The sequence below is a fragment of the Stenotrophomonas sp. STEN038 genome, from assembly GCF_056759895.1.
The window spans coordinates 1-41090 of sequence record NZ_JBRRDW010000045.1 but is presented as its reverse complement, the minus strand read 5'-3'; the positions used below and the strand labels follow the sequence as shown (position 1 = coordinate 41090).

General features: G+C 63.0%; 37 protein-coding genes and 2 pseudogenes. 22 read left to right on the top strand and 17 right to left on the bottom strand.

The genetic code is table 11. From position 1 onward, the window contains the following. Positions 1-100: 100 nt before the first annotated feature. A complete protein-coding gene (locus ACVOLS_RS16545) occupies positions 101-1057 on the bottom strand; it encodes a chemotaxis protein (RefSeq protein ID WP_481546525.1) in 957 nt (318 codons plus the stop codon). Between the two features lie 114 nt (positions 1058-1171). Here ACVOLS_RS16545 and flgA point away from each other — a divergent pair, with 114 nt between their 5' ends. The 4 genes from flgA (at position 1172) to ACVOLS_RS16525 (ending at position 3824) form a co-directional block, all read left to right on the top strand. Continuing rightward, positions 1172-1816 (top strand): flagellar basal body P-ring formation chaperone FlgA, encoded by a 645-nt coding sequence (flgA, locus tag ACVOLS_RS16540; protein ID WP_481546524.1) that lies wholly within the window; start codon positions 1172-1174, stop codon positions 1814-1816. A gap of 62 nt (positions 1817-1878) precedes the next feature. Continuing rightward, entirely contained in the window at positions 1879-2181 is a 303-nt protein-coding gene (gene flgM / locus ACVOLS_RS16535) for a flagellar biosynthesis anti-sigma factor FlgM (RefSeq protein WP_481510927.1), read from the top strand. A gap of 2 nt (positions 2182-2183) precedes the next feature. Beyond that, positions 2184-2516 (top strand): flagellar protein FlgN, encoded by a 333-nt coding sequence (locus tag ACVOLS_RS16530; protein ID WP_481534018.1) that lies wholly within the window; start codon positions 2184-2186, stop codon positions 2514-2516. A 171-nt stretch (positions 2517-2687) separates the two neighbouring features. Beyond that, on the top strand, positions 2688-3824 hold the full coding sequence (locus tag ACVOLS_RS16525; protein ID WP_481546523.1) for an ATP-binding protein: 1137 nt from the start codon (positions 2688-2690) through the stop codon (positions 3822-3824). A 224-nt stretch (positions 3825-4048) separates the two neighbouring features. Here ACVOLS_RS16525 and ACVOLS_RS16520 read toward each other — a convergent pair whose 3' ends face one another. Further along, on the bottom strand, positions 4049-5779 hold the full coding sequence (locus ACVOLS_RS16520) for an EAL domain-containing protein (protein WP_481546522.1): 1731 nt from the start codon (positions 5777-5779) through the stop codon (positions 4049-4051). A gap of 20 nt (positions 5780-5799) precedes the next feature. Next, a pseudogene (locus ACVOLS_RS16515) lies at positions 5800-6804 on the bottom strand (sensor histidine kinase); the annotation flags it as partial. A 377-nt stretch (positions 6805-7181) separates the two neighbouring features. On the opposite strand from ACVOLS_RS16515, the gene ACVOLS_RS16510 reads away from it, so the two are divergent. After that, a complete protein-coding gene (locus tag ACVOLS_RS16510; protein WP_481546528.1) occupies positions 7182-9956 on the top strand; it encodes a bifunctional diguanylate cyclase/phosphodiesterase in 2775 nt (924 codons plus the stop codon). Positions 9957-10300: 344 nt separating this feature from the next. Here the strand turns inward: ACVOLS_RS16510 and ACVOLS_RS16505 are convergent, their stop codons facing one another. The 6 genes from ACVOLS_RS16505 to ACVOLS_RS16480 all read right to left on the bottom strand — a co-directional run bounded on the left by ACVOLS_RS16505 (position 10301) and on the right by ACVOLS_RS16480 (position 14643). Beyond that, positions 10301-10555, bottom strand: a complete 255-nt coding sequence (locus ACVOLS_RS16505; protein ID WP_481546521.1) for a hypothetical protein — start codon at positions 10553-10555, stop codon at positions 10301-10303. A 76-nt stretch (positions 10556-10631) separates the two neighbouring features. Further along, positions 10632-11831 carry a methyl-accepting chemotaxis protein gene (locus ACVOLS_RS16500; protein WP_481546520.1) on the bottom strand — a complete coding sequence of 400 codons (1200 nt, stop codon included), beginning with the start codon at positions 11829-11831 and terminating at the stop codon, positions 10632-10634. A gap of 126 nt (positions 11832-11957) precedes the next feature. Then, positions 11958-12572 (bottom strand): high frequency lysogenization protein HflD, encoded by a 615-nt coding sequence (gene hflD / locus ACVOLS_RS16495; protein WP_481546519.1) that lies wholly within the window; start codon positions 12570-12572, stop codon positions 11958-11960. Between the two features lie 9 nt (positions 12573-12581). Further along, positions 12582-13703: a tRNA 2-thiouridine(34) synthase MnmA gene (gene mnmA, locus ACVOLS_RS16490; protein ID WP_481546518.1), complete on the bottom strand. Its 1122-nt coding sequence runs from the start codon at positions 13701-13703 to the stop codon at positions 12582-12584. Next, entirely contained in the window at positions 13700-14164 is a 465-nt protein-coding gene (locus tag ACVOLS_RS16485; RefSeq protein WP_481546517.1) for an NUDIX hydrolase, read from the bottom strand. The genes mnmA and ACVOLS_RS16485 overlap by 4 nt, the downstream gene beginning before the upstream one ends. 2 nt (positions 14165-14166) lie before the next feature. Continuing rightward, the gene (locus ACVOLS_RS16480) at positions 14167-14643 is read right to left on the bottom strand and encodes a hypothetical protein (protein ID WP_481546516.1); all 477 of its coding nucleotides are present in this window, start codon (positions 14641-14643) and stop codon (positions 14167-14169) included. A 104-nt stretch (positions 14644-14747) separates the two neighbouring features. On the opposite strand from ACVOLS_RS16480, the gene clpS reads away from it, so the two are divergent. Beyond that, a complete protein-coding gene (clpS, locus tag ACVOLS_RS16475) occupies positions 14748-15068 on the top strand; it encodes an ATP-dependent Clp protease adapter ClpS (protein WP_282272346.1) in 321 nt (106 codons plus the stop codon). Positions 15069-15391: 323 nt separating this feature from the next. Then, on the top strand, positions 15392-17671 hold the full coding sequence (gene clpA / locus ACVOLS_RS16470) for an ATP-dependent Clp protease ATP-binding subunit ClpA (protein WP_481546515.1): 2280 nt from the start codon (positions 15392-15394) through the stop codon (positions 17669-17671). A gap of 302 nt (positions 17672-17973) precedes the next feature. On the opposite strand, the gene infA is transcribed toward clpA, so the two are convergent. The 6 genes and pseudogenes from infA to trxB all read right to left on the bottom strand — a co-directional run bounded on the left by infA (position 17974) and on the right by trxB (position 22045). Next, on the bottom strand, positions 17974-18192 hold the full coding sequence (gene infA, locus ACVOLS_RS16465; RefSeq protein ID WP_005409596.1) for a translation initiation factor IF-1: 219 nt from the start codon (positions 18190-18192) through the stop codon (positions 17974-17976). Between the two features lie 98 nt (positions 18193-18290). Next, positions 18291-19025: a leucyl/phenylalanyl-tRNA--protein transferase gene (aat, locus tag ACVOLS_RS16460; protein ID WP_481546514.1), complete on the bottom strand. Its 735-nt coding sequence runs from the start codon at positions 19023-19025 to the stop codon at positions 18291-18293. Further along, the gene (locus ACVOLS_RS16455) at positions 19022-20164 is read right to left on the bottom strand and encodes a GNAT family N-acetyltransferase (RefSeq protein ID WP_481546513.1); all 1143 of its coding nucleotides are present in this window, start codon (positions 20162-20164) and stop codon (positions 19022-19024) included. Before ACVOLS_RS16455 ends, aat begins: the two co-directional genes overlap by 4 nt. Next, positions 20161-20406, bottom strand: coding sequence for a hypothetical protein (locus ACVOLS_RS16450; RefSeq protein WP_481546529.1), 246 nt, complete (start codon positions 20404-20406; stop codon positions 20161-20163). The genes ACVOLS_RS16455 and ACVOLS_RS16450 overlap by 4 nt, the downstream gene beginning before the upstream one ends. Before the next feature lie 227 nt (positions 20407-20633). Beyond that, positions 20634-20885: pseudogene (locus tag ACVOLS_RS16445) on the bottom strand (metallophosphoesterase); the annotation flags it as partial. A gap of 191 nt (positions 20886-21076) precedes the next feature. Then, positions 21077-22045, bottom strand: coding sequence for a thioredoxin-disulfide reductase (gene trxB / locus ACVOLS_RS16440; RefSeq protein WP_481546512.1), 969 nt, complete (start codon positions 22043-22045; stop codon positions 21077-21079). A 289-nt stretch (positions 22046-22334) separates the two neighbouring features. Here trxB and ACVOLS_RS16435 point away from each other — a divergent pair, with 289 nt between their 5' ends. The 7 genes from ACVOLS_RS16435 (at position 22335) to ACVOLS_RS16405 (ending at position 30165) form a co-directional block, all read left to right on the top strand. Beyond that, positions 22335-24701 carry a DNA translocase FtsK gene (locus ACVOLS_RS16435; protein WP_481546511.1) on the top strand — a complete coding sequence of 789 codons (2367 nt, stop codon included), beginning with the start codon at positions 22335-22337 and terminating at the stop codon, positions 24699-24701. Between the two features lie 93 nt (positions 24702-24794). Then, positions 24795-25433 carry an outer membrane lipoprotein periplasmic chaperone LolA gene (gene lolA / locus ACVOLS_RS16430; protein WP_296252340.1) on the top strand — a complete coding sequence of 213 codons (639 nt, stop codon included), beginning with the start codon at positions 24795-24797 and terminating at the stop codon, positions 25431-25433. Positions 25434-25558: 125 nt separating this feature from the next. Then, positions 25559-26854, top strand: a complete 1296-nt coding sequence (locus ACVOLS_RS16425) for a replication-associated recombination protein A (protein WP_481546527.1) — start codon at positions 25559-25561, stop codon at positions 26852-26854. Positions 26855-26890: 36 nt separating this feature from the next. After that, positions 26891-27277 carry a fluoride efflux transporter CrcB gene (gene crcB, locus ACVOLS_RS16420; RefSeq protein ID WP_296252342.1) on the top strand — a complete coding sequence of 129 codons (387 nt, stop codon included), beginning with the start codon at positions 26891-26893 and terminating at the stop codon, positions 27275-27277. Positions 27278-27366: 89 nt separating this feature from the next. Continuing rightward, positions 27367-28401 carry a glucokinase gene (locus ACVOLS_RS16415; RefSeq protein ID WP_481546510.1) on the top strand — a complete coding sequence of 345 codons (1035 nt, stop codon included), beginning with the start codon at positions 27367-27369 and terminating at the stop codon, positions 28399-28401. A 22-nt stretch (positions 28402-28423) separates the two neighbouring features. Continuing rightward, positions 28424-29431 carry a glycosylasparaginase gene (locus ACVOLS_RS16410; RefSeq protein ID WP_481546509.1) on the top strand — a complete coding sequence of 336 codons (1008 nt, stop codon included), beginning with the start codon at positions 28424-28426 and terminating at the stop codon, positions 29429-29431. Between the two features lie 38 nt (positions 29432-29469). Next, entirely contained in the window at positions 29470-30165 is a 696-nt protein-coding gene (locus ACVOLS_RS16405; RefSeq protein ID WP_481546526.1) for a copper homeostasis protein CutC, read from the top strand. 144 nt (positions 30166-30309) lie between these two features. Here the strand turns inward: ACVOLS_RS16405 and ACVOLS_RS16400 are convergent, their stop codons facing one another. After that, on the bottom strand, positions 30310-32463 hold the full coding sequence (locus ACVOLS_RS16400; protein WP_481546508.1) for a TonB-dependent siderophore receptor: 2154 nt from the start codon (positions 32461-32463) through the stop codon (positions 30310-30312). A 781-nt stretch (positions 32464-33244) separates the two neighbouring features. Between ACVOLS_RS16400 and ACVOLS_RS16395 the strand changes: the two genes are divergently transcribed. The 5 genes from ACVOLS_RS16395 to ACVOLS_RS16375 all read left to right on the top strand — a co-directional run bounded on the left by ACVOLS_RS16395 (position 33245) and on the right by ACVOLS_RS16375 (position 39252). Beyond that, the gene (locus ACVOLS_RS16395) at positions 33245-33793 is read left to right on the top strand and encodes a fimbrial protein (RefSeq protein WP_481546507.1); all 549 of its coding nucleotides are present in this window, start codon (positions 33245-33247) and stop codon (positions 33791-33793) included. 75 nt (positions 33794-33868) lie between these two features. Continuing rightward, a complete protein-coding gene (locus ACVOLS_RS16390; RefSeq protein WP_481546506.1) occupies positions 33869-34621 on the top strand; it encodes a fimbrial biogenesis chaperone in 753 nt (250 codons plus the stop codon). Then, positions 34605-37187, top strand: a complete 2583-nt coding sequence (locus ACVOLS_RS16385) for a fimbria/pilus outer membrane usher protein (RefSeq protein WP_481546505.1) — start codon at positions 34605-34607, stop codon at positions 37185-37187. The genes ACVOLS_RS16390 and ACVOLS_RS16385 overlap by 17 nt, the downstream gene beginning before the upstream one ends. A 191-nt stretch (positions 37188-37378) precedes the next feature. Continuing rightward, positions 37379-38533, top strand: a complete 1155-nt coding sequence (locus ACVOLS_RS16380; RefSeq protein WP_481546504.1) for a fimbrial protein — start codon at positions 37379-37381, stop codon at positions 38531-38533. After that, complete coding sequence (locus ACVOLS_RS16375) at positions 38533-39252, top strand: fimbrial biogenesis chaperone (RefSeq protein ID WP_481546503.1); 720 nt, start codon at positions 38533-38535, stop codon at positions 39250-39252. The genes ACVOLS_RS16380 and ACVOLS_RS16375 overlap by 1 nt, the downstream gene beginning before the upstream one ends. A 412-nt stretch (positions 39253-39664) precedes the next feature. On the opposite strand, the gene ACVOLS_RS16370 is transcribed toward ACVOLS_RS16375, so the two are convergent. Next, entirely contained in the window at positions 39665-40036 is a 372-nt protein-coding gene (locus ACVOLS_RS16370) for a DUF3693 domain-containing protein (RefSeq protein WP_481546502.1), read from the bottom strand. A 133-nt stretch (positions 40037-40169) separates the two neighbouring features. Here ACVOLS_RS16370 and ACVOLS_RS16365 point away from each other — a divergent pair, with 133 nt between their 5' ends. The 3 genes from ACVOLS_RS16365 to ACVOLS_RS16355 all read left to right on the top strand — a co-directional run bounded on the left by ACVOLS_RS16365 (position 40170) and on the right by ACVOLS_RS16355 (position 41004). Then, positions 40170-40307, top strand: a complete 138-nt coding sequence (locus ACVOLS_RS16365) for a hypothetical protein (protein ID WP_481546501.1) — start codon at positions 40170-40172, stop codon at positions 40305-40307. After that, positions 40304-40462 carry a hypothetical protein gene (locus ACVOLS_RS16360; RefSeq protein WP_481546500.1) on the top strand — a complete coding sequence of 53 codons (159 nt, stop codon included), beginning with the start codon at positions 40304-40306 and terminating at the stop codon, positions 40460-40462. The genes ACVOLS_RS16365 and ACVOLS_RS16360 overlap by 4 nt, the downstream gene beginning before the upstream one ends. A gap of 74 nt (positions 40463-40536) precedes the next feature. Further along, on the top strand, positions 40537-41004 hold the full coding sequence (locus tag ACVOLS_RS16355) for a hypothetical protein (protein WP_481546499.1): 468 nt from the start codon (positions 40537-40539) through the stop codon (positions 41002-41004). Positions 41005-41090: the final 86 nt, after the last annotated feature.

Genomic DNA, 41090 nt, shown 5'->3' with positions numbered 1-41090 from the left:
CTGCCGGGGGGCGGCGGCGGGCGCCCCCTCCGGGGCCGTGTGCCTGGCGCGCCGCCGGCGCGCCGCCCCGCCCGCCCCCCCCCACTACAGCCGGTCAGGCTCAGCTATATGCGTACTGCGTCTGGGCCACATGCCGCAGCCGTTGCAGGACGAAATCAGCCAGCTCATGCGGGCTGTATTTGGCCACAAAGGCATTGGCACCCACCCGTTCCACCATGGCGTTGTTGAAAACGCCCGACAACGAGGTGTGCAGCAGCACATACAGGCCGGCCAACCCTGCATGGCGGCGGATTTCCGTCGTCAGGGTGTATCCGTCCATTGCCGGCATCTCGATATCGGAGATCACCATGGCGTAGCGCTCGGCCGGGTTCTCGCCCGAGGCATGGATCTGCAACAGGTGTTCCAGTGCTTGCTTGCCGTCGGAAAGCAGGGTGGCGCTGACCCCCAACTGGTCCAGCACGCTGCGGATCTGCTGACGGGCCACGCGTGAATCATCAACCACCAGCACCTGCATCGCCGGAGCGTCGTCGGGCAATGCCATGGACGGATCGAGCACTGCTTCGCTACGCACCTGGGCGATGTCTGCGAGCACGCTTTCCACGTCGATGACCTGGATCAGTTCGCCCTGGAAACGGGTAACTGCGGTCAAATACGTCGATTCGGCGCCCAATTCCGGTGGCGGGTGGATATCTTCCACCGCGATGTTGACGATGCGCTCAACCCCGCTGACCAGAAAGCCCTGCACCGAACGGTTGAACTCGGTGACAACCAGGTAGCCCGGCGATGTGTCCGCCTCGGGTTCACGCTCAGGGTGACCAATGGCCAGGCCAAGGTCCAATACCGGCACCGAGCGGCCACGGACATCAGCTACGCCGGCGAACTGGGTCGGCAGCCCGGGAACCTGAAACAGTGCCGGGCGGCGCAGCACTTCCTGCACCTTGAATACATTCACGCCAAAAAGCTGACGGCCGCCAAGGCGGAACAGCAGCAGGGCAAGGCGGTTGTGGCCGGCCAGCCGCGTGCGCTGGTCAATTCGGTTGAGCAGGTCTTGTGACATGAGGGCTGTATCGGCGGCAGGTGGCGACAACTTGAGCGCCCGCCCGTATCCGGACTGGCACGGCACTTGCACAGCAATCCATCGAACCAATCAAGAGCCGGGTGGCCGCTGCCAATGCGCTTACTCCTACCTATATGTCTGCTGTTGCCTTCACTGGCCTGGGCCGCCGCGTTCCAACCGGTGGAGACCATCCGTGCCGCGGCATTGGCCACCTTGGCGGCCGGGGAGAGCGGGGAGGCCATCCTGGATGCGAACCTGCGCCTGCCCGCATGCACGCAACCATTGCAGGCCAGCGTTACTGCCAACACGACTGTGGAGGTCGCCTGCCCGCAGGCTGGCGGCTGGCGGCTGTTTGTCCCGGTCAAGGTCCGGCGTGAGCAGCAGGTGCTGGTTCTGGCCCGCGGCGTGGCTGCTGGAGAAACCCTTGCAGCGGCCGATATAGGCAGCGTCAAGCGCGATACGGCACGCTTGGCTGGTGCCGTGCTGCTGAAACCGGAAGCGGCCGTGGGCCGGGTTGCGCGGCGCGCATTGAGCGCAGGCAGCCTGCTGTCGGCGACCGATCTGGTCGCCCCCCGTACCGTCCGCCGCGGCGACAGCGTTGCCCTCGTATCGCGCCGGGGCGGGGTGGAGGTGCGGATGGCGGGCAAGGCGCTGGGGGATGCGGGAGAGGGCGAGCGGGTCTCGGTCGAGAACCTGTCTTCACGCCGGGTGATGCAGGGCATTGCCACCCCTGCCGGCGACGTGCTGGTCAGCCGATAAATTGCTAAAGAATCCCCCGGCGTTGCCGTTATCGTTTTTGAACCGAATCAGGACTCCATCACATGAGCCAGAAAATCGACGGTGGTATTCCGGCCGCAGCGCAGTTGCGCAGCGTAGCCATCAACACCAAGGTGGCCGCCGCAGGCGATGCCAAGCCCAAGCCCGTTGAGGCTGCTGACAGCGTGCGCCTGACCGGCGAGGCTACCCAGCTGCAGGCCGTGCAGCGCGAGCTGAGCGCCGCCCCCGCCATCGACCAGGCCCGCGTGCAGGCCGTGCGCGAGGCGCTGGAGAACGGCAGCTACAAGATCAATCCCGACGCCATTGCCACGCGCATGCTGGGTCTGGACCAGCAGTTGCAGGGATGAACCTGTCCATGGGCGACCCGCTGCAGCGCCTGAGCGAAGCGCTTGACCGCGAACAGCGCGCCTTGGCCGAGCATGACGTGCCGGCCCTGGTTGCCGCCACGGGCAACAAACTGGAAGCCCTGCGCGAGCTGGAGCGGCAGCCCCCACTGCACGAAGCTGAAAAGCTCAAGGAGCTGGCAGAGCGCAACCACGCCAACGGCATGTTGCTGGCGCGCCGCCGCCGCGAGGTCAACTGGGCGCTGCGGCAGCTTGGCCGTAGCGAGAGCGCGCCTTCTTACGATGCCAAGGGCCAGGCCCAGACCGTACATGCGCGACGACCGTTGGCCGTAGCCTGATCGCTGGCAAACGCGGCGCCCGCGCCGCGATCGAATTCGCACATCCAGCTATAGTGGCGGCCTGTTCCTGAGCTTGTACCGGCCGCCGTGACCCAGATCGATAGCAGCACCCTCATGCCAATCCCCTCGGCGGCCACATTGCGAGCCCTCGGCGAGCGCGTCCAGCACGGGATGCTAGTGTTCAGCGGCAAATTTGAAGTCAGTATCGCCAACGGTCTGGTGCGCGAATTGTTTGGCGTGGATGGCCCTGGCAGTGTCGATCTTGGTCGCCAGCTTGAGGCCTTGTTGCCCCCGTTCGCGCTGTCGCAGGCCCGTGCTTCAGGTAGCTGGGTCGGCAGCCTCCCGGTTGGCGAGCGGGTCATCACCCTGCATCTGCACCATCACAGTGATGAGGCCGGCGAAGCGTTTCTGGCTCTGTTCCAGCATATCGATGGCCCGGAAGACTACGAGCGCGAGCTGCAGCAGCGCCATGCCGAGCTGCGCCAGGCCTATCTACGCTTGAACGGCACCCAGGAAAAGCTGCTGCAGTCGGAGAAGATGGCCTCCATTGGCCAACTTGCCGCCGGCGTCGCCCACGAAATCAACAATCCGATCGGCTACGTCCACTCCAACCTGGGCAGCCTGCAGGAGTATCTGCGCAGCCTGTTTACGGTGATCGAGGCGTATGAGCGTGCGTTGCGCGCGCCCGATCCGAAGGCCTTGATCCCGGAGATCGATGATATCCGCGACCGCCTGGATATCGATTTCATCAGTCGCGACCTGCCGCAGCTGATGGCCGAGTCGCGCGAAGGCATCGAGCGGGTGACCCGCATCGTGCGTGATCTCAAGGATTTCTCGTATTCCGGCCGCGACGAGTCGTGGAAGCTGGTTGACCTGCATGCCGGCCTCGAATCGACCATCAACATCATCTGGAACGAGCTCAAGTACAAGGTCACGCTGGAACGCCGCTACGGCGAACTGCCGATGATCGAATGCCTGCCATCGGAGCTCAACCAGGTCTATATGAACCTGCTGCTCAACGCCGGCCATGCGATCGCCGATCGCGGCAACATCGTGGTCAGCACCGGTGTCAACGGCGATGAAGTCTGGGTTGAGTTCAAGGACGACGGCGCGGGCATCTCGCCGGAACTGCGTCAGCGCATCTTCGACCCGTTCTTCACCACCAAGCCGGTCGGCAGCGGTACCGGGCTGGGCTTGTCAATCTCCTACGGCATCATCAACAAGCACCACGGCCGCATCGACCTGGACAGCACGGTGGGTGAGGGCTCGTGCTTCCGCATCGTGCTGCCGATCCGTCAGCCGAAGTAAGCGGCTGCCAGACTGCCGAATTGCGGGAGTGCAGGATCGTGGGAGCGGCGTAAGCCGCGAAGCTGGTGAAGTGTCAGTCCTCGCAGTACCTGCGAGTGTAGATCTCCCGCAGGTGGCCCGTCATCGACGCATCGTGCAATTGCATTGCATGGATAGCGGTTTAGCCATTGGTGGCTTCGCGGCTTGCGCCGCTCCCACAAAAGCTGAAACGGTCCGGCCGTTGCTTACGAAGCGCCAACACCCTGCTTCTCATCATGGGTGCGGAAGGCCTGGCGGATATGCTCGCGCAGCTCGTCGTCGTTCCATGGCTTGGTCAGGAAACGGTAGATCGCTCCGCGGTTGATCGCGTCGGTGACGGTGTTCAGATCGGTGTAGCCCGACAAGACGAGGCGGATCGTGTCCGGGTACAACATCTTCACCCGCCCAAGGAACTCGGTGCCGCTCATGTCGCTCATGCGCTGATCGGACAGGATCACCTGCACGTCATTGATCGCCAGCAGATCGAAGGCGTCACGTACATTGCCGGCGGCAAGGATCCGGTAGCCATCGCGGCGGAACAGGCGCACCAGCGAGCGCAGCACGTTTTCTTCGTCGTCCAGCAGCAACAGCGTGCGGTCAGGGCGGGTTTCGGCGAATGCTTCCGGCCGCAGGTAGCGGCGCCGCAGGGTCATGCCGGCGGCGTCGGCCGACATCGGCTCGCCAAACAGGTAGCCCTGGAACACATCGCAGTCATTGCGCCGCAGGAAGCCAAGCTGGGCCTGCGACTCCACGCCGTTGGCGATCACCGTCATGCCCAACTGGTGGCCCATGGCGATGATGGCGCGGCTGATTGCGGCCTCACGGTTCGCTGCAGGTGCGCTCTTGATGAAGCTGCGGTCGATCTTGAGCTTGTCCACCGGATAGCGGACCAGTGCGCTCAGGCTGGAGTCACCGGTGCCGAAGTTGTCCAGGCACAGGCTGATGCCTTCGTTGCGCAGGTTGGCCAGGGTCTCGTGGACGAAGTTGACGTTGTTGGTCAGTGCGCTCTCGTTGATTTCCAGGGTCAACATGCGTGCCGGCACGCCGATGGACTGCAGCATCGCCATCACCTCGGTGAAGAAGTTCGGGCGCAGCAGCTGCAGGGTCGATACATTGACCGCTACATTGAAGTCTTCGAAACCCTGATCGCGCCAGACCTTGGCCTGACGCAGGGTGGTTTCCAGTACCCATGCGCCGATCTGCACGATGATGCCCAGCCGCTCGGCGGTACGCATGAAGCGTTCGGGTACCAGCATGCCCAGGGTAGGGGACTGCCAGCGCAGCAGCGCCTCCATGCCCATGACATGACCATCGCGGGCGCTGACCAGCGGCTGGTAACGCAGGCGCAGTTCACCGTTGTCGATGGCGTCCACCAGTTGCCGCGAGATGATGCTCTCACTGTGCGCACTGCTGGGCTTGTGAAGCACGTGCACGTGAACCGCGTTGCCGCCTTCGCGACCGGCCTGGTGCAGGGCATCTTCGGCCAGATCCAGCACGCCGGTCGCGGTATTGGAATGCTCGGGGCAGAGGCCAACCCCGATCTTGGCGGTCAGGAACAGGGTGTAGGGCAGTACCGACAATGGCAGTTCGATCTGCTGGCGCACCAGCTCGGCGAAGGCCTCCGGTGCCGGTGTCTGACTGCTGCGAGGTACCGCGATCAGGAATTCGTCGCTGCCGTGTCGCCACAGCTTGCCGCGGTCACCCAGAAAGCCGCGTAAACGCTCGGCGATCAGGACCAAGGCCTGATCACCTACTTCGGCACTCATGTTCTCGTTGACCGAGGCAAAGTGGTCGATGTCCAGGTGCAGCAACATCAATGAGGTGCCGGTGCGGTTGGCGGCATCCACCATGATGGCCAGTTCCGGGTTGCCAGCGCCCAGCCGGGCAGGGCGCGCGTCATTGCGATCACCGAGCGAAGAGGGGCTTGCATTCCACATGGGGCGGGGTCCTTGGGGAGTCACAATGCGTCCATTGCGTAGGGTAAACGCAGATCAATACGGGTGCCGGCGCCCGGCGCGGTCTCGATGTGCAGGCTGCCGCCGGCACTCTGGGCGCGCTCGCGCATCACGATCATGCCAAGGCCGCGTGGTCCGGCGGGGTCAAAGCCTTCGCCATCGTCCACCACCTGCAGGTGCAGGTCGCCATTGTTGCTGTTGCGCAGCGATAGCGACACCTGGCTGGCGCTGGCGTGGCGCAACGCATTGGTCAGGCTTTCCTGGGCGATACGGAAACAGGCCTGCTCGACCTCGTTGCTGGGACGGCGCGGCAGCGCGTCCACATCCAGCAGCAGCTCAACGTCGGTGGAGCGGAACAGCAGGCCGGCCTGCCAGCGCAGCGCAGCCTCCAGACCCAGCGCATCGAGTTGCGGTGGTCGCAACAGCATCGACAGATTGCGTAGCTTGATCACCGTGCTGTCAGCCAGCTCGATGATCTGGTCGATATCATCCTGACGGCGTGGCTTGTTTTCTTCATCGCGGGCGGCGCAGGCGGCCAGCTTCATCGCGGTGATGGCCTGGCCTATGTCGTCATGCAGATCACGTGAGATCGAGCGGCGCTCATCCTCCTGCAATGAGAACAAGCGGCCTGCCATGGCCTGCAGCTCAGCGTTGCTGGTGGCCAGGGCAACTTTGCCATGCTCCAGCTCACTCAAGTCGCGGATGACAAAAAGCTGGCAGCCCCTGTCGCCATGCTGGAGCTGTTGGGTGATCACCATGGCGTGGAAAGGCTCGCCGCCCATCCGTGACAGCTGCACCGGGAGTTCGCGCTTGCTTGAACGCGGGCCGTGGCCGCCCAGGCCTGCCAACAACTGGATGGTGGCATCGCTGCGGCCGCCGCCAAAGCCCAGAATGCTGCTTGCGGCTGGATTGGCATAGAGAACGGTATCGCCATCAGCGATCACTACGCCGTCGGGCAGCAGCGCCGCCAACTGTCCGAACTCGGCAGGCAGCTGAGGCGGCAAGCGCGCAGCGGGCTTCCATGACCAGAGTTGGCGCCAGAGCAGGACGAGCGTTGCACAAACCGTCACAGCGATCGCCGTCACACTTTGGGTCCGCCAGCTGGATGAATTCGTATCCGTTGCCAGCAACACCGCCACGCCAGCCGTCAAAAAAACGGCCACACCAAGCAACCAAAGCATGCTTGCGCGCCGCCGCAGGAGTGCGAAGGGCACGGGTTGAGCGGAAGAGGCCGGATCGGCTTGCATGGTGAGCGGGGGGTCTGGACAAGCGTCGGCCCAGTTTAACGGCTTGTGCACAGAGCGCACGACGAAGTGCTCAATTCTGCCGAGTTGGTGCCGTTATCGAATGGGTACCCGGTTTGTCGGGCGTGGAGATAGATCGCGTGGATCGCGGCGTCATAGCTAGCCTGCTTCGTCATCCGTTGAACGCGGCCGTCGTGCTGTTGGACACGGACGGGCAACCATTGGCCGCCAATGGCATGGCCAGGGAGCTGGGCCTGCCCGAACGCCTGTCACGTTATTGCGCGCAACTTGCTGGTATCCGGCAGCGGCTTGACCGGCACGAGGCGGTGGCCTGCCCGCTGCCCGGCGCTGGCGAGCGGCTGGACGGCTGGCTCAGTGTGGTCCAGTCACCCTCGGCGGCGCCATTGGGGTATTTGTACTCCCTGGCCAGCGATACCGAGGCGCGCAATGCCTGTTGGGCGATGGCGATGGAATCGGCAGGCCACAGTCTGTGGGACTGGGATATCGTCAGCGATGCGGTTACCCGCGCCAGCCCGGCGCATGGCCCCAACGCGGTGCAGCCTGGCATAGGACTGCTCGATGAAGTACATCCGGACGATCAGTTGCAGCTGCGTCAGGCCATTGCCGCGCACCTGCATGACCCGCAGGTGCCCTTTGCCTGCCAGTTTCGCTTGCGCCAGGCTGACGGCAGCTGGCATTGGGTGTTGGATCGCGGCCAGGTAGTCACCCGCGCCGGTGACGGTCAGCCGTTGCGGATGGTTGGTACGTATACCGATATCCAGCAGCAGAAATCACTGGAGGATGAGCTGCGTTCGCAGCAGGCCTTGTTGCGGCGCGCACAGCGCGTGGCCGGCATGGGCAGCTGGGTCTGGGAGCCGCAGCGCAAGCGCGTGCAATGGTCCGAGGAGTTCGCAGCCGCCATTGGCTGGAGCGATGCCGCATTACCGACCGGGCGACAGTGGTTGCGCAATCTGGCTAGCGACGCCCGTACGCATCTGTTCTGCAGTTGGCGGCGTCTGCTGGACGAGGCCAAGGGCGGCAGTTTCGACATCACCTGGGGCCGCGATCCGGTGACCCAGCAGCAGCTGCGCATCTGGGTGGAGCTTGACTACGATACCGCCGGCGGTCTGCATAGGGTGCTGGGTCAGGTGCAGAACATCAGCAATCAGCGCCGTACCGATGCCTTGATCCGTTGGCGCACCGAATTACTGAACCGGGTGTCCGCATTGGGCCGTATTGGCGGTTGCGAGATCGAGGTCAGTACCCGAGCGATGCAGTGGACCGAGGAGTGCTACCGCATCCACGGCCTGCGCAAGGCGCCGGTGACCCTGGACCAGGCGCTGGACCTGTACATCCCGGACTCGCGCGACAACTTTGAGTCGGCGTTGCTGCGCATCGCCGAAGGCGGGCTGCCAGAACAGCTTGATCTGTGCTTCTATCGCCCGTCCGGGCAGCGGGTGTGGGTGCAGGTGCTGATCGAGCTGGATCAGCGTGATGGCCTGCCCGAGCGCTTCGTGGTGCTGTTCCGCGATATCACCCGCGAACGCGAGGCCGATGAGCGGCTGGAGCTTCTGGCCCACTATGACCTGCTGACCGGCTTGCCCAATCGCATGCTGCTGCGTGAGCAAGGTTCGGAAGCGATCATCGAGGCACGCGAACGCGGTGCCATCCTGGCGATGTTGTTCATCGACCTGGATGGCTTCAAAAGCATCAACGACACCTTTGGTCACGCCACCGGCGACATGTTGCTGAAGGCAGCGGCTGCGCGCCTGCACCAGAACCTGCGCAATGCCGATCTGTTTGCCCGCTTCAACGGTGATGAGTTCATCGTGATCCTGCGCAACCTGGTGGAACAGGAAGACGCCGGGCATGTGGCGCGCAAGTTGATTGCCTCGTTGGCCGAGCCGCTCTACCGCGAGGATGTCACCTTGAAGGTTGGCGCCAGCGTGGGTATCGCGCTGCTGGACGAGGGGCGTAACGACTTCGACAGCCTGCTGCGTGCCGCCGATGCGGCGATGCACGCGGCCAAGGAAGCCGGTCGCAATACCTACCAGTATTACAGCCAGGATGCGCTGGCACGCACCCAGCGCCGGGTCGAGATCGAGCATGCGCTGCATGGCGCGGTCGAGCGCGACGAATTCAGTCTGGTCTACCAGCCGCTGGTGCATGCCAACGGCGATGCGATACCCTCCATCGAGGCGCTGCTGCGCTGGAACAGCGGCAGGATTGGTTCATGCAGCCCTGCCGAGTTCATTCCGATCGCCGAGAAATGCGGCGAGATCATCCATATCGGCGACTGGGTGCTGCAGGAAGTCTGCCGGCAGGCCGTGGTCTGGCAGCAGGCTGGGTTGAAGTTCGAGCGCATCGCGGTCAACGTGTCGGCCTTGCAGCTGCGTGATCGCGGCTTTGCCGAACGCGTTGTCAGCATCTGCCAGCAGTACGGCTGGCCGCCACAGCGGCTGGAGCTGGAACTGACCGAGTCGGCACTGATCCGCGACACCGATGCACTGCGCCAGTGCTTTGATGTGTTTGAACAGCACGGCATTCCACTTGCGGTGGATGACTTTGGTACCGGCTTCTCCAACCTGCATTATCTGAACCGTTTCCCGGTGCAGCGGCTGAAGATCGACCGCAGCTTCGTGCAGGGCATGTTGCACGATGTCGGCACCGCCGAGGTTACCCAGGCCATCGTGCATCTTGGCCACGCACTGGGCATGCTGGTGGTGGCCGAAGGCGTGGAAACGCCTGCCGAAGCAACGATGCTGATCCAGCAGGGCTGCGACGAGCTGCAGGGCTATCTGTTCTCGCGGCCACTGCGACCGCGCGAGATGGTGCAGTGGCTGCGCAGTGGCCCGGGCGAGGTGCTAGAACTGCCGAGCGTGGGCTCGATCACGACGATCAGCGCGACCCACTGATCGTCGGCAACGGAAGCAACCAAGCCTGGCTGCGTGATCCGCAGCCGGGCTTTTTCTTTGTCTGTAGGAACGGCGTGAGCCGCGAAGCTGGGGTTACATACAGGCGTTCATCTGATGCTGTCTTTGCTTCGCGGCTTACGCCGCTCCTACAAAAGAAGCGGAGTGCGCGCAGGCCAAGGCCACCATGCTGTTTGTCTGTGGGAGCGGCGTCAGCCGCGAAGCTGGTGTTGCTTGCAGGCCGCGAGCGGGTGCTGTTCTTGCTTCGCGGCTCACGCCGCTTCCACAAAGAGGACCGCGGTGCGCGCAGATGTGTAGCCCGGCCAAGTGCAGCTTGAGGGTAGCTATCAGGGAACAGACAGGTCCCAGTCGATGCAGCTTGTCAGCCAATCGGTGTCTTCTTCTGCGTGGCCGGGAGGGTTGGCCTGGGCACGCAGTGCACGCAGCTCCAGCAGCTCCTGCTGTGCACGCTGCTCAAGCAGCGCGAGCTGTTCGCGTCGGCTCAACGAGATGCCGTTGGCGGCTGTAGAAAGGGGCATGGCGTCATCAGCCTGCGGTGCTGGCTCGGCGTTGCAGTTGGCGGTGGAGCGGGGTGTCAGCATATATCAGCGCGGTTGCAGCCACAGCAAAGCCCCGGCCAAGGGCCGGGGCTCGGATGCAGAAGGGGGCGGGGTGAAATCAGAACAACTCCACCGTGCCTGCGCCCATGCTCTGCTGGGACACCGGCTTGTGCGGCGGACGCTCCCATTCCACGCGCATTTCGCGCAGGCGGCTGCCGGTGCGCTGCAACGCGCTGACCATTTCGCCATCGAACACGCCGCCGTTGCGGTGCAGCAGTTCCTGCAGCGCGACGGCTTCGCGGTTGATCGCACCAAGACGGTCAAGATGGGTATGCACGCCGCCCAGGGCCTGGGTGGCGATGTCTTCGAATTGCAGGGCACGCACGGCTTCGGCGACGCTGCCGTCGATGGCGCGGCCACATTCGGAGATTTCACGCATGCCGTCACCCAGCGAAGCATTGATGGCAGCCACGCTGTCCAGCATCGAAGCGGCCTCATGGCGCGCTTCGCGCGACCGGTCCATATCGCGCGAGGCCATGTGGGTGACGGTTTCACGCACCTTGGCGATGGCGTCCTTGGAGCTGTGGGCCAGCTTGCGGATCTGCTCGTTGAAGGTGGTGGAGCGCTCGGACAGATTGCGCACCTCGTCAGCCACGACTGCGAAGCCACGACCGGCTTCGCCGGCACGCGCTGCTTCAATGGCGGCGTTCAAGGCCAGCAGATTGGTCTGGTCGGCAATCGACTTGACGTCTTCGAGCAGGGCGAAAATGCCATCCAGGTGCTGCGCCATCTGGTCGATGTGCTGCACGGTGTTGCTGCTCTGGCCGCTGACCTGCTCCAGTGCTTCCACCAGCTGTTCCATCTGATGGCTGGCGTTCTGGGCGAAGCGGGCCACGTCGACACCGCCATTGCCACCGCCACCTTCGTCGCCGGCGCGGTCAACGATGCGGGCCAGTGCCTGGCTCTGCTGGCGCGACTTGCGGCTCATCGCATCAAAGCTGCCACCGAGGCCGCCGACCGCTTGCCGGATCAGCTCACGGGCGCGCTCGATCTCGCTGCGCGAGCCGTCGATTTCGTTGCTGACAAAGCTGCGCAGCTCGTTGAGCAGCTGGTCCTGCTCTTTGAGTACCTTGGCGTGCTCGGGCGAGCGCTGGCTTTGCGAATGCACGCTCCACCAGGCAAACACCAGCCAGCTCAGCACCATGGTGGTCAGGATCGCCCACAGGGCCGCGGAGGGCCAGGACAGGGCGGCAGCGACCACAACCAGAAGGGTGAGGACAAGCGGGGCTGCCAAACGGATTGCAATACGTGAATACATGGACGTTCTCGGGAGAGTCACGAATGCAGTATCGGCAGTGGGCAGGGTGTCTTTAGCCCACTGCAGTGAATCCCGGGAGGTTTTGCGATGCAGGCCCGCAACCACTGCGATTGGGGGCCTTGGAAATCAGCGCAGACGACGTTCGATGGCTTCGAGCATGGCCTTGCGCGAGAACAGGAAATCCCAGTAAGCGCCGCCCAGCTGGCGCCACAGTACCGCTGACCGTACCGCAGCCAGCAGCAGCGCACGGATCTCCGATACCACCATCGCCTGGCCCAGGTAGTGCGGGTTGCCCTGCACCATGATCTTCGGCTTGAGCTGGCTGATGGTGTCCGCATACAGCGCGCCCATCGCGCTCAATACGTCCGGATGGCAGCTGTCGCCGCGCTCCCGGGCGATGCCGGCGGCGCGTTCGATGCCGGCTTCCACCTTGTCGACCGTGGCGCCTTCACGCACGAAGCGACGCTCCAGCTGCATCACCGACAGGGCGAGCCGCGGCAGCAGGTCGTCCTTGCCCTGGTTGCGGAAGTAATCGCGCAACAGGCGCAGGCCGGGCTCGACCTGGGTGGCACTGCCATACACGGCAGCGGGCGAGCTGGCGTCAATACGCAGCACGCTGTCCATTGCGGTGCGCACCACGGCGCTTTCCGAATGGCCGGTTTCTGCGATGCGGCGCACCTGCTGCAAGGCCTGGGCAATGCCAGCCAAGGCGAGTACGCGGTCATCGATGGAAAAGGTCATGGTCATCTCTCAAGGGGAAACAGGGGCAGCCAAACGGCGCTCCAGGGGTGCATCGGTGGCGGCAATCACTGCGCCGCCCAGGCATTCCATGCCGTCGTACAGCACCAGCGATTGGCCGGGAGTGACGGCGCGTTGCGGCCGTGCGAAATGCACATCCAGCGTACCGTCATCACGCACCTTCACGGTGCAGGCTTCGTCCGGTTGCCGGTAGCGGGTCTGCGCGGTGCATTCGAATTCACGGGCGGGTGGGGTGCCGGCAATCCAATGCATGGTTTCGCTGCGCAGCCAGTTGGACTGCAGCCAAGGGCTGTCATGGCCCTGGTCGACGTACAGGATGTTGCGGGCCACGTCCTTGCCGACCACGAACCAGGGGGCTGCTGGGCGCCCACGCACGCCGCCGATGTTCAGGCCTTCGCGCTGGCCCAAGGTGAAATAGAACACGCCGGGGTGACGGGCGATTACCTGGCCATCGGGGTCCTGGATCTCACCTTCGCGGGCCGGCAGGTACTGGCCCAGGAACTCGCGGAAATCGCGTTCACCGATGAAGCAGATACCGGTCGAGTCTTTCTTGGCATGGGTGGGCAGGCCAGCATCGCGGGCGATGCGGCGCAGCTCGCTCTTTTCCATGTGCCCGATCGGGAACAGGGTGGCCGCCAGCTGGGTCTGGCCCAGCTGGTGCAGGAAGTAGCTCTGGTCCTTGCCGCGGTCGGCACCGCGCAGCAGGCGCCAGCGGCCGCCGGCGTGGTCGACCTGGGCATAGTGGCCGGTGGCGATGCGCTCGGCACCCAGCTCGCGTGCGGCGTCCAGGAAGTGCTTGAACTTGACCTCGCGGTTGCACAGCACGTCCGGGTTGGGTGTGCGGCCGGCCGCATATTCGGCCAGGAAGTGCTCGAACACGCCCTGCCAGTACTCGCTTGAGAAATCGCGGAAGTGGAAGGGAATGTCGAGCCGACCGCAGACCGCCACCGCGTCGCGACGATCATCTTCGGCACGGCAGTGTCCACTGCCATCGTCGGCCCAGTTCTGCATGAACAGACCGGCGACATCCAGGCCTTGCTGGACCAGGGTGAGTGCGGCCACCGACGAATCCACGCCGCCGGAAACGCCCACCACGATGTTGGGATTGCTCACGGTGCCACCTGTCGCACGATCGAAAGCGGGTAACGCTGCCCCGCCAGCCAGTCGGAGATCGTATGCCAGACCAGCGGGCTGCGCAGTCGCGCCATATCGGCCTGCAGGGCAACCGGGCTCATCCACAAGGCCTGCACGATGCCGGTGTCCAGCGGCTGCTGCGGGTGATGCTGCAGCGGCTCGGCGGCGAAGGCGAAACGCAGGAACGGGGTGCCGTCGGCAGCCGTCCATTGATAACTGCCGATGAAACCGGTCAGGTGCACGTCCCAGCCGGTTTCCTCGCGGGTTTCACGCACGGCCGCCTCGAGCAGGCTTTCGCCTGGCTCGAGATGCCCGGCTGGCTGGTTCAATACCCGCCGGCCGTTCTTTTCTTCCTCTACCAGCAGCAGTTGCCCTGCACGGGAGACCACGGTGGCCACGGTCACATGTGGCGCCCATCGCTGGGACTGCAATGCATTCACGCTCAGTACTCGTCCTTGGACGTCATTTCCAGTTCGATCGCATCGGCGCTCTTGGCGGCCGCGTCGATGGCATCGGAGATCACCTCCGAGCTGGCATCGGCGTCAACCTTGACCACGAACATGGCCACGTCACCCTGCTTGACCCAGCCGCCCAGCTTGGAGTCGTTGGAGTCTTCCAGCAGACGGTTGGCGACCAGGGCCGGGAACTGCGGACCCTCGGACTTGTAGCCCGGCGACCAGATTTCACGGACGTGATGGCTGCCATAGGTTTCGACATTGGAGCGCACGAACACCAGCTGGGTACGGTCATCGTCCATTTCAAAGACCAGCTGGTAGTCGCCATCGCTGTCCACTTCGTACTTGTACTTGAGCGTATCAAGCAGGCGGCCGACCGCACGGTCCGGTTCACCGGCGAACGCGGTTCCGGCGGCAGCGGCAGCCAAGGTCAGCAAGGCGATGCTGAGTACAGATTTCTTCATGTTTTCCCCAAGGAATGGATGGTTAGCCTGCAAATTGTGCGGGGGCAAGGGGGTAGACGTCCAATGGTCAAAAGACAGCCACCTGGAACCGCTATAATCGGCGGATGTCCCAGAAGACCCAACACGACAGCGAACACGGCCTGCTGGTAGCCCCCGGCAAGCCCGAGGTTGCGCCCCCTCCGCAGTACCAGGTGATGCTGCTGAACGACGATTACACCCCGATGGACTTCGTGGTGACCGTCCTGCAGAGCTTCTTTTCCATGGACATGGACAAGGCCACCCAGGTGATGCTGCACGTCCATACCCGCGGCCGCGGCATCTGCGGTGTGTATACCCGCGAAGTCGCAGAGACCAAGGTTGCCCAGGTCAACGAGTTTTCGCGCATGAATCAGCACCCGCTGATGTGCACGATGGAGCGGGCCTGACCGGGCCTTGGGCGTTGACCCTGCGCCCTGCCTTTTTCCAATGCGGCATGGTTATCAGCATCGGTGCCGTCGCGGCCGCTGGCCTGCTGTAGAACTGCAGATGCGCCCGGGTGCGGGAGCTTGAGCTGGCGGAACGATGCGTTTCGCACGAGGCATGCAATCCCGATCCAAGCCCCTGTTCCCGCGTCGAAAATGAATGCAGGATTCACGGATGCGGGCGATTTGCCATGCCTGCTGGCCCGGCGTCTACATCTTCGTCATTACGGTGCTGGAAAAATCGTCGTCAGGCCGCATATTGTCTCCAACCGCAACCGGAGTGCCTTATGTTCAGTAAAGACCTCGAGCAGGATATTGGTCAGTGCTACAAGCGCGCCCGAGAAGCCCGTCATGAGTACATGACGGTTGAACATCTACTGTTGGCGTTGTTGGAGAACGCTTCGGCGCAGGCCGTACTCAAGGCCTGTGGTGCAGACCTGGAGCGCCTGGGCCGCGAGCTGGAGAAGGCGATCAATGCCTCGGTCTCGTTGTTGGCCGAGGACGACGGCCGCGACACCCAGCCCACCCTGGGCTTCCAGCGGGTACTGCAGCGTGCCGTGTACCACGTACAGTCCTCCGGCAAGAAGGAGGTCACCGGTGCCAATGTGCTGGTCGCTATCTTCGGCGAAAAAGAGTCGCATGCGGTCTATTACCTCAACCAGCAGGACGTGACCCGGTTGGATGTGGTCAATTACCTGTCCCACGGCGTGGGCAAGAGTGGCGATGACCCGGAGATGTCTTCCCCGCTTGAGGGCGAGGGCAGGGCCGAAGGCGGCGATGGTGAAGGCAAGGGCGATTCCCTGGCCGAGTTCGCCAGCAATCTCAACGAGCAGGCCAAGGCCGGGCGGATCGATCCGCTGGTTGGGCGTCGCGATGAGATCGAGCGCACCATCCAGGTACTGTGCCGCCGCCGTAAGAACAACCCGCTGTACGTGGGTGAGGCCGGTGTCGGCAAGACCGCCATCGCCGAAGGCCTGGCCAAACGCATCGTCGATGGCGAAGTGCCGGATGTGCTCGCCGATGCCGTGATTTACTCGTTGGATCTGGGCGCACTGGTGGCTGGCACCAAATACCGTGGCGACTTCGAGAAGCGCCTGAAGGGCGTGATCACCGCGCTGAAGAAGATTCCCAACTCGGTGCTGTTCATCGACGAGATCCACACCATCATCGGTGCCGGCTCGGCGTCGGGCGGCACCATGGATGCCTCCAACCTGATCAAGCCGGCCCTTGCTTCAGGTGAACTGCGCTGCATCGGGTCGACCACGTTCCAGGAATACCGTGGCATCTTCGAGAAGGATCGCGCCCTGGCGCGGCGCTTCCAGAAGATCGACATCGTCGAGCCGACCATCGGCGAGACCTTCGAGATCCTCAAGGGCCTGCGGCCGAAATACGAGGCACACCACAGCGTGACCTATGCCGACGATGCCTTGCAGGCGGCGGTGGACCTGTCGGTCAAGCACATTGCGGATCGCCTGTTGCCGGACAAGGCCATCGACGTGATCGACGAGGCCGGTGCACGCCAGCGCCTGTTGCCGGAGGGGCAGCGCAAGGAGCGTATCGATATCGAGGAAATCGAAGCCATCGTCGCCAAGATGGCGCGGATCCCGGCCAAGCAGGTCACCGCCACTGACAAGGACGTGCTGCAGCATCTGGAGCGCAATCTGAAGATGGTGATCTTCGGCCAGGACCAGGGTATCGAGTCGCTGGCTTCGGCGATCAAGCTGTCGCGTTCCGGGCTGGCAAGCCCCGACAAGCCGATCGGCAACTTCCTGTTCGCCGGCCCCACTGGCGTCGGCAAGACCGAGGTAACCCGTCAGCTGGCATTGCAGCTGGGTATCGAACTTGTGCGCTTTGATATGTCCGAGTACATGGAGCCGCATTCGGTCAGCCGCCTGATCGGTGCGCCTCCGGGCTATGTCGGCTTTGACCAGGGCGGCCTGCTGACCGAAAAAATCGTCAAGACGCCGCACTGCGTGCTGCTGCTGGACGAGGTGGAGAAGGCGCATCCGGACATCTTCAACATCCTGTTGCAGGTCATGGACCGCGGCGTGCTCACCGACACCAACGGCCGTGAAGCCAACTTCAAGAACGTGATCCTGGTGATGACCACCAATGCCGGTGCCACCCAGGCAGCCCGCCGCTCGATCGGTTTCACCAAGCAGAACCATGCCACCGATGCGATGGAGGTGATCCGCAAGAGCTTCACCCCGGAGTTCCGCAACCGTCTGGATGCGGTGGTGCAGTTCCAGCCGCTGGGCTTCGAGCATATCCTGCGGGTGGTGGACAAGTTCCTGATCGAGCTGGAAATGCTGCTTCAGGACAAGCACGTTTCCTTGTCGGCCACCCCGGCCGCCCGCGAGTGGCTGGCCCACCACGGCTTCGACGCCGACATGGGCGCGCGCCCGATGTACCGGGTGATCCAGGACAAGGTGAAGCGCCCGCTGGCCGACGAGCTGCTGTTCGGCAAACTGTTGCATGGTGGCAAGGTCAGCATCGATGTCCGCGACGGCGAGCTGTTCGTGGAAACCGAGTCCGAGCCGGAGCATCTGTTGCCGGCGACGGTGTAATCCTGCCCTTGTGGGAGCGGCGTAAGCCGCGACGCCAGGATTGTTTCGGCACAAGCAAAACCCCGCATCCAGCGATGCGGGTTTTTTTGTCTTTGCGCTGCGCGCTGCACCTGTAGTGCTGAGCCATGCTCGGCATGGGGCATTACCGGGAGCGCTCCTGCCGAGCATGGCTCGGCACTACGGGGGGGAGCGGCATTGCTGGTAACGCCTCTGCCGAGCATGGCTCGGCACTACAGGGGGTTTTGGCCACGCGAAAAAGCCAGCGCGAAGGCTGGCTTTCTGCTAACGCTCGACTTACCGCATTACTTCATGCGGTAGGTGATACGGCCCTTGGTCAGGTCGTACGGCGTCATCTCAACCTTGACGCGGTCACCGGTCAGGATGCGGATGTAGTTCTTGCGCATGCGGCCGGAGATGTGGGCGATGATTTCATGCCCATTTTCCAAGCGAACACGGAACGTGGTGTTCGGCAACGTCTCGCTGACGGTGCCTTCGAACTCAATGGAGTCGTCTTTCGACATGTAGTCCTGTGCGGTTCTGCGGACGGCCAATGGGCCTAAGGGCGGGCATTTTACGCTGTCGCGGGCCGGGATGCAAAGTTTGCGTTAAGTGGCTGTATTCAGGCCAATGCGGAGGCCGCCAGCTCGCCGAACCTGCGCGTCCAGCTGCCAGCTTCCGCCGGCCGCTGCACTAGTTCGCGTGCGGTTTCGAGGAACGCTGCACGGGGCAGGTGCTCGGCGCCCATCCGCAACAGGTGCGGGTTTTCCACCTGCGCATCCATCAGCGGCCAACCCCATTCGACCAAGGTGGCAGCCAGGGCTGCGAGCGCAACTTTCGAGCCGCCGCTGCGGGCGCTGAACATGCTTTCGCCGAAAAACATTTCGCCGATTGCCACACCGTAGATCCCACCAACCAGTGCCTCGCCTTCAAACACTTCCACCGAGTGTGCGTAGCCGAGCTTGTGCAGCTCCACGTAGGCAGCATGCATCTCGTCAGTGATCCAGGTGCCCTCCTGGCCGGGCCGTGGTGCCGCCGCGCAGGCCTGCATGACCTCGGCGAACGCAGTATCGGCGCGGACCTTCCAGGCACTGTTGCGCAACCCACGACGGAAACGCGAGGACAGGTGGACCCGGTCGGTGCGGAACACCATGCGCGGGTCCGGCGACCACCACAGCAGCGGCTGGCCCTCGGAGAACCACGGGAAGATGCCGCCGGAATAAGCGTTCAGCAGGCGCACCGGGCTCAGGTCGCCGCCAACGGCAAGCAGGCCGTCGGGGTCCCGCAAGGCCAGCTCGGCAGGCGGGAACGGCGCATCGCTGGCGGTGTCCAGCAGGAACGGGCCTTTGTTGCTCATTGCGGTGAATCTTCCTGCTTGAAAGGCGAATGGCGCAGCAGATCGGCTGCATAAGCCGCGATATCCTCGCGTTCCCGTTCGCACCAGTCGCGTGCGGCTTCGCGGAATTGCGGGTGCGCCAGCCAATGATGGCTGCGAACCTGGGTAGGCAGGAAGCCGCGCGCCAGCTTGTGCTCGCCCTGCGCACCGGGTTCGAAGCGCTGCAGCCCCTCGCGCAGGCAGTACTCGATGCCTTGGTAATAGCAGGTTTCAAAATGCAGGCCGGGCAGGGTGGCGCCACCCCAGTAGCGCCCGTATAGCGTGTCGCTGCCGCGCAGGCATAGCGCGCCGGCAATCGGCTCGTCATCCTGCAGCGCCAGGAACAACACCATCTGCCGCGGCATCTGCGCAGCCATGTGGCGCAGGAAGGCCAGCGTCAGCGCCGGCGCATTGCCGTACTCGGCGAAGGTCTGCAGGTAGAAGCCATGCATTGCGCGCAGTTCATCCGCGCTGGCTTCATCACCATGCCGCATGACGAAGCTGATGCCGGCGCGGGCCACCTTTGCGCGCTCCTGGCGGATGTTCTTGCGGCGCTTATGGTCCATCGCACCGAGAAAATCCTCGAAGCTTGCCCAGCCCGGCTGGCGTTGCCATTGGAACTGCACGTCATCTCGCCGCAGCCATTGCGCGTCGAACAATGGGTCTTCATCGGCCAGATGGAAATTGATGTGTGCGGATGACAAGTCATTGTCCTGCACATGGCGCACGATAGCCTCGATCAATGCCTGTCTATCAGTTTCGCTGCGGGCCAGCAGGCGCGGCCCGGTGACGGGCGAATACGGCACGCCACACAGCCACTTCGGGAAGTACTCCAGGCCGTGGCGGGCATAGGCGTTGGCCCAGGCGTGATCGAATACGAACTCGCCGTGCGAGTTCTGCTTCAGATAGCCCGGCGCGGCGGCGACAAGGTCATCACCACGCCACAGGCTCAGATGCTGGGCCTGCCAGCCCCATTCCGGGCGCAGGCAGCCATGCTGCTCCAGTCCGCTGAGAAAGGCGTGGCTGATGAAGGGGTTGCTGCCGTCATGCAGGCCATCCCACTGCGCGGCGCGCACTGCTGCAAGATCGTGCAGGACGCGCAGTTGCAAAGGCAGTTTCATGGTTTCAACGTCAGTACGTCGATGACGGGTGGGTTGAACAGGCGCAATGGCAGGCCGATCTCTCCAGTGCCGCTGGTGGTGAAAACACGTATCGGACCACAGGCGCCCTGCATGACCTGCTCGCCGCGATCAAAGCCATAAGCGCTCGGAATGACCTTGCGGTACAGCCAGGGAATGCGGATCTGTCCGCCATGGGTATGCCCGGCGAGCACAACGGCCACATTGCCGGCGCACACCTGCATGGCGCTGTCGGGGTTGTGGGCGAGAATGACCGTGGGCCCGAGCAGTGCTTCGCCCCCAGCAGGAAGCGCGCGTCATCCCGTCCTGCCCAACGGTCTCCGAGGCCGGCCCAGTTCACGCCGTTGGTATTCCTGAGCAGGCGTCCTTCGATGACGTTCATGCCGTGGGCGGCGAGTGCGGCACGCAAGGGTTTGTCGATGTCCGGGCCGGGCTGTTGCTGGTCGTGGTTGCCGAGCACCACGAACGCTGGCGCGCGCAGGTCCGCCAGCGGAGCGAACAGCTCCGGCAACGACAGGCCTTGCGGCTCGTAGGTCAGGTCGCCAGCGATCGCCACCGCGTGGACATCCTGATCGTTGATGCGCTCCACCAGTCGCTCAAGGAAGCGCCGATTCTTGTAGACGCCCAGGTGGATGTCACTGACCAGCGCGATACGTGTAGCGGTGCCGGTACCTTCCAGCGTGGTGTGCCTGATCACGATCATCTGCGGCTCGATGAAGCGTGCCCAGACGAACACGCTGCAACCGAGCAGCAGCACCACGATGGCTGCGCGGTGCTGCCGTTTGCGCCAGCGCTACAGCAGCCAGGCGATGACAGGAAAGACCAGCCAGCTGCCATGGAACAGCAGCTGCTTGAGCATCAGCTTGTCCATGGCAGGCTGGCGGAGCGGGGCGCTCAGGCGCCCTTTTCGTCCAGGAAGCGCTCGGCGTCCAGTGCGGCCATGCAGCCGAAGCCGGCCGAGGTGATGGCCTGGCGGTAGTGCTGGTCGGCAACGTCGCCAGCGGCGAACACGCCTTCGACCGAGGTCATGGTGGCATTGCCGCCCAGGCCCGAGCGGATTTCCAGGTAGCCGTTGTTCATTGCCAGCTGGCCGGTGAACAGCTCGGTGTTGGGCTGGTGGCCGATGGCGACGAAGAAGCCATGGGCTTCGATATCGCGGGTGCTGCCGTCCTGGGTGGATTTCACACGCACGCCGGTGACGCCAGCGTCATTGCCCAGCACTTCGTCGACCTGGTGGTGCCACACGGTTTCGATCTTGCCGGCGGCGACCTTGGCGAACAGCTTGTCCTGCATGATCTTTTCCGCCTTCAGGGTGTCGCGGCGGTGGACCAGGTAGACCTTGCGGGCGATGTTGGACAGGTACAGCGCTTCTTCGACAGCGGTGTTGCCGCCGCCGACCACGACCACATCCTGGTCCCGGTAGAAGAAGCCGTCACAGGTGGCGCAGGCGGAAACGCCGCGGCCCTTGAAGGCTTCCTCGGACGGAATGCCGAGATACTTGGCGGTGGCGCCGGTGGCGATGATCAGCGCATCGGCGGTGTACTGGGCACTGTCACCGGTCAGGGTGAACGGGCGCTTGGACAGGTCGGCGGTGTGGATATGGTCGAACACCACTTCGGTTTCGAAGCGCTCGGCATGCGCCTGCATGCGCGCCATCAGGTCCGGACCCATCAGGCCGTGGGCATCGCCCGGCCAGTTGTCGACCTCGGTGGTGGTCATCAGCTGGCCACCCTGCTGCAGGCCGGTGACGACCAGCGGCTTCAGGTTTGCGCGCGCGCCATAGACCGCAGAGGTCCAGCCGGCGGGGCCAGAGCCGAGGATCAACAGGCGGGAGTGCTTGGTCGGGAGGCTGGAAGTGCTCATGTATACTCGCGAAAGTCAGGATTGGTGGCCCGAACGCGGCATTCCGCAACTGTCCGGGCAAGCCAATAGAGTGGCGGTCTGACCCCGGTGAATCAAGGCACGTGAATGGAACTGCGCGGCCCGTTGGATACAACTTCGCTGTTTCCTGCATTGCTGCCGCCACTGTCTGGCGGCTTTTTGACGTTTTCTGTCTGTCAGCAGTACCGCAGTGCGCTGTAATTGGGTGAAACCCGACGATCTGTCGTTTAATATCAATCACTAACCGTGCATTTTTAAGGTCTGGTCAAAGGTGGCGAAACAGGTCCCGGAACGCGACAAGAGCCCCAAGGCTGCCGCTGAAGCGCGCAAGTCGGCGGCTTCAGCAGACAATCCGCGTCGTCAAAAGCTGTGGCGTGATCTTGCGTTGATCGCGATCGCGCCGGCGCTGCTGTACCTGCTGGCCAGTCTGTTCACGTATTCGCCTACCGATCCGGGCTGGTCGCAGTCGGGCTCGGTGGTTGCGCCCGTGCACAACATGGGCGGCAGGGTTGGCGCGTGGATTGCCGATGTGCTGCGCCAATTGTTTGGCTATGTGGCCTATCTGATCCCGCTGATGCTGGCGGCGGTCGCATGGATCGCCATGTTCGGCCTGAAGAAGACCGATGAGCGTGGCCAGGACGATCTGGGCCCGGCGCTGCGACTGGTCGGGATTGTCGGCTTCCTGATTGGTGCCACCGGTTTCCTGTACCTGCGTCTGCCGCCCGGCGATGTTGCCCGCGCAGGCGGCGGCCTGGGCGTGCTGGTCGGCAAGTCGCTGCAGACTGGTTTCGGCCCAGTTGGTAGCAATCTGTTCCTGCTGGTGCTGCTGCTGACCTCGATCACTCTGGCCACGGGACTGTCGTGGTTCGCGGTGATGGAGAAGATCGGCAAGTGGGTGCTGGCGCTCGGCCCGATGCTCAGCAAGAAGAAAGAGCAGGCCAACGAGTGGCAGCAGACCCGCGTGCTGCGCGAAGAGCGCGAGGAAGTCCGCAAGGTTGACGCCGAGGTCCGCGCCAAGCGCGAGCCGGTGAAGATCGAGCCGCGGCCTGCGCCGGTGATCGAGAAGAGCGACCGTGCCAAGCGCGAGACGCAGATTCCGATGTTCCAGGGCGTCAACGGCGACGGCTCGGACATCCCGCCGCTGGCCCTGCTCGACGACCCCAAGCCGCAGGCCAAGGGCTATGACGAACAGACGCTGGAGACCCTGTCGCGGCAGATCGAGTTCAAGCTCAAGGACTTCCGCATCGATGCGCAGGTCGTCGGCGCCTATCCGGGCCCGGTGATCACCCGTTTCGAGATCGAACCGGCGCCGGGCATCAAGGTCAGCCAGATCAGTTCGCTGGACAAGGACATCGCCCGCGGCCTGTCGGTCAAGTCGGTGCGTGTGGTTGACGTGATTCCGGGCAAGTCGGTGATCGGCCTGGAAATCCCCAACGTCACCCGCGAGATGATCTTCCTGTCCGAGCTGCTGCGCTCCAAGGAATACGACAAGTCGGCCAGCGTGCTGACCCTCGCCCTGGGCAAGGACATCGCCGGCCGCCCCAGCGTGGCCGACCTGGCGCGCATGCCGCACCTGCTGGTGGCCGGTACCACCGGCTCGGGCAAGTCCGTTGCGGTCAACGCGATGGTGCTGAGCCTGCTGTACAAGGCCAGCCCGAAAGACCTGCGCATGCTGATGATCGACCCGAAGATGCTGGAGCTCAGCGTCTACCAGGGCATCCCGCATCTGCTGGCACCGGTGGTCACCGACATGAAGGAGGCCGGGAACGGCCTGCGCTGGTGCGTGGCCGAAATGGAACGCCGCTACAAGCTGATGAGCGCGGTCGGCGTGCGTAACCTGGCCGGCTTCAACAAGAAGGTGAAGGATGCCATCGACGCTGGCCAGCCGATGATGGACCCGCTGTTCAAGCCCAACCCGGAGATGGGCGAGGCGCCGCGTCCGCTCGAACCGCTGCCTTTCATCGTCATCTTCATCGACGAATTCGCCGACATGATGATGATCGTCGGCAAGAAGGTCGAAGAACTGATCGCACGCCTGGCGCAGAAGGCACGTGCGGCCGGCATCCATCTGATCCTGGCCACGCAGCGCCCGTCGGTGGACGTGATCACCGGCCTGATCAAGGCCAATATCCCGACCCGTATCGCCTTCCAGGTCAGCTCCAAGATCGACTCGCGCACCATCCTCGACCAGTCCGGCGCGGAAGCGCTGCTGGGCAACGGCGACATGCTGTACCTGCCGCCGGGCACCGCCATGCCGGACCGCGTGCACGGCGCCTTCGTCTCCGACGAAGAAGTGCACCGCGTGGTCGAGCACCTGAAGGCCAGCGGCCCCACCGATTACATCGAGGGCGTGCTGGACGAAGTGCAGACCATGGGCGATGGCGTTGTGGTTGGTGCAAACGGTCTGCCGGAGAGCAGTAGCAGTGGCGGTGACGAGTCCGACCCGCTGTACGACGAAGCCCTGCGCATCGTGACCGAAACCCGCCGCGCCTCCATTTCCGGTGTGCAGCGTCGCCTGAAGATCGGCTACAACCGCGCCGCGCGCCTGATCGAGGCGATGGAAGCGGCCGGTGTGGTTACCGCGCCCGAGCACAATGGCGACCGCACCGTGCTGGCGCCGCCGCCACCCAAGCACTGAACGGAAGGGCGGCATTCAGCGATTGATTGCCGCCCATTCAGTTTGCAAGAGGCAGACTCTGCCTCACCAACGACACAACTATCCCAAGCCGCCATGACTGCATTCCTGCGCCACTCCGTTCTTGCTGTTGCCCTGGCTTGTGCCGGCCTTGCTGCGGATGCCCATGCCGGCGCCCGCGACGACCTGAAGTCCTTCACCAGCGGCCTGCGCGGCCTTGATGGCCAGTTTGCGCAGCAGGTGGTGGATCAGCGTGGCCGGGTCAAGGAATCGTCCAGCGGCCGTGTGGCGCTGTCTGCACCGCGCCAGTTCCGCTGGGAATACACCCGCCCGCATCCGCAGCTGATCATCGCCGACGGCAGCAAGCTATGGGTTTACGAGCCGGATCTGGAGCAAGCCCGGGTCAGCCCGCAGGGCACCGAGGAGCAGAACAATCCGCTCACCGCCCTGATCAACCCGGCGTTGCTGGAACAGCAGTACGACATCAGCGAAGAAGCCGCGCCGCGTGACGGCATGCAGTGGCTGTCGCTCACCCCCAAGCGCGATACCCAGGCCAGCTTCGATGTCGCCGCACTGGGTTTCTCCGGTGGCGCGCTGTCGCGGATGGAGCTGACCGACGCGGTCGGCCAGCGCACCATCATCAGCTTCAGCGGCTGGAAGAAGAACCCGAGCTTTGCAGCAGGCACCTTCCGCTTCGTGCCGGGCAAGGACGTCGACGTCGTCGGCGACCGCTGAACCCAAGCCGGGCTTTTGAGACTGGGGCAGGGCGGCCACGCTGCTAGAATGCAGGCGTGGCCAGATCCCGAAATATCTTTCTTGATGAAGCTCCCGCCGACCTGCTGACAGCGGACCGGGACAATATGCGTCCGCTCGCCGAGCGCATGCGTCCGCGTGCGCTGGACGAGATGGTCGGCCAGAAGCGCTTGCTCGCACCCAACACGGCACTGCGCCGCGCGGTCGAATCCGGGCGCGTGCATTCGATGATCCTGTGGGGCCCGCCGGGCTGCGGCAAGACCACGCTGGCCTTGTTGCTGGCGCAGTATGCCGATGCCGAGTTCAAGGCGATATCGGCAGTGCTGTCCGGCCTGCCGGATGTCCGCCAGGTGCTGGCCGAGGCCGCACATCGTTTCGCCGACGGTCGCCGCACCGTGCTGTTCGTCGACGAAGTGCACAGGTTCAACAAGGCACAGCAGGATGCCTTCCTGCCGCACATCGAGCGCGGCACGATCATTTTTGTCGGTGCGACCACCGAGAATCCCTCGTTCGAGTTGAACTCGGCATTGCTGTCGCGCTGCCGCGTGCACGTGCTGGAATCGGTGTCGCCCGAAGATGTAGTGGAAGCGCTGCAGCGCGCCTTGGACGACACCGAGCGCGGGCTGGGTGAGCAGGAAATCACGGTCTCGGCCGAGTCGTTGCTGGAAATCGCAAGGGCCGCAGATGGCGACGTGCGCCGCGCCCTGACCCTGCTGGAAATCGCCGCAGAACTGGCCGTAGGCGAGGGCGGTGAAATCACCCCGGAAACCCTGCTGCAGGTGCTGGCCGACCGTACCCGCCGCTTCGACAAGAACGGCGAGCAGTTCTACGACCAGATATCGGCACTGCACAAGTCGGTGCGCAGCTCCAACCCTGACGGCGCCATCTACTGGCTGGCACGCATGCTCGATGGTGGCTGCGATCCGTCTTACCTGCTGCGCCGGCTGACCATCATGGCGGTGGAAGACGTCGGCCTGGCAGATCCACGTGCGCTGGAAATGGCGATCAATGTCTGGAACGCCTATGACCGCATCGGCGCACCGGAAGGCGATATCGCGCTGTCCAACCTGGTTGTTTACCTGGCCAGCACCGCCAAATCCAATGCGGCCTATATGTCCCTGCACGCGGCCCGTGCCGACATCGCCAAGTACGGCACCCAGCCGGTGCCGATGCACCTGCGCAACGCACCGACGCGTCTGATGAAGACGCTGGGTTACGGCCAGGGCTACCAGTACGACCACGATGTCGAAGGCGGTATCGCGCTGGACCAGACCGCGTTCCCGGATGAGATGGGCGAACAGGTCTATTACAAGCCGGTGGAGCGCGGCCTGGAGATCAAGCTGAAAGACAAGCTGGATCGCCTGCGCACCGCCCGCGAGCAGGCCCGCGCGCAGCGCAAATGACCGCCATCCGCCACCCCGTGCCTGGAGCGTGAATCCATGTGGCAGTCCTTCCTGGCAATCGGTATTGGCGCGGCACTCGGTGCCTGGCTGCGCTACGGGCTGAGTCTCTGGTTGAACCCGCTGCACAACACCGTGCCGCTGGGGACCTTGACCGCCAACCTGCTCGGTGGCTACGTCATCGGGCTGGCGCTGGCATTCTTCGCCAGCCGGCCCGAACTGTCACCGCAGTGGCGGCTGTTCATGGTCACCGGGCTGCTGGGTGGCCTGACCACCTTCTCGACCTTTTCGGCCGAAGTGGTTTACCTGTTGCAGCGCCAGCAGCTGGGCTGGGGACTGGTCACCATTGGCTTGCACCTGGGCGGCTCGTTGTCGATGACCGCCCTGGGCTGGTGGACCTGGCGTGCCCTGCGGCACCTGACTTGAGGCCGCTTTCAATGCCGCAGTCGATACCGCATCATGCGCCCACCACAAATTGAGCGTTTCCTGGATATGCAGCAAAAGCGGGCACACGAATGAGCAGACCGGCGTTGGATGACGCGGCCCGCAGCGAAGCAATCCAGGATTCTGAATCGGGGAGCGCCATCATCGGCGCGGATGTAGGCGGCACCTATGCACGCCTTGGCTGGACCCGGCTGGATGCCAACGGTGCGTTGAGCGTCCGGGGCTTCCGCAAGTACACCTGCGCCGAACATCCCAGCCTTGCCGCGATCCTGCGCGATTACGCCGATTGGCTGGCGCGCGAAACAAGCGCACCCCCGATCGCACATGCCGTCGTGGCGATCGCAGGTGTGCTTGATGGCGACACGCTGCTCAACACCAACCTGGCGTGGCCGGTGTCGCTGGCGGCAACCCGGCGCGACTCCGGTCTGGAAACGCTGGAGCTGATCAACGATTTCGTTGCTGTCGCACAGGCCATGGCGCATGCCGATGCCGACGCGCTGCATCTGATCTGCGGTGATCCCACCCAGGTGGTGCCAGGTCCGGCCGTGGTGCTCGGCCCCGGCACCGGTTTGGGCGTCGCCGTGTATCTGCCTGGCGGTAATCCTTCGGTACTCGCCAGTGAGGCGGGGCATGCGGCGCTGGCAGGCTCCACGCCACTGGAGCAGGACGTATTGCGCTTGCTGGCGCGGCAGTACACGCATATCGACAACGAACGGATCCTGTCCGGTCCGGGCTTGATCACGCTTTACACCAGCCTGTGCGAACTGCGTGGCAGCACGCCGCAGTGGCGCAGCCCCGCTGATCTGGTCGCAGCCGCCGGCACAGACCCGCTGGCCGCGGAAAGCATCGAGGTTTTCTGCGCCTGGCTGGGCAGCCTGGCGGGTGACCTCGCACTGACCTTTGGCGCCCGGGCGGTTTACCTGACCGGCGGCATCACCGGCCATTTGAGTGGCCCTTTTCATGCCGGCGGCTTCCAGCAACGCTTCCTTGCCAAGGACCGATTGTCGCAGGCGCTGCGGCATGTGCCGGTCTGGCGTGTTGAACACGGCGAGCTCGGTGTACTTGGCGCATTGGCTTGGCACGTGGACAAACTCGCAGCACGCTGACACAACCCAGGAGAACCCAGGCATGAGTACCCGCAGACAGTTCCTGCAGTCGACCGCCCTGATCGGCGCATTGGGCAGTGCGGCTCCGGGCCTGCTGGCATCGCCGGTCGCTGCAAACGGCGCACGCGTGGTTTCAACCTGGGACTTCGGCGTAGGGGCCAACCAGGCCGCATGGAAGGTGTTGGCCGCTGGCGGCAGCGCACTGGATGCGGTTGAAGCCGGCGCCCGCTGGGCCGAAAGCGAACTCTGCAATCCCACCGTTGGCCGCTGCGGCAATCCGGATCGTGATGGCGTGCTCAGCCTCGATGCCAGCATCATGGCTGGCGATGGGCGTTGCGGATCGGTGGCTGCATTGGTCGACATCCTGCACCCGATCTCCGTTGCCCGCGCGGTGATGGAGAAGACCCCGCACGTCATGCTGGTGGGCGAGGGTGCTCAGCAGTTCGCCGTGCAACAAGGATTGGAACGACAGAACCTGCTCACCCCGGAAGCGGAGAAGGCATGGCGCGAGTGGCTGAAGACCGAGCACTACGCGCCGCAGATCAACGCCGAGCGGCGTGGCATTCCCGGTGACAAGGACAACCACGACACGCTGGGGATGATCGCCATTGACGCCAAGGGACAGATGGCCGGTGCCTGCACCACGAGTGGCATGGCGTTCAAGATGCACGGTCGCGTTGGCGACAGCCCGATCATCGGCGCTGGTTTGTACGTGGACAACGAAGTGGGCGCCGCCACGGCCTCCGGCATGGGCGAGGAGATGATCCGCAATGCGGCCTCGTTCCTGGTGGTGGAGCTGATGCGACAAGGTCGCTCGCCGGCCGACGCCTGCCGTGAAGCCATCCAGCGCGTGGTACGCAAGCGCCCCGAAGCCAGCCGCACCTTGCAAGTCTGCTTCCTGGCGATGAACCGCAACGGCGAAGTGGGTGCGTATGCGCTGCACAAGGGCTTCGTCTACGCGGTCTGCGACAGCAGCAAGCAGGATGCCTTGCTCGAATCGGCATCGGTTTACACGAGTACGCAGGCGTGAGTTCGCCGTATCTGCTGGAGATCGCCTGCAACTCGGTGATGTCGGCCGTCGCAGCACAGCAGGGTGGCGCCAATCGCATTGAGTTGTTCGAGAACCTGGAGCAGGGCGGCACCACGCCGTCGTCCGGCAGTATTGCGGTGGCGCGGGATTACCTGCAGATTCCGTTGTTCGTGTTGATACGTCCGCGTCCTGGTGACTTCCATTACGGCGCTTTGGAAACAGAACTCATGCTGCGCGACATCGCGCATTGCAGGCAGCTGGGCTGCGATGGCGTTGTGATCGGTGCACTGACCGCGGACGCCGAGATCGACACGCCGTTATGCCGTGAGTTGATAGCCGCTGCTGGGCCGATGGATATCACGTTCCACCGTGCCTTTGACGCAGCCCGCGATTTGCCAACCGCACTGGAGCAGATCGCAGATCTCGGCATCAAGCGCATCCTCAGCTCCGGCGGCCACGCCAATGCCGCTGAAGGTAGCGCCGTGCTTGCCAGCTTGGCGGAACAGGCAGGGGCGCGCCTGGCCTTGATGGCCGGCGCGGGACTAAGCACCCAGAACATCGCCGACGTCGCCTTGCAGGCTGGTTGCCTGCAACTGCATGCCTCGGCCAAGCGGCGGCAGCGCTCCGCCATGCGTTACCAGAACCCCGCGTTGCAGGGCTTGGACAATGATTGGATTCAAACGGAAAGTGGCGCGGTCAGCGCTTTGCGTGAGGCTCTGGATCAGCTGGGCTGACGCTGCATTCTGAGATGCGCGCCGATTAAAGTGGCAGGTCACTTTAATCGGCGCGTGGCGCCTTTCCACGCTTTGTGGCCGACACTTCAAATCAGGTCCGGCAGAGCACGATGCCCACGGAAACGTGGGCATCGGCGTTTTTGCTTACCAGTCGATGCGCAGATCCAGGGATGCGTTCCGTGCCTCACCAAGCATGTCCAGGTTCCAGTACTTGCGATTGAACACATTGTTGAGGTTGCCCGTGAGCGTCGCGTCGCGACCTGCAAGCGAGGTGCGGTACTGGAAGCCGAGGTCCGTGATCGTGCGTCCGGGAATGAGGATGCGATTGGCATCTTCGTAATACTGCTCGCCGGAATAACGGACCGTGCCGTGCAGGCTGAAGCCGGTCAGCAGGGCAGGGCGGTAGTCGAAGTTGGCGACGTAACTCCGCGGCGCCGAGCCTGCCGGGCGATTGCCGCGCAGCGCAGCGTTCTCCGGTGAAAGATCTTCCAGACGGGCGTCCAACCAAAGACCACCCAGCCCGATATCGAGGCTGTCGGTCACGCCGTAGCTGGCGATCGCCTCGAAGCCGCGGTACAGGGTGAGACCGTCCTGCACCAGATAGCGCTGGCCATCACGCCATTGGTCGATCTTCGCACCGCGTTCAACGCGGAATGCAGCGGTAGTGAAGCCGAGCCGGCCGCTCTGGTACTTGGCACCGACCTCATACTGTTTGCTGATGGTCGCGTCCAGCACCTGACCAGCATTGGCATAGGGAGGCTCGCTGTCGAAGCCCACGCGTCCGCCAGATTCCAGCGACTCCACGTAGCTTGCGTAGATCGATACCGCTTCCACTGGCTTGTAGATCAACGCCAGCGTTGGCGTCAGTGCCGAGGTGGCGTAGCGCGAATCCACGGTCGGGTCGCCATCTTTGTCGCGCTGTTCGTAATCGACATAGCGTGCACCGAGTATCGCCTGCCATTTCTCGCCGAAATGCAGGGTGTCACTGGCAAACAACGACTTCTGCCGCTCATCCGAGCTCACCGGTGCGAAACTGAAATCCGGAACATGGTGGGAAATGAAATCCTGCCGTTGGTAAAGATTGCCCGAGAAGTCATTGCTCCAGTAAAACTCATTGCTCCAGCGGTCCCAACTGCGCTGCATCGCGCCGCCAAACACCAGTTCATGGCGGATCGCTCCGGTTTCGACGCTGCCGGTGACCAGCACCTGGGCAACGCTGCTGCGCAGATCGGCGCCAAAGTTGTATACGCTGCCCTCGTAATCGCCTGCTTCATTGAGCAGGTTGCCGAACATCTTGTTGGAGTAGTGGTCGCGCCGGCTGCCGCCAACGGTGAAGTCCACATTCCAGTCCTCACTCACACGCCATTGCAGGCCGGTGGTGGCATTGGTGGTCTTCGCACGGTAGTAGGAATTGCGTACGCGGACGTTCTCGTAGTCGTAGGTGGGGCGGGGCAGGCGGTCGCCTTCGTAGCTGTCCCAGTAAAAGTACATTGGCTCGTGCTTGAGCTTGTTGTCCTCGCGCAGCAGTTCGGCATGCCAGACCAGCGAATCGCTGATCGGCTGTTCCACCGCTATCGCGATCAACTCGCGATCCAGACCTGCGCCGTTGTAGGCGTCGCCACCGTCCTTGGCCAGGTTGACGCGGACGCCGAACGAATCAGGCCCGTTCAGACGGGTGCTGGCGTCCACGCGGGCGGACCACGCGCTGTCATTGCGCCAGCCAACCGTGGTGGAAAGCATCGGCGTGCTGGTAGGCCGCTTGGTCCGGTAGCTGATGATGCCGCCGGGAGAACCAAAGCCATACATGAAGCCACCGAGTCCCTTCAGTGCCTGCACCGATTCGACGGCCTCGAGCGGATACTCGCCGCCCCATTCCATCAGCATCGGCACGCCATCCACGTAGTGGTTGTTGACGCCGATGCCACGGATCTGCGTGCCCCACCAGGCTGTGGTTGCAGAAGGCTCGGCTGCGTAAACCGAGGGGTCATTGATGAAGACATCGCCCAGCGTGGTTGCGCCACGCTTCTCGATATCTTCCTGCTCCACAACGGTCACCGAGAACGGCGTGTCCAGCAGTCGCTTGGTGCCCAACGCACCGGCGCTGGCATCCAGGTTGAGGTTCAAACCCAGGCGTTCGCCCTTCACCCGAACGGTATCGAGCTCGGTTGCCTCCTTGGCGACTTGAGCGGCAGGGTCGGGCGTAGCCGTTTGCGCCTGTGCATTCAAACAGGCAGCTGAAAGGCAGATGTACATGACGGAGTGACGCGGGAAACGCACGCGCGGAAGACGAGGCAGCAAGGAAGAGGCCTTGGCGAAATTCACAGACAGGGAGCAGGGCGGCGGCGGCCTGCCAGCAGAGGTACAGAAAAATCGTATTGCGAATGAGTCGCAATAGCAAATCATCGCTGGTCAGATAGTAGCCGTTCCGTGCTCCGTCAACCTCGCCAAAGGGCGTATCGGTGCGCTTGATTCGCCGCAAGCAATGAAGATACATCCCGGCACTTAATAGTGTGACGCATCACGAAATAATACGAATTCATCTCTGGAAAGCCTGCTGGGCCCTGTGTGGGCGGGGCAGGGCAGCAAACAGGACTGCAGCTGATTGCTGTCCAAGCGCAGCTTGCGCCCGCAGCGGAACATCCGGTAAGGCCCCGGCGACCATCCTTCGGTCAGAACCCGCCTGGACAGCCGGGCGTAATGCGGCTGCTGCGCGAACCACCGCAGCCACACAAGTGCAGTGCGAAACAGAAACGCTGATGCGCGAGTTGAAGCCAGCGAGTCAGTTTTTCTGTACCCGAAGACGTCTTTGCTGCCAATCGGTCTCCACGTATCGAGGCGTGATTCCCGTGCGGTTGTATCTATTGCCGCCGAACCGCCAGGCGTGCTGCGGGTACTTCTCTGTACACCTGATTTCACGCTCCTGCCTGGTGCTGATCACGGTGATAGCGCACGCAGAGCCGCGAACCGAATGGGTGTTCAGACAGAAATTTCTGCGTTTTAAGCCTCGTCCTATGTCCCTGCATGGTGTGGGAATCAACAATGCCGCCTCCCCAAAACAGAGTTTCAGGAGTAAGACCAAGTGAAGTATCAAGCAAGCAGCCTTCTGATTTCGTTCGCCGCTGCCATGGCCATGAGCGCATCGGCCAACGCAAGCAATGTCATCACCTTCAATGGTGAAGTAACCGACCAGACCTGCTCTGCGGTTATCAATGGCGGCACCGATCCGACCATCATGCTGAACAGCGTTCCGGTCACCGACCTCAACGGTGCGGTGGGCAACTCCGCAGGTGAAGGTGTTTTCACCATCACCCTGACCGGCTGCGCCGCGTCTGGCGCCGATGAAACCTTCACCACGCTGTTCCAGGCGACCAACCCGACCACCACCGGCAACCTGACCAACACCGCCGCCGCAGGCGCCGAGGGTGTGGCATTGCAGCTGCTCGACGCACCGGGCGGTACCCCCGTGAACCTGGCCGGCGGCGCTGCCGTGCGTGCGGGCGAAATCCTGCTGGGTGCAGGCGAAACCACCGCCACCCACGACTATGGCGTTCGCTACATCTCCGAAGACGCCACCGTCACGCCGGGCCCGGTCCTGGGCTCGGTGACCTACACCGTTCGCTACGAGTAACCGGCTTGGGAGGGCGACTTGAAAAGTCGCCCTCCCTGGCAACGCATTGCCAGCAAGTCCACTTGAGGAAAGCACATGCACCAGATTCCTTCCCGTCGCTACATGACCTGCACTGCAATCGCCGGCATCTTCGCGCTGTTCAACATGGGGGTGGCTGAGGCAAGTGTTGTTGTTTCCGGTACCCGCGTCATCTACCCGGCGGATGCAAAACAGGTCACGGTGCAGCTGACCAACCAGGACGCGTTCCCCAATGCCGTGCAGGCATGGGTGGACGTTGACAACCCGCAGTCCACGCCAGCCGATGCCGATGGTCCGTTCGTAGTGACGCCTGCGGTATCACGCATGGCACCCGGTGCCGGCCAGCGGATCCGCGTGATGTTCGCAGGCCAGGACGTGCCCAGCGATCGCGAGTCCGTGTTTCATCTGAACGTGTTGCAAGTTCCGCCGATGAACACCGCGCATGCAGACCAGAACAAGGTGATGGTGCTGATGCGTAATCGGCTGAAAATGTTCTATCGGCCGACGGGAATCGCAGGTACGCCTGCGCAGATTCCAGAGCAGTTGCGCTTCCGTATCCAGCAGGCGGGAAGCAACTGGCACGTGCAGGTGGAGAACCCGACCGGCTACCACGCATCATTTGGCGGTGCCACGCTGAGCGTGGCCGGCGCCAGCTGGAAACTCACGCCGGCCATGGTGCCGCCGATGGGCTCCGCACAATGGATGCCGCTTGCGTCCACCCAACTGCCCGCGGGCGAGGCGGTGGTAAGCGCGCATCTGATCAATGACTATGGCGCAAGGATTGCAGTTACCCATGCCGTTGCTCGCTAAAGGCATGCGTATCTCGCAGCTTGCAGTTGCGTTGGGTGCTGCAGTTCTGAGTGCAGGCAACGTGGCCAATGCAAACGACTCGTTGTATGAATTCGACGATCGACTGCTGATGGGCTCCACGCTTTCGATCAGCAACTTGAAGCGATTCAATAGCGGTGACCAGGTAGATGCTGGGCGCTATCTGGTCGATGTCTATCTGAACGATAACTATGTCGACCGGCTAGAGGTGGAGTTCAAGGACGTGGACGGCCGTATCCAGCCTTGCCTGAGCGAGACATTCATACGGGATACCTTGGGCGCCCGCCTGACGGCTGTCGACACTGCCGATGGCGCTGACCCGAGTTGCGCGGAAATGAAAGTGCGCCTGCCAGGGGCCACCACGGCATTGGACGTAGGGCGCTTGCGCCTGGATCTTTCCGTGCCGCAAGCCATGCTGATCAGCAAGCCCCGTGACCATGTCAGTCGCGAGATGTGGGATGCTGGCAAGACCATGGTGTTCGCCAATTATGATGTGAACGCCAGCCGCTCCACGTCGCGCGGTATGGAGTCACACTATGCTTCGGCAGCGGTGAACGCCGGCGCCAACGTTGGCATGTGGCGTTTCCGCCACCAGTCGAACCTGACCTATTCCAGCCGCTCTGGCCAGCAGAGCAGCAACTGGAACAGCATTCGCACCTATGCGCAGCGTTCGCTGCCTGGCATCTCGAGTGACATGACCATCGGCAACAGTTACACCGATGGCAATCTGTTCGGGAACCTCAGCTATCGCGGCATCAAGATCGCCACAGACGAGCGGATGATTCCGGACTCGCAGCGCCGCTATGCGCCTGTGGTTCGCGGCACGGCAACCAGCAAATCGCGCGTGATCATCAGCCAGAATGGTCGCAAGCTGCGCGAAGACGTGCTGCCGCCAGGGCCGTTCGCAATCGATGACATCAGTGGCGCCGCCTACGGCGGCGACCTGGATGTGGAGGTGCTCGCAGCGGACGGTAGCGTCGATCGTTTCAGTGTGCCGTTTTCGGCGGTGCCCGAGTCGGTGCGTCCTGGCTATTCAAAGTACAGCGCCACGCTGGGCGAGGCGGGGACTAACAATCAGTCAAAACAGGTGTTCGCCGAGCTCACCTATCAACGCGGCCTCAGCAATCGGCTTACGCTCAACACGGGCGCTCGAATTGCCGAGAACTACATCGGCCTGCTGGCGGGTGGGGTCGTTGCGACGCCTTATGGCGCGTTCGGCGGGAACTCGGTGTTCTCGCGCTTGCAGGAAGATGGTGCTGGAACCAAGACTGGCTATCGGCTCGAACTCAACTACAGCAAGACGTTCCAAGCCACCGATACCACTTTTACGCTCGCTGGTTACCGCTATTCGTCCAGTGGCTTCCGCGACTTTTCCGAAGCACTCGGACAGCCGTGGGAGCAGGAGGCATTTGAAGATGAGTTCGAGCCGCCATACCGGCAACGCAACCAGCGCAATCAGTTCACCGTGGTCATGAACCAGCGGCTCGGCGACTATGGTTCGCTGTATCTGACCGGTTCGGCGGCAGACTACTTCAATGATTCCCAGCGGGATGTGCAGTTTCAGTTCGGCTACTCCAATGCCTGGCGGAGGCTGAGTTACAGCCTGTCGCTGTCGCAGCAGCGCACGTGCGCGGTTGACCGGTGGAATTTCGGCACAGCATCGCAGTGTCAGCTGGGCCGGTCGCTCGGGCTGACCCTGTCGATGCCGCTCGGTGCATCCGCGTCCGCACCGGTGTTCAGCGCGATGACCGCTAGGGACACGCGGGCGGGCGGGTCCAGCTACCAGTCCGTGGTCAGCGGCACGCTGGGCGAACGCCGGGCCACCAACTACTCGGTGTCCGCTGGCCATGGCAACAGCAGTGGTGGCAGCCAGTGGAGCGGCAACCTGCAGACCCAGACCACTTTGGGCAGCGTCAGCGCGGGGGCCTCAGGCGGCTCGGGAATGCGGCAGATCACCGGTGGTATCCGCGGTGCCGTTGTGCTGCACGGCGAGGGCTTGACCGCCGGTCCGTACGTGGGGGACACCTTCGCGCTTGTGAAGGCCGAAGGCGCGCAGGGATCCCATGTGCGGGGAGGGCAAGGGGCACGGGTGAACCGCAATGGTTTCGCGCTGGTGCCATCGCTATCGCCATACCGCATCAATCGTATCGGGCTGGACCCGCAGGATATGGCGGCGGATGCAGAGTTGGTGGAGACCGAGCGCACCGTGGTGCCATTCGCCGGGGCAGCGTTGCGGGTGGACTTTGAAACCCTGACCGGTACGCCCTTGATCATCCGTGCACGCCGCGCTGATGGCACCGTGGTGCCGCTGGGCGCGACCGTGGCCAATGAGATGGGGGCCACGATCGGCATGGTGGGCCAGGCCGGGTTGATCTACGCGCGCTCACCGAATCGTACGGGGCAGCTTTCGGTGCAATGGGCAGAGGCCCTCGGCGGAAGCTGCGTGGTGCCCTATGATCTGGGTGCACACGCCTCCAACAATACGGCTCCTGTCATCGTCGAGGCCATCTGCCAGGACATGCAGAACTACCAAGCGGACGCGCAATGAACACTTTTCTTCGTTTGCTGTTTCCACTTTGCCTGGCGGTTTCACCGACGGCATGGGCAACCTGTTACAAGGTGGATAGCGTTGGCACCGCCACCACCACTACGCAGACTGCTATCCGGCCGGGGGAGGGCACCGCCGGGGCTTGGGGCGGTGCCTGCGATACCTGCAATGGCTCACTTGGCCTGCCCAGTGTGATCAATGTCAGCGATCCCTCTTTCCAGCCCTATCCAACCTTGATAGCCAGTGCCGTGGCGCCCATCACCTTGTATGGCTCCACTGGCGGCTACGATCCGGAGAGGGTTTTCTTCCGCTGTGCGCCTGGCGACGCGGTGTATGAAATGTTCTCCTCGAATGCGGACAATCTCTACAGCGGTTGGTACAACGGCGGCGATGCATTGGGCAATTCCATTGGATTGCAGTCGGCATACAGGACCGCGTGGCGGAATGTATTGCTCCGCTTGACCCACATGGAGACCGGCCAGTACTTCACCGATGTCTGGGCGGAGCGTTTGCTGCAGGGCCTGGACGTGGATTCCCGCGGCTATAGGCTGGTGAAGGCGAAGAACCTCAGTGCGGTGCGCTCGGAGTTGTTCAGCGCGCCCTTGGAATCCACTTTCTATTACGCGGTCACCTCGTCGCAGCGCTACCTTTACACGCAACCTGCGGGCTATATAGCAATCAAGGGCCCTGGGCTGGTTTACCCGGAGGTGGGCAAGACCCACAATGCGAACTACGCCGGTTGGCACTACAACTGGCCAGGCGCAATCGGTCTGTACAACGCGGTAACGCTGAAGCGGTATCCCACCTGTGCAGTGCTGAACGTCACGCCGCAGGTCGTGTTTCCGCGGGTTTCCATCAACGAGCTCAATGAAGGCGTCAGTCATGAGGTGCCATTCCAGGTGAGCTTCAAGTGCCAGAGCGGGTTCACCAACAGTACTGCCAACAACGGCACGGCACTGGGCATAAGAGTCTCCCCCGGTGCCGCAGCCGCGGCTTCATCGTTGGGTCTGGCGAATGCAAATGGCGGCGTTTCCTACCTCGTATCAGACCGTTACAACGAGGCAGGCATGGCAAAGGGTGTGGGAATCCGCTTGCTTCGGAACGGGCAGGTGATGAATCTGCTGACAAACGAGAACTCTGCGGGCGGCGTCGCGGCCACTGCACAGGCACAGGGTTGGTATCCGGCGGTTGGCGGAGCCACCCAATCAGCGGGTACCAGCGCTGGTGTCACCCAATACAATGAGACGTTCACCGCCAGAATCGAAAAACTGTCTGAGGGCACTCGGCCGCAGGTAACCGCCGGCCGCGTTGAAGCAACCGCGCAGATCATCATACGGGTCCAATGATGTCCCTCCCGCACTTCCTCACCGGTGTACTGTTGCTCACCTGCGGAAGTGCGGTGGCAGGCGTGACGGCGGAACGTACGCGGGTGATCTTTCCGCAGGGGCAGCGAGAGGTGTCGCTGGTGCTCGCCAATCAGAACGACTACCCGGTGGTGGTGCAAACCTGGGTGGACGATGGCTCGCCCGACTCTGGTCCTGATGAGGCCGAAGCCCCCATCATTCCGTTGCCCGCGATGTTCCAGCTGGCCAGCGGCCAACGACAGAGTCTGCGCTTGTTGTTTGTAGGACCTGTGCCCGCTGTAGACCGCGAGTCTCTTTACTGGCTGAATTTTCTTGAGGTTCCCCCAAGTGGTCCAGTTGGCCAGGAGTCGGATTCCACGCGCCTGACGGTCACGATGCGCACGCAGATGAAGGTCATCTATCGCCCCACTGCACTTAAGGCGGGGGCAGGGCAGGCTGCAGGGAAACTAACCTTCCGGCTGGAAGGCGACCATCTGCTCGCGGCTAATCCAACGCCTTTCTACATCACGCTTTCAGGACTGGCGCTTTGCAATGGACAACCAGTTGCGGTGGCGGCAGAAGGTTTGCTGGCGCCGAACTCGGCCGTACGGATTGTTGATTCCGTGCCAGGATGCGCGCATCAGGACCCGGCCGTCCAATTTACCTGGATCGACGATGAAGGTAACAGCCAGCCTGGTCGCACTACGTTTTCAGCCGAATAGCTGCGTGCTCCTGGCCCGCTCATGTGGGAGCCGAAATTGCCACTGTTGGTCGGTGAGCACCGTAGTAGTTGATTCCTTTCGCGGATTTATATGACGCGTCACTAAATTTGTGAACCAGCGCAGTTTGTATCCCGCGACTAATCCGCCGGCTCGTAGAGTGCCCAGCCTCTCGGAATCTGCCCAAATCTGAAAGAGTGAGCTGGGTTGAGTGCACCAGATCTGGCGAGAATCGGAGCCTTGGTGAGCGCGATCTGGCGGTAGGATCCTGCCAGGACAAGCACTGCAAGGCCCAACGCGTCAACAACAACGCTTTCGTTGGAGCTGATTCAAGGGATGGGCTGGTCGTGAGGCATAACGGGTTGCCGACAAGAGGACTAGTACCAGGAACGGTAGACTTGCTCGATGCAGCTCTTTACATAATATACATACCGGGTACTTTCTCGGCCGCAACAACCTGATTTTGCAGGGATTTATCTGCGGCGCCAGCGCTTAGTGGAGCAATGAAAATCGCGGCTGCAGCAAGCCGAGTCAGCATTTTTGACCATAAGGCGCGTTCCGCAGGGGACTGCGCTCTTTCTGCGTGGATGCGTGCCATCCATTCGGGGCCGTCAAGCTTCGCTATCGCGCAAAGCTGCGCAATTCGCTCATCGGGGATGGGTTTCAGCTCGCCTCGCCAGGCGCTGACCATGGCCCTTGTAACCCCGAGGCGCTGGCTCAAGACGTTGTCAGACGGGAGTCCTGCCTTCTCTCGGGCTTGATCCAGTAGCACTGCCGTAGCGTTCATGTTTGCCTCTTGGTTGACACGGTGTCTGCCAATGAGTTTACATGCGCCGTGTTTGCTGATCGGCAAACACCCCGCCCCGGTCTCCCCTAGAGCCGGGAGCGGGCATCTAGGGCTAGGGGGTAGGGGAGGGGCCATGCAACTCGACGGATTGAAGCTGCACCAGCTGTACGCCGTTCGCCGCCATTGGGCGCGTCTGGGTGATTCGGCCAAGGTTGCCGAGGTCGATGCTGCCATTGATGCCCGTAATGCCCTGATTGGCGGTGCCAAGTGATCGCCGTCCTTGCGCTCGTTTCTCTGTTGCTCTTGATCGTTGGCTCGGCTGGTCTTCTCGCGTGGTTTCTCGACCGTCGCGATGCGCGCATTGATTCGGACTACCGCGCCGCTGACCTCATCGCCCAGGCATTAGCCGAGGTGCGCCGTGGATGAGCTGACTGTTCGCATTGCGATTTACGCGTTCGCAATCGGTGCTCTGTACGTGTTTGTGCGCTCCGGTGGTCGCCGTGGCTGAACCCTATCGCTATCACGGCACGTTCTGCGGCAATTGCGGCAAGCCCCGCAAGCTGCATCACGGCGATATGTGCAAGCCGTGCCATTCCCGTTTGCAGTCAATCATTGATGCGAACGCTGCTGCTCATAAGCTGCGCACAGCGCTTGATGAGTTCGACGCGTCTGTTGGTCAGATGCGTGGCATGCAGCACCGCACTGAAGAAGCCTCTGAGCGCATCCACAAGGCCAAGCGCAACGGCTCTGCGTCTCTTGCTGAGTACTACGCAGCGGGTCCGGTTGCATTGAGTCCAGAGGGCCAGCGCGAAGCGCTGGCCCTTGGGCTTGTCCCTTATAAAACAAGTGGTCAAGACGCGCCGAAGACAGGTCGCGTATCCATCGAAATAGACCCTCTGCTGGCACGGGCGCAGCGGTTGAAAAAGTCTGTCATCACGTCCGCGGAGGGTGTCAGAAATTTTGTGTGAGAGGCATACCATGATGCTGCCAAGGAGCATGTATGCCACGCAAGAAGAAGACGCCGGTGGTCACGCCGGCCATTGATCTGCCGAAG

Excerpts from the sequence above, each read along its gene's own strand:
- ACVOLS_RS16545 (WP_481546525.1), bottom strand. The coding sequence starts at position 1,057 with ATGTCACAAGACCTGCTCAACCGAATTGACCAGCGCACGCGGCTGGCC.
- flgA (WP_481546524.1), top strand. The coding sequence starts at position 1,172 with ATGCGCTTACTCCTACCTATATGTCTGCTGTTGCCTTCACTGGCCTGG.
- flgM (WP_481510927.1), top strand. The coding sequence starts at position 1,879 with ATGAGCCAGAAAATCGACGGTGGTATTCCGGCCGCAGCGCAGTTGCGC.
- ACVOLS_RS16525 (WP_481546523.1), top strand. The coding sequence starts at position 2,688 with ATGCTAGTGTTCAGCGGCAAATTTGAAGTCAGTATCGCCAACGGTCTG.
- ACVOLS_RS16520 (WP_481546522.1), bottom strand. The coding sequence starts at position 5,779 with ATGTGGAATGCAAGCCCCTCTTCGCTCGGTGATCGCAATGACGCGCGC.
- ACVOLS_RS16505 (WP_481546521.1), bottom strand. The coding sequence starts at position 10,555 with ATGCTGACACCCCGCTCCACCGCCAACTGCAACGCCGAGCCAGCACCG.
- ACVOLS_RS16500 (WP_481546520.1), bottom strand. The coding sequence starts at position 11,831 with ATGTATTCACGTATTGCAATCCGTTTGGCAGCCCCGCTTGTCCTCACC.
- hflD (WP_481546519.1), bottom strand. The coding sequence starts at position 12,572 with ATGACCTTTTCCATCGATGACCGCGTACTCGCCTTGGCTGGCATTGCC.
- ACVOLS_RS16480 (WP_481546516.1), bottom strand. The coding sequence starts at position 14,643 with ATGAAGAAATCTGTACTCAGCATCGCCTTGCTGACCTTGGCTGCCGCT.
- clpS (WP_282272346.1), top strand. The coding sequence starts at position 14,748 with ATGTCCCAGAAGACCCAACACGACAGCGAACACGGCCTGCTGGTAGCC.
- clpA (WP_481546515.1), top strand. The coding sequence starts at position 15,392 with ATGTTCAGTAAAGACCTCGAGCAGGATATTGGTCAGTGCTACAAGCGC.
- infA (WP_005409596.1), bottom strand. The coding sequence starts at position 18,192 with ATGTCGAAAGACGACTCCATTGAGTTCGAAGGCACCGTCAGCGAGACG.
- aat (WP_481546514.1), bottom strand. The coding sequence starts at position 19,025 with ATGAGCAACAAAGGCCCGTTCCTGCTGGACACCGCCAGCGATGCGCCG.
- ACVOLS_RS16455 (WP_481546513.1), bottom strand. The coding sequence starts at position 20,164 with ATGAAACTGCCTTTGCAACTGCGCGTCCTGCACGATCTTGCAGCAGTG.
- ACVOLS_RS16450 (WP_481546529.1), bottom strand. The coding sequence starts at position 20,406 with ATGCAGGTGTGCGCCGGCAATGTGGCCGTTGTGCTCGCCGGGCATACC.
- trxB (WP_481546512.1), bottom strand. The coding sequence starts at position 22,045 with ATGAGCACTTCCAGCCTCCCGACCAAGCACTCCCGCCTGTTGATCCTC.
- lolA (WP_296252340.1), top strand. The coding sequence starts at position 24,795 with ATGACTGCATTCCTGCGCCACTCCGTTCTTGCTGTTGCCCTGGCTTGT.
- ACVOLS_RS16425 (WP_481546527.1), top strand. The coding sequence starts at position 25,559 with ATGCGTCCGCTCGCCGAGCGCATGCGTCCGCGTGCGCTGGACGAGATG.
- crcB (WP_296252342.1), top strand. The coding sequence starts at position 26,891 with ATGTGGCAGTCCTTCCTGGCAATCGGTATTGGCGCGGCACTCGGTGCC.
- ACVOLS_RS16415 (WP_481546510.1), top strand. The coding sequence starts at position 27,367 with ATGAGCAGACCGGCGTTGGATGACGCGGCCCGCAGCGAAGCAATCCAG.
- ACVOLS_RS16410 (WP_481546509.1), top strand. The coding sequence starts at position 28,424 with ATGAGTACCCGCAGACAGTTCCTGCAGTCGACCGCCCTGATCGGCGCA.
- ACVOLS_RS16405 (WP_481546526.1), top strand. The coding sequence starts at position 29,470 with ATGTCGGCCGTCGCAGCACAGCAGGGTGGCGCCAATCGCATTGAGTTG.
- ACVOLS_RS16390 (WP_481546506.1), top strand. The coding sequence starts at position 33,869 with ATGCACCAGATTCCTTCCCGTCGCTACATGACCTGCACTGCAATCGCC.
- ACVOLS_RS16385 (WP_481546505.1), top strand. The coding sequence starts at position 34,605 with ATGCCGTTGCTCGCTAAAGGCATGCGTATCTCGCAGCTTGCAGTTGCG.
- ACVOLS_RS16375 (WP_481546503.1), top strand. The coding sequence starts at position 38,533 with ATGTCCCTCCCGCACTTCCTCACCGGTGTACTGTTGCTCACCTGCGGA.
- ACVOLS_RS16370 (WP_481546502.1), bottom strand. The coding sequence starts at position 40,036 with ATGAACGCTACGGCAGTGCTACTGGATCAAGCCCGAGAGAAGGCAGGA.
- ACVOLS_RS16365 (WP_481546501.1), top strand. The coding sequence starts at position 40,170 with ATGCAACTCGACGGATTGAAGCTGCACCAGCTGTACGCCGTTCGCCGC.